Genomic DNA, 55,946 nt, shown 5'->3' with positions numbered 1-55,946 from the left:
CGACGTCATCGGCTACTGCGGACTGGTCGACACCGGACGAGGGGCGGCGGGGGAACCGGAGCTGGCCTTCGAGTTGCTGCGCCGAGTCTGGTGTCAGGGGTACGCCACCGAAGCCTCGCTGGCGGTTCTGGACTGGGCGAGATCCTGCGGGTACGAGCGTCTGTGGGCCACGGTATGGGACTGGAACGTCGCTTCTCGCCGTGTGCTCACGAAGATCGGGTTCACCGAAACCCGGCGCACGGAAGTGGGTGCGGTGCACGGGACCACCCTGTTCACCACGAGACAGCTTTGATTTCGTACACCGCGCCCGGGTGCATCGGACATCGCAGCGCTCGATGCTCGCGTACAAATTCGGCGCGCTGGCCGGCAAGAGCGTGTGTTGGGCCGACTGCGGCTTGGCCGAATCCTCAGCACGATCAGCGGCATGATCGGATACCAACCTCAACTTCACCTCTCGTCGGCAATGCTGTTCTGAGACCATGCTTATGCACATGGTTAATTGACCTGAGTGGGTGAACCCAATGACCGTGCTGGTTGGTCTTCTTGGAGCCATGCTGGGCTCGCTGGTCGGTGGCGCTGTGACCTACTTGGCGACAAGATCGAACATGAAGCTCACGCTCGCGCATGCGTATGACCAGGCGCTTCAAACCAAGCGGATCGAGCGATACGAAACCTTGTTCCACGTAACACGCTGCCTGCCCCGATATTGGCCGCCTGACAGTCAGCCGCCTACGCGCGAGGACCTGCATCGATTCCGCGAAGCGTTTCACGACTGGTACTTCGGAGAACGGGCAGGGGGCATGTTCCTAACCTCTGACGCCAAGGACAGATACATGCTCCTTCTGAATGCCCTGGCAGAGACCGCTTTTGCGAACTATTCGCTAGCTGGGACGACGAGTGCTGCGCCACTGTCCGATGACGAATCGCAGACATTGCGAGTTCTTGCGAGCAACCTTCGCCATCAATTGGCCCAGGATGTCGGAGCAGCTAACCCTCCTCAAATGAGATGGCCTCGGCCAGGCGAGTTGCCTGCTCCACCACAGCTCGGTTGAGCCCGACCGGTAGAACAGGTCACCCTGCCCGATGCCACTCGGGCCGCGGACGAACGCTCGTCGGCAGTTCAGTGCGTTCGCATGCCGAGAACCCGCGGCCGGTTCGAAACGCCCAGGGTCGCGGCAACGCAGGATGTTCCCACTCAGGCCGACGGCAGGCCAGGGTTCGCCGTATGGATCTCCCTGCGCTCCTTGGTAAATACCAGCGTGCCATCGGTCATCGCGACCGGCCGCACAGGTCCCTTCCAGCCGCACCAACCGCCGCACTCCGCGACATCTTGGCTCTCGACCCGATTGTCGTCGAACTCCGCGGTGATGCGCCACGCACGAGCCGGATGACCGCAGACCGGGCACTGACCGAAGTAGTTGAGAATCTCCTGCACCTCGGAGGCGACGACACCTCGCTTGCGACCAACCACCCTGACCACCTCCCGGCCCGAGACTATTTCGGGCAACTGGCCAAGCCCCCCCGATTCGGCACAATGTCGCCAATCACATCACTGCGGCTCGACCGGTCCGACGGCCTTGCACGCGGCATGTGCGGACACCCGGATCACCAACGGCCGTACAGCACGCCGGGAAGCGCGCGGGCGAACTTCCGCTGCAACCTGCGAAGGATGCGAACAGTCTCCTCATCCTTGAATCCCGTGGTGATCGACCACTCCACTCCAGACCCGAAAACATCGCTCGCGAAAACGAACTCGGTCGCCACCAATGCACGTCGCCAATCGCGCGCAGTCAGCGCCTCGTGCGCCTTCAACGCCGCACGAATCCGCTGCTCCTGTGCCAGAAGGTCCGACACGCCCTCGAAGTCCATCGCGATCGCCAGCGCCTCACTGCAACTAGCCGGACCGGACCACTCGCCCAATCCGTACCACAGCAGCTGACGCTCGTCTGCCGACAGTTCGATCGCCACAAGATCATTCGGGTCCACTCGCTAAGGGTGAACCAGCCGCATCGAAAGATCAAAGTATCTGCGCGGTCAACGCCCCCTGGTAGGAGTGAGCGTATAGGCAAGTGCCGGAGGTGGATTGGGGCAATCGAGTTCCCCGAGTCGAATCGCATGGCCATTGGTTGCGTCGCCCGAGCACACCGCGGCCGTCTCCGGAATCAGTGCGGGTGCAAGCCGACTCCAAGACGAGCCTCGAGACCCGCCCAGTCGTTGCGCCCACCGGCCGAGCACTCAGCGGCGTATGAGTATGTAGTCGACCACCGTAGGGCAAGATGTCCGGGTGGGGTACAAGCCAGTCTCGAAGATCGATGCTCTGCTCTACCAGCTGTGCGCGGGGATGGGGCACTGCCTGTCGTCCGAGGAGTATGCCCGCCTGCTCGATGATCCACCGCAAGACGCCGAGGACTTCGCCGACGCCGTGCTGCGGGCCGAAGGCATCGACCCCGGGTGGCGGGACGAGCGCACCCACGCCCGGTTCGTCGCCTACATCCGCGACTGGCTCGAACGGCCCTGGCCTGCGCCCTGACCAGGCGGCCGAGCCTTCAACGACAGCGGGTGCGTCCGAGGCGAAACCGTGTGATGCGGGCACGGGCCGCATCAATCGTCCGTTAGGCGACGTACGCCCAACCGCATCAGGAGGCCGCCGTCGCCCGGCCTCAGTGCTCCGCGTCACGGACCAAGAGCGCGACCTGTACCCGATTGCTGACACCGAGCTTGGTGAACAAATTGCCGGTGTGCGCCTTGACGGTGGCGACGGTGACTTGCATCCGGGCCGCGATCTCCGGGTTGCTCAGGCCGTCGGCTATGGCCCGCGCGGTGTCGAGTTCGCGGTCGGACAGGGCGGCCAGTCGTTTTCGCGCGGTGTTTCGGGACCCGCTGCGGGCTTCGGCGGAATCCGGGCCGGTTGCCGCGGCGATCACGCGGGCGGTGACCGTCGGGGACAGCACCGGGTTGCCTGCCGCGACGGTGCGTATCGCGTCGGCGATCCGAGCGGGCGGGGTGTCCTTGAGAACGAAGCCGAGCGCCCCGGCGCGCAGGGCGCCGAGTACCAACTCGTCGGAGTCGAAGGTGGTCAGCATGAGTATCGCGGGGGCATCGGGTGACGTGTGCAGGTGCCGGGTGGTGTCGACGCCGTCGCGGCCGGGCATCCGCACGTCCATCAGCACCACGTCGGGCCGCTGGTCGGCCACCACTTCGATCGCGGCGTCCCCGTCGGCGGCCTCCGCGACAACGGTCAGATCCGGCTCGCCGTCGACGACGAGTCGCAGCGCCATCCGCACCAGTTGGTCGTCGTCGACGATGACAACGCGCACCGGCTTCTGTTCACTGGGCACTCATGCTCTTTTCTCGAGGTCGTCCTCCGGCCAGGGCAGGCGCGCGGTGAGAACGTACCCGTCGTCGGAGGTCCGATGGTGGTCGAGTGTCCCACCGGCGAGGCTGATCCGTTCGGTCAGGCCCGGGAGCCCGAAACCCGAGGCCGGGGGCCGGGCGAGAGGCGCGGCGGCCGCCGAATTCCGGACACTGACGTGCAATTCGCGCCCGGGGGTCCCGGTCACCGTGATGTGGACCGCCGCGGCCGGGGCATGCTTCGCGGCGTTGGTCAGCCCTTCCTGAACCACCCGGTAGCCGGTCCGCCCGAGCGTTTCCGGAGGAGAAGCCGTGACCGTGCTGGCGAGTGTGACGTCGAGGCCCGACGAGCGAGCGTCGGCCACCAGGTCCGGGATCTGGTCCAGGGTGGGTTGCGGTGGTTCGGGGCGGTCGGTGTCGGCGCGGAGGACGCCGAGGACGTCGCGCAGTTCTTCCAGCGCTTGGCGGGAGCCGTCGGCGATTCCGCGAACCAGTGTGCGCTTGTCCGCGTCCGCGAGGTCGGGACGGTGGTCCAGGACCCCGGCTTGCATGGCTACCAACGAGATTCGGTGCGCGAGCACATCGTGCATTTCCCGGGCGATGCGGTTGCGTTCGGCGGCTTGTGCCTGCGCGGTGCGGGCGGCCTGTTCACGTTCCACACTGGCGGCGTGGTCCCGCAGCGAACGCAGTTCGGAGCGACGGGCATCGATGGCCACACCGGTCGCCACGGCTACCCCGGCGCTCGCCAACGGAAGCGCGAGCGACAGCCAGATCGGGGCGGGCGGTGTGTCGAGTGGGTAGAGGTCTTCGCTGAACTGTGCCGCGGTCACATAGGCCAGCACGACCACTCCGACCTCGACCGGACGGCGGCGAGTCGCGAGCGAGCACAGCGCCAGCAACGCGGCGCCGGTGGCGAGTGCCGATGCGGCGCAGGCGATGACGACGACCAGGGCGACGGTGAACGGAAAACGGCGCCGCCACAACAGCGCCGTCAGGCAGCCGAGGGCGATCAGCGGATCGCCGGTGACGAACCAGGAACAGGTGTCGGCCACGCATCCCACGGGCAGCGCCGTGGCGACGGAGAACCAGAAGACCACGCCGAGTATCGCGGCCGCCATCAGTCGCCAGGTCTGCTGCCACGCCCCGAGTCGAGCGGCTCCGACGGTGTCCATCGGGCCATTATCGCGACACCGGCGGACCGGAAGCAGCAGCCCGAGGGCTGAAGTGCGGTTCGACGCGGGTCTGATCGCTACCCCCGACTTTCGTCCAATACGAGAGCCGCCGCTTGGGCGATGTGCGGACGCGGCGCGCTCGACAGACTTGCTGTATGAATCGACAACAGACTCGGAACCTGAGCCTGCTGGCCGCGATCGGCCTCGTCATAGTGCTGGTCGGGGCGCTCATCGTGACCTCCCGATCGACCGAAGCCCCTGCGGCGCAGGTGCGGTGGGGCGCATGCCCGGAGGGCGTCGAGGATCCCGCGTCCGGTCCGTCGCGATTGCAATGCGCGACAGTGCCGGTGCCCTTGAACTACAGCGAACCCGACGGCGAGCAGATCGAGATCATGATCTCCCGGCTGGCGAGCGGTAACCCCGACAAGCGGCGTGGTGTGCTGTTGCTCAACCCCGGCGGCCCGGGCGGCTCGGGGCTGAATCAACCGACGTTCCTCGCCGATCAGGGCCTGCCGGCCGACGTGCTGGAAAGCTATGACGTGATCGGCATGGATACCCGCGGGGTGGGGCATTCGGCGCCGGTGAGCTGCGGATTCACCGATGACCAGGCGTATTTCGGCAATATCCCGCCCTATGCGGTGAACGACGCGGCGGTCACCGAGCGGGCGACGATCGCCGAGGGTGTCGCCGCGCAGTGCGCGGCCAATGACCGCGAGGGCCGGATGCGCTACGTGTCGACGGCGAATATGGCCCGTGATCTGGACCGGATCCGGGCGGCGCTGGGCGAGGACAAGGCGAGCTTCCTCGGGTATTCCTACGGGACGGCTCTCGGCGCCGCCTACGCCTCGATGTTCCCGCAGCAGGCCGACCGCATCGTGCTCGACAGCAATATCGGCGACACCCACCTCGATCACGACGGGATGCGGTTGTACGGCCTCGGAATGGAGGAGACGTTCTCCGACTTCGCGGCATGGGCCGCCGCCCGCCACGACACCTACGGTCTGGGCCGCACCCCGGAAGAAGTGCGGGGGACGTATCTCACTCTCGCCGAGCGGCTCGACGCGAACCCCGTGGATGGGTTGGACGGCACCCTCTTTCGGTTCGGCGCCTTCTTCACGCTCTATCGTTCGACGTTGTACGCGCCGACGGCCGAGAGCTGGAAAACGCTGCTGGAAACCGGGCGGCCCGGGCCGGCCGGCGGCCGCCCGCCGGGCACCGGCGCACCCGCGCCGAACGATAACGCCTGGACGGTCTTTCTAGCCGTTACCTGCAACGATGTCGAATGGCCCGAGGATCTCGGAACCTACCGCAGCGCCGTCGCCGAGGATCGCGAACGCTACCCGCTCTACGGCGCCGCCGCCGCGAACGTCATGCCCTGCGCCTACTGGAAGCTCGGGCCGTCCGAGCCACCGGTGCGGATCGACGACACCGGCCCGGCCGATGTGCTGATCGTGCAGAACCAGCACGACCCGGTCACCCCGCGGCGCGGCGGTGAGTTGCTCGACGAGAAGTTCGGTCAGCGTTCTCGATTGGTCACCGTCGACGGGAGCGGGCACGGGGCCTATGTTCTCGGCGCCAACCCGTGCGCGTCTGATGTCGTCTCCCGCTACCTGGTGGAGGGGGCGATGCCGGAGAATGACACGAACTGCGGGGTGAGTTAAAGCGCTTTCGCGACGGCGGTCCTTCTCGGTGCCGGACCTGGGGGCGTGGGAACGCAACAATACGTTCCCACGCTCCCCTACTCGGTTATGTTGTTGGTCAAACTGAAACCGACTCTGGCGAAATCTTCGGGCCCGATCAGAACCTCGTTGCGCAACTCGTACGACTGCTCGTACGGCTGCAGGTAGACCGAGGAATTGCGCGGCACGACGAAATCGATCTCCTGTCGGTCTTCCTCCTCCCCGGTGTCTTCGGACGCCCCCTCGTAGAAGTACGACCAGCCGTGGATCCACACCGTCTTATCGGGGTTGACCTGAGCGTTTACGTCGATCTCGAGGCGGCATTCGCCGCCCCACCTGACCGCCGGGACGTTGAGAGAATGCCACTGCCCATCCTGAGGAACAGGGCGATTGATTGTATGTGCGTTGTGGATCCAGTCGTCAGGATCGGGCCAGTCATCGGCATCCTTACCATCGACTCGGACTGTTCCATTCAGCAAGCGCAGGTCGGACATTGCCTTCTCCTTTTAGCGTGGTTGGCCACTATGGACGTTTCACGTCCACCCTCAAAATGATCCGCCGCGCACATACTCCCAACACGAGTAGCCAACTACTCGTATTGATCGAATAGATAATCGTCGATAGCAGCGCCATCGCAATTCCTGTCAGAGTCCATTCGAAGCCGGATCGGACTCCTGGATAGAAACCTCACCTAGAAATACGACCCGCCTGTTCGCCTGCTCCGCGACAGATTCGGCACACACGCGGTCGCGGCAGTTGCGAGTCAGTGACATGGCTGTGCGATGATCGACTCATGACAACCCGAAAGGCCGATGGCCGGTAAACGCCGTCTCGCTCTGCATGCGACCCTGCCGGAGCGCTACGCACGATTCGAAATTTTCGCTTCCACGATTGATCACCGAGGGCGACTGCTGGCTCTGCTTGTCGATCTCGCACAGTTTCCGTCGGCGCGTGCGCCAATCCCCCACTACGACGCCACCGTCGTCATCTGCGACGGCCGCGAGGTCAGCCAGATACCGTTGAGCGGCCTCGAACAATCGTTCAGCCAGATCGATGCCCTCGGCGAGGGAATCATCCTGGGCGCTGGACGAATCGAGCGAGTACCGCCGAGCGCCTCGACTCTGCCCCACAACATCGTGGCCTTCGAGAGCGCCGGAGATCTGCTGGGGTCTTTCTACGCCGGGGACGCGATCGAACAACTACTGACCGATCCCGACGGGCGGATCTGGATCAGCTATTTCGACGAATCCACCTTCGCCTTCCCCGGGCCCGACGGGACTTGGTCGAACGGATACATGATCGGACTGGCGCGCTGGGACACCATCGACAGTTCTCCGTGGTTCGCCTTCACCGACACCGGAAGCCAGGTCGACTGGTGTGACTGCTACGCAGTCAACGTCGGGCGAAAGCTCACCTTCGCTTGCCCCTACACCAAGTTCCCAGTCGTGGAAATGGACTCGGAACGAGTCCGCTCGATCGTCCAGAACTCGATCACCAGCTGCAGCGGATTGACGGTATCGGCTACGACTTTCGGCTTCTTCGACCAACGCCGCCGCAAGCAGCAGATGAGCTGGGCGATCCGCAAAGGCCACCGCCAGGACGAGGTGATCACCGAGACCGCAAGGGAGGAACTCCTCTTACCGAACGGCCGCCGATCCCAGGTCTGGGCTCGCGGAAGGATCGGACGCGACTCGACACTCTGGCTGTACGAGGACGGCAACCCCCGGCAATGGTATCGGTACGAACTGGACTGTTGACTCCAGTAGACGACGCTCGCTACACGTCCTTGGGACACGTTCATCGGCATTTCCGCGAGATCGAGACCGGTTCGAAACCTCTCCGAGCTGCGTGTAACGCGCGCCCGGCGCGTCCCGAATGCCCCGGTGGCAGAGCCGCATCGGCGTGCAGGGGCACGGGCGGCATCATGCCTGCCGGAATTCCAGTGCTGAGTGTAGAAGGGTGCCGCTTTGACGTCGTCGATACTTTCCAAGGGCCAGAATGTCGCGCTTCCCCTCGACGTCGAGCGGGTCGACGTCGTCGTCGGCTGGGCCGAGGCGGAGATCGAGGTGGACGCCTCGGCCCTACTGCTGGGAGCGGACCGAAAAGTGCGCTCGGACAACGACTTCGTCTTCTACAACCAGCCGGAATCGCCGGAGGGTGCGGTGCGGTTCCTGGGAAACAGCGCGATCGAGGAAGGCGCGCAGACCAGGATCGCGGTCGACCTGTCCGCCGTGCCCGCCGACGTGCACACCGTCGCGTTCGCGGGCAGCGTCGGCGAGAGCACGTTCGGGGCGGTGGGCAAGATCGCGTTTCGCGTGGTAGACGGGGCCGGGCAGACGGTGGCCGAATATCTGACCGCCGATGCGACTACCGAGTCGGCGTTCCTGTTCGGCGAGATCTACCGACGCGAGGGCGCATGGAAGGTACGCGCGGTCGGGCAGGGCTGGGATTCCGGATTGGCCGGTCTGGCAACTGATTTCGGCGTTGATGTGGATGACGGCGCGGAGTCCGACTCGGTCGAGCCGGCCGCGGAACCGGCACCGGAAGTCGCGCGGCCGGAGGCGCCGAAGGTCCGCGCGACGGCACGGCAGCGCGGCGTGCGGACCGCGAAGCAAGCCGTCCGCAAGATCAAGCCGCTGGAATTCAAACTCGCGGAACAGGACTCGTGGCAGACCGCGCGCTTGTTCTCCGTTGTGGGCGTGGGCGCCGGTGAGGAGCAGGAGCGGCGCGCCACCTCCGCACTGATCGCGACGATGCAGGCGGTCCGCCCGTTCGCCCGAGCGCTGTGTGCCAGAATGGGCGCTCCCGCAGGCGCTTTCGAGGGCTATTGCGAGGTGCACTTCGAGCGCGGCGAGTCGACGGTGATCCCCGACGCCGTGCTGAAGGTGGTGCGTGGCAGCCGAATCTGGACCGGATTGCTCGAGGTGAAGACCGGGAACGGCAAACTCAAGCGTGACCAGCTGGAGAGCTATCTCGACGTGGCGCGCAAGAAGAAGTACGACGCGGTGATCAGCCTGTCCAACGACATTCCCGCGGGTCCCGGCGAGCTCCCGGTCGAGGTCGATCGCCGCAAGCTCACCAAGGTCGAGTTGCGGCACCTGTCCTGGGCCGAAGTCGCGCACGAAGCGCGCATGCTGCTGTCGCACGGCGGGATCGACAACGAACTGCACGCGTGGATCCTCGGTGAGTTCCTGCGCTACCTGGAGCACCCGCGCTCGGGTGCCACCGAGTTCGACGACATGGGGCGGCACTGGGTCGCGGTCCGGGACGCGGTCGCGGCGGGCACGCTGCGGGCGGGCGACGCGAAGGGTCTCGCGGTCGCCGACACCTGGGTGTCGTTGTCCCGGCATCTGGCTCTGCGCCTGACGGCCGAGCTGGGCGTGACGGTGAAACATGTGCTGCCGCGCAAGCATCGCGCGGATCCGGCGGCCCGCAACGCCGCCGTTGCCGAGCGGCTCGCCGCCGAGGGCGCGTTCGAGGCCGTGCTCCAGATCCCGGATACCGCGGGGGCTCTCGTCGTCATCGCCGACCTGCGCACCAACCGGGTCCGGTGCCGCACCACGCTGCAAGCGCCGAACGAGGGTGCCTCCGGCCGCCGGGTCTCCTGGCTGCTGCGTCAGTTGCCGGACGCCCCCGGTGACGTGCAGGTCGAAGCCGTGTTCTCCGCGGCGGGCAACGAGGCCTGCGAGCACTTGAGCACGGTGCGCGCCGATCCGAAGACGCTGATCACGGATCGCGCCGGGTCGATCGTCTCCTTCACGCTGGAGCAGACATTTCCCATGGGAAATCGCCGCTCGGGCACCGCGACGAGTTTCATCACCAGCGTGACCGCGGCGACCGACAGCTTCTACGGCACGGTCGTGCAGCCGTTGCGTGGCTGGGTACCCGCGGCGCCGAAGCAGCCCGAGCCCACGCCGGTCGAGGTCGACCCGGCTGCCGGTGGCTGAGCCGCCGGGCGGGTCAGTGTTCGGTGGCCATGCGGACGCCGAACCCGAGGAGGGTGAGGCCCGCGAGGCCGTCGAGGCGGCGGCGGATGCGGGGGGTTTGCATCCAGGTGGAGATTTTGGTGGAGGCGGCGATGAGGACGGCGCAGTAGAGGGCGGTGAGGGCTACGTAGAGGAGGCCGAGGGACAGGGTGGTCCAGGCGACGGAGTAGCCGGGGGGCACGAAGCCGGGGAGGAAGGTGATGAAGAGGACGCCGATCTTGGGGTTCAGGATGTCGGTGAGGAAGCCGGAGAAGAAGCCGCCGGAGCGGTTCAGCCAGGAGGACTTCGCTGTCGTCTCGGCGGCCTCGGACACCGGGCGCAGCAGCGAGCGCAGGGATTGCAGGCCCATCCAGACCAGGTAGCAGGCGCCGACGATCTTGAGGATCTCGAAGCCGATCTCACTGGCTTGAAGCAATGCCGAGAGGCCGAGGACGGCCGCGATCACCCACACCAGCAGGCCGCACAGCACGCCGAGGCTGGTGCGCACGCCACCGCCCCGCCCGCCGCGCGCCAGGCCCCGGACCACGACCAGGGTGTCCGGGCCGGGCAGCACGACCAGCAGCACGGCGGCGACGGTGAACGACAGGACCGACAGCAGCATGCGCTCAGACTAACGATCGCGCCGGGCGCGCCGACGCCGAGCCTAGAAGCCGAACGCCTGCCCGACCAGCTTCCAGACCGCGAGCGGGCCGAAGGTCAGCAGATACTCCAAACCGTACAGAATCGCCATGTGCGGGAACGCCTTTCGTGAATCAGCTGAAGTGGCTGTCGAGCTGGTCGATGGTCTGCATGCCGAACAGGTCGGTGCCCCACCCGTAGAGGTCGGTGAGCATCCGCTGCATCGAGCAGTCGGTGGGCTGGTAGCTGACGTCCGCGCCCTGGGCCCGATAGGTGTCGGCGAGCTCCCGGGCGTCGCGCGCGGGCACCAGCGACATGAACGAGTCGTCCTTGGCGCAGGAGGCGATGATCACCTTGCCGCGCGGGGTGCCCGAGCGGCCGAGCTGGTTGTCGTCGAAGGCCTGCTGGAAGGCGGGCTCGTCGGCGGGGCTCAGCCCGGAGGTGAACAGCGTGTGCAGCGGCAGATACGGGGTGCCGAAGTAGGCCGGCGTCTGGCACTGCGTGCGGAAGGCGTCGGCCAGTCCCCGACCGGCCGGGGTGAGCTTGGCGTTCACCGCCATCTCCGGATACCAGGGTTCCAGGCCGAGCAGGGTGGCCAGAGCGAACCCGGAGCCGACCGACCCGTCGGCGACGCGCATGAACTCGCGTGGTTTGACCACCATGCCTTCCAGCACGGTCGACTTGATGTCCAGCTCGGGGGCGTAGTCGGCGGCCATCTCGGTCGCGAACCCGGCGCCCACCCCGCCGCCGGCGATGCCGAACAGCGCCACCTGCGCCTTCGGATCCAATCCGGCCTCGCGCAGGCCGAGTGCGGCGCGCACACCGTCGAGCTGGGCGTGCCCGCCGAACTTGCCCGCGAATACGCCGTGCGGCTTCTTGTCGGCGTCGTTGCCGACATCGCTGATCATGACCGCGTAGCCCTTGTCGAACATCAGCGCCAGCGGTCCCAGCGCGGACCAGGACGAGCCGTCCAGCGGCGCGCCGCCGGTCCACTGCGTGCTCGGATGACAGTTCCAGCCGACCGAGTCGTTGGCCTCCTGGTAGCCGATCACGCGGCGCTGATCGTTCGGCTTCCCGTCGACCGGCATGAGCAGCACGCCGGTGCTGATGAAGGGGCGCCCGTCGTTGCCGGTGGTGACGTACATCAGCTTGTAGCCCTCGACATTGCCGGGACTCACGCCGCTGAAGATCACCTTGACCTTCTTGGATTTCAGGATGTCGCCGGGCTTTTCGGCGCCGGTGAGCGCCGGCTCCTCATAGAACGGGTCGTCGGCCAGCAGCCCCTCGAGCGATTCCTGCGCCGAGGGCTGGGTGGCGCCGTTGAGGGCGGCGAGGGTGAAGCCGTTGAAGACTCGTTCCGGTCCGGGCGTCGCGGGACCCACCTCGTCGGCGGTGGCGACGCTCGCGGCCACGGCGGTCAGGGCGAGCGCCACGGTGACGGCGCCGAGGCGCCGGGGAATTCGTCGCATCTCAGCTCTCCTGGTCGATCGGCGTCACCCGCAGCTGGTTCGCGGCGGCGAGCAGCAGTTGCGGGATGTTCAGCAGCGGGCGGTGCGTCTCGAGCTGCTGCTCGTACGGGACCCGCATGGCGGCCTCCAGCGCGGGCCAGTTGTGCTGCACCTGGAACTGGTATTTGGGCAGCAACTCGGCGGTGATGTAGTCCCAGCGCGCGTCGAAGACCGACCAGTTCCAGTCCGGCAGCGGCAGGGTCAGCTGTCCGGGGCGGCCGTCGGCCAGGGTGACGGGCATCCGGACCGGATGAAATTCCCGCGGCGGCACGACACCGGCCACCGACGGCGACCCGGCCGCGCCGCTGAGGTAGGTGATCGCCTCGCCCACGCTGCCCTTGTAGGCACGCACCTGGTCCCACTGCGCGCTCACGGCCCACTGCTGTTCGCGGCGCAGCAGCGCGCGGTTGCCCGCGCCGATCCGGTCCTCGTCGCCCGAGGCGACATCGCGCCAGGCGGTCATGATGTCGGGCCCGAACAGCCCGGCGGCCTGGAACTCCTCGAGCGCCGGAAGTCCTTGCGAGACATAGGCGTCGTGCATGGGCATCAGGTCGGAGAAGATGTTCTTCTGCATCACCAGGATCATCCCGTTGATGTGGTTCAGGTCCGCCGGCGTGATGTCCGCGCCCGCCTCGGCCAGGGCCGACAGACCCGCGGGCAGCAGGGCCACCGCCTGCGGACCGGCCGCGTCACGCACCGCGCCCAGCACGGTGCGCGCGGCCTCGGAGATGCCCGGTAGGTCGTAGCCGGCGCCCATCAGCTCGAAATCGACCAGCCCGCCGCCGAAATCCGCGCCGACCTGGCCGCCCATGCCCGCCCAGCGCAGTTCTCGGTGCTCGAGCTGGAGGTTCTCGTAGTACCGGTAGGACTTGATCAGGTTGTCCCGGTTGGGCGTCACGCCCGCGCGCGGATCCCAGGTGCGCAGGTCGATGCCCGCCTTGGTCGTCGCGTCGACCAGCCAGTACTGCGACAGCAGGGCGGCGTAGCGGGCGGGGACGATGCCCTCGGCCCGGGCACGGTCGAGCAGCTCGCGCAACCGCGCGGCGTCGTAGGGCAGGTCGGGGTGCACGCCGCCCGGCCCGCTCGCGGCGTCGCGGTTGACCAGGGGCAGATCGAGGTAGCGGTCCAGGTCGGTGGCCGCGCCCGCCGGAGTGGCAGCCGCGACCAGACCCACGCCGAGGGTCACGGCCAAAGCCAGCGCCGCCGTCCGCAGCGATGCGCCGATTCGCATGTTCTCCAGCCTTTCTCTCGGCAACGCCCGGCCCGGAAACCCGCGTGCCCGATGGATGGTCACAGCTCTCGACGCCTGACGTTAGCCTAGGTAACAAGCAGGTAAACACGCAGTTCACCGGGGTGATAGGCAATTCGCAATAGTCTTTTTCCGCAGGCCCGGACAAGGAAACTCCTGGTGATGCCGCCAAACAGCGGACGAATTTCGTGGGCGGGCCCGAACCCCGTTCATGAGATAACTCACCCGGGCCCGGGCTGCCGGATGTTTTCCCGGCCGTCACAGAACGCCCGGTGATCGCAACACCGGCGCACTACCGTGCTTCCATGCCCCCACGCAGACGTTCCGCCCTGCTCGCGCGGCTGGTCGTGGACGAGCCGGGCCGCCCGCAGATCATTCTCGGCGAATTGCGCCGGGTGATATTGGACGGCGCGGTTCCGCCTCGCACGGTGATTCCGCTGCGCGAAGTGGCGGAATTGTTCGGCGTCAGCCATATCCCGGTCCGGGAAGCGCTGAAAACGCTGATCGGCGAAGGTTTGATCACCCATCAGCCGCACAGTGGATACACCGTCGCCCAGCTCACCGCCGAAGAACTCCGGGAAATGTATATCGTGCGGCAAACACTGGAGACCGCGTCGCTGGCCGCCGCGGTGCGCCGGGCGACCGAGGCTGACCGGGCCGCCCTGCGCGAGATCGAGGCCCGGCTCGAACGCGCGATCCAGGACGACGATCCGGTCGCCTACCAGCGCCGCTCCCGCGACTTCCATCTCGCCCTGACCCGGCCCTCGCGGATGTTCCGGCTGCTGCACATGCTGGAGTCGGCCTGGAACGTCACCGAACCGGTGCAGTCGATGGTGCACATCGCCCGCGCCGATCGCGCGCTGCTGCACACCGATCACGCGCTGATGCTCGCGGCCTTCCTGGCCGGGGACACCGAACGCCTGCTGCTGCTGGCCGGGCAGCACCACCGCCGGCTGGAAACCGTGATCGCGACGCTGCCCACCGACACCGGGCTGCTCGCCCCGGCAATCGATATATCTTTCGCGCAATAGCGGCGAGATCGCGGGGCAACGGCGCGGCAATGGCGGATTCCTACCGTCGTTCCAGCCACGTTTCACCCTCGGATCGGAACGACCATGACCGACACGCTCACACCGTCCGCACCCGCGCCCACGGAGTATCACCCCCGGCTCACCAATGCGGATCTGGCGCCGCTGAAAGCCCAGACCTGGGGCTCCTACAACATTTTCGCCTTCTGGATGTCGGACGTGCACAGCGTCGGCGGCTACGTCACCGCCGGCAGCCTGTTCGCGCTCGGCCTGGCCAGCTGGCAGGTGCTGCTCGCGCTGCTCATCGGTATCACGCTGGTGTACTTCCTCTGCAACCTGGTGGCCAAACCCAGCCAGGTGACCGGGGTGCCGTATCCGGTGATGTGCCGCAGCGCCTTCGGCGTGCTCGGCGCGAACATCCCGGCGGTGATCCGCGGCCTGATCGCGGTGGCCTGGTACGGCATTCAGACCTTCCTCGCCTCGGCGGCGCTGGATGTCGTGCTGATCAAGCTGTTTCCGGCGCTGGCGCCCTACGCCGTGGTCGAGGACTACGGCTTCCTGGGGCTGTCGCTGCTGGGCTGGGGCAGCTACCTGCTGCTCTGGGTGGTGCAGGCCTGCGTGTTCTGGCGCGGCATGGAATCGATTCGGCGCTTCATCGATTTCTGCGGACCCGCGGTCTACGTGGTGATGTTCGTGCTGTGCGGCTACCTGATCGCGAAGGCGGGCTGGAGCGCGATCGACCTGAACCTGGGCGAGGTGAAATACACCGGCTGGTCCTCGGTGCCGGTGATGCTGGGCGCGATCGCGCTGGTGGTGTCCTACTTCTCCGGCCCGATGCTCAACTTCGGTGATTTCTCGCGCTACGGACGGACTTTCGCGGCGGTGCGGCGCGGCAATCTACTCGGGCTGCCGCTCAACTTCCTGGTGTTCGCACTGCTGGTGGTGATCACCGCGTCGCTGACGGTGCCGGTCTACGGCGAGCTGATCACCGACCCGGTCGCGACCGTGGCCCGCATCGACACCACCTTCGCCATCGTGCTCGGCGCCCTGACCTTCACCATCGCCACCATCGGCATCAATATCGTCGCCAACTTCATCTCCCCCGCCTTCGATTTCTCCCACGTCAGCCCGCAGCGGATCAGCTGGCGCGCCGGCGGCATGATCGCGGCGGTGGGCTCGGTGCTGATCACGCCGTGGAACCTCTACAACAATCCGGATGTCATCCACTACACGCTGGAGACGCTGGGCGCGTTCATCGGCCCGCTGTTCGGGGTGCTGATCGCCGACTACTACCTGATCAAGAAGCAGCAGGTGCGGGTGGACGAGCTGTTCACCATGTCCGAGCGCGGAAGCTACTGGTACACCAGGGGTTACAACCCGGTGGCGATCGCGGCCACGGCCGCCGGGGCGATCATCGCGGTGTTCCCGGTCCTGGCTCGCGGGGTGCCCGGCATGTACACCGCCGCCCAGTACAGCTGGTTCATCGGCTGTGGCGTCGGTTTCGCCGTCTACTACCTGGTGGCCCGGACAAAGGAGGCGGCCGCCTGATGCGCATCCGGGTCGTCAACCCGAACACCACCGAGGCGATGACCGCGACCATCGCGCGCAGCGCGGCGGCCGTGGCCGGCCCCGGCACCCGCCTGGACGCGGTCACCGCCACCATGGGGCCGGCCTCGATCGAGAGCCACTACGACGAAGCCCTCAGCGTCCCGGGCCTGCTGGCCGCCGTCGCGGCGGGCGAACAGGAGGGGGTCGACGGCTACGTGATCGCCTGCTTCGGCGATCCCGGCCTGGACGCGGCCCGGGAGCTGGCGCGCGGACCGGTCGTCGGCATCGCCGAGGCCGCTCTGCGCACGGCCACCCAGCTCGGGCGCGGCTTCAGCGTGGTCACCACGCTGGGGCGCACCGTCGGGCGCACCGCCGACCTGGTGCGACACTATGGGCTGCAACGGTTTTGCCGCGGTATCCACGCCTGCGAGCTGCCGGTGCTCGCACTCGGGACCGACCCGGACGCCCGCAAGATCGTGACCGAGGCCTGCCGGGCCGCGCTGGCCGCCGACGACTCGGACGCGATCGTCCTGGGCTGCGCGGGAATGGCTGATCTGTGCGCGGACATCCGGGCCGAGATCGGCGCGCCCGTGATCGACGGGGTGGCGGCGGCGACGCTGACCGTGCAGTCGCTGCTGACCATGGGGCTGCGCCCCGCCGGGCGCGGGGAATGGGCGCTCCCGCCGAGCAAGCCCTACACCGGACTGCTGGCGCCGTTTCAGCGCTGAACCGGGTCGGCGGCGGCGGGCGGCTGCCGCAGTGCGGTGAAGACGCGCAGGCAGCGGTCGGCCATGTCGGCCGGGGTGTCGCCGGGATGGTCCCGCCACCAGGCGATGGTGGTGGAGACGATGCCGAACCACCAGGACAGCAGCAGGGAATGATCCTCGGGGGTGCTCGCGTCGCCGAGGATGTCGGCCACGCCCTCCGAGCCCATGGTGTTGAGCGCGCGCTGATAGGCGTGGGCCTGGTCGTATGCGGCGCTCGGACGCGGCAGCGTGGTGTCGTAGATGATCCGCCAGTTCTGTGTGCGGCTGTCCAGGGCGTGGAAGATGCCGGTGAGCGTGGCCAGCGCGCGGTCCTGCGCGCCGGGCACGGCCTGGGCGCGGGCGACGGCCTCGACCAGACTGTCGCCCGCCCGGCGCACGCAGGCGGTGTACAGGCCGTCGCGGGAACCGAAGTAGGTGTAGATCAGCGGCTTGGAAACGCCTGCGGCCGTGGCGATGTCGGCCAGGGAGGCATGGGCGTAGCCGCGATCGCCGAACTCGGCGGTGGCCAGATCGAGGATCTGCTGCTCGCGTCGCTCGCGGGGCACCCCCTTGGTCCCGGCCCCGCTCACGCGACCGGCGCGGGGTCGAGCAGGACGCCGGGGTTGAGGATTCCGGCGGGGTCCAGGGCCGCTTTCGAGGCGCGCAACGCCAGCGCGAACGGGTCCGGGCGCTGCCGGTCGTACCAGGGCCGATGGTCGCGGCCGACCGCGTGGTGATGGGTGATCGTGCCGCCGGAGCTCGACAGCGCTTCGGAGACAGCGGCTTTGATCTCGTCCCACTGCCCGGGCGTCCGCCCCCAGCGCCCGGCGGCGTAGATGCCGAAGTAGGGGGCCGGGCCGTCGGGATAGAGGTGGGTGAAGCGGCAGGTCACCACGCCGGTGGTGCCCAGGCTCGCGAAGGCCGCGGCGGCGGCCGCGTGCACGGCGGCACGCAGTTCGTCGAAACGATCCCAGGTGCAGGCGGTTTCGAAGGTCTCCACGATCATCGACTGTGCGGCCAGGGCGTCCCGCTGATACGGCATGCGCAGGAACGAGGAGCGCCAGGTGTCGGCGGCCCCGCCGCGCGCGGCCTCGGCTTCGGAGTCCGACGAGCGGACTCCGTCGGGCGCCCGGCCGCCGTGCTCGCGGCAGATCTCGAGCGCCCGGCGCATCGGCTCCGCGACCGGGTGGTCAGCGGATTCGAAGCCCAGCACCAGGACTCCGCCCGAAGTGGGCGTGCCCGCGTTGAGGAACGCCTCGAGCGGATCGAGCAGGCGGCAGTTCGCCGGGTACAGCCCGGATTGCGCGATCACCCGGGTCGTGGTGACAGCCGCGCCGTAGTCGTCGAAGAGCACCGAGGCGCCGGTGCGCCAGCGCGGGCGGGTCTGCACCCGCATCCACGCCTCGGTGATCACGCCGAGGATGCCCTCGGAGCCGAGGAACAGCCGGTCCGGTGAGGGACCCGCGCCCGAGCCGGGCAGCCTGCGGGATTCGCCGATCCCGGCCGGGGTGACCACGCGCAGAGATTCGACCATGTCGTCGATGTGGGTGTGCACGGTCGCGTAGTGGCCGCCGGCGCGGGTGGCGAGCCAGCCGCCGAGCGTCGAGAACTCGAAGGACTGCGGAAAGTGGCGCAGGGTCAGCCCTTCCGGGCGCAGCGCCTGCTCCAGCGCGGGGCCGAGGATGCCGGCCTGGATGCGGGCGGCGCGGCTCACCGGGTCGACCTCGAGGACCTGGTTCAACCGGCCCAGGTCCAGCGTCACGGTGGCGGCGTAGCCGGTGGTGTCGCGCGGTTCGACGCCGCCCACCACCGAGGTGCCGCCACCGAAGGGGATCACCGCGATCCCCGCCGGTGCGCACCAGTCCAGGATGTCGGCCACGTCCTGCTCGGTGCGCGGGCGCAGCACCAGGTCCGGCACGTGCTCCACCCGCCCGAGCAGCATCCGCGCCACGTCCCGGAAGGCCTGGCCGTGGCCGTGGGCGACCCGGTCGGCGAGATCGCGGGAAGCGAGCTGCGCCAGCGCTTTCGGCGGTTCGATCCGCGGCGCGGGCACCGGCAGCGCGGCGAGTTCGGGCGGCTCGTGCACCGACAGGTCCGCGCCCGGCATGAGTTCGGCGACCCGGCGGGTCAGCGCGGCCCGTTCCGCGCCGGTCACCGCGTCCTCGACGTTTCCCCAACCCCACCACGACCGCGCCACCGCGAACTCCTTCCACCGCACAGCAATTGAGCCGACGGTAATTTACCCTGGAGTCAATTACAAGGGCGGGCGCTCGCCATTGACTCACGCGGTGACCCGCGCTACTTTTGGTGTTACATAGTGTCACATTAAACGGGGAGACAACGATGTCCGCTCCTGCACACCGGCGTACCTCGGACGACGACATCGTCGCGGTCGCCGAAAAATACACGGAGACTTTACGTTTGCTGTCGGCCGCCTCGGTGGACAAGCCGGTGGATCCGTTCGTCACCATCGATTGGGAGCACCCCGACTTCGATCCCGACGCTCGCCCGGAACGCTGGATCCTGCCCCGCTCGGGCGATCCGCTCGGGCGCCATCCCTGGTATCTCGCGCTGCCGAAGGAACGTCAGATCGAGATCGGCAAGTATCGCCAGGCCAATGTCACCAAGGTCGGCATCCAGTTCGAGGCCCTGCTGATCAGCGGGATGGCCCAGCACATCCTGACCCTGCCCAACAACTCGCCGGAATTCGAGTACTGCTCGCACGAGATGATCGAAGAGCACCGGCACACCATGATGTTCCAGGAGATGGTGAACCGGATCGGGATCGAGGTCCCGGGCATGGGCCCGCTCACCAGTCTGCTCAAGCACGTCGCGATCCCGGTCACCATCGCCTCGCCGATCATCATGTTCATGGCGATCCTGGGCGGCGAGGAGCCGATCGATCACGTCCAGAAGGACATCCTGCGGTCCGGCGAGGACGTGCATCCGATCATGCGCGGCGTCATGGCGGTGCACATCGCCGAGGAGGCGCGCCACATCTCCTTCGCCCACGCCGCGCTCAAAGAGCGGGTGCCGCAGCGCAGCGCGGCGGAACGATTCGCGCTGTCGCTGGTCTTCCCGGTCCTGCTGTTCGTGCTCGGCCGCGCCGTGGTGACCCCGCCGCGCGCGTTCTTCACCGACATGGGCATCCCGGATTCGGTGCGCCGCGAGCTGTTCTTCGAATCCGACGAGGCCAAGCGGGTTTTCGCCGACTACTTCGTCGACGTGCGCGCGCTGGCCGAGGAGATCGGCCTGATGAACCCGGTGGCCCGGCGGGTCTGGAAGCTGCTGGAGATCGACGGCCCGGCCAGCCGCTACCGTTCCGAGCCGCTGCGCGTCGGGCGACCGGAGCCGCGCGAGCGCACCTGAGCGCTCAGGCCCGCGACGAGATCTGCTGCACGGTCCAGCTGTTGCCGTCCGGGTCCTCGAAGAAGACGAAGCCCACATTGTCCAGCGGATGCGGTGTGGGCCTGGGGTTTTCGCCGAGGATCCGGACCTCGCTGACCTCCACGCCGCGCGCCACGAGCTCGCGGTGGGCCTGATGGATGTCCGGCACGACCAGTTGCAGGCCCTTCACCGAACCGGGCTCCATCACCGGGACCGCGCCCTCGCCGATGACGACCGAGCAGCCCGAGCCCGGCGGCGTCAGCTGCACCACGCGCATGCCCTCGCCGAAGCTCGAATCGTGGTCGACCACGAACCCCAGCTGCTTGCTGTAGAACTCCTTGGCTCGGTCGATGTCGGAGACCGGGACGATCACGACCTCGAGAGTCCAGTTCATGGGGGTGTCCTTTCACCGCGTCGGGCCGCTGGTTCGAACATAGCGTGCACCGGGATCGTCCGGAGGTGAAGTAACGTGCACCGATGAGTTCTGCCGCCTATGTCCGCCGGGTCGTCCTCGATCGGCGAGCGGTGCCGTCGTTCGACGAGTATCCGTTCTCGTTGCCGGTGGTGCGGGGGCTGTCGGAACTGGAATTGCATCCGCGGGTGACCTTCGTCGTGGGCGAGAACGGGAGCGGCAAGTCCACGCTGCTGGAGGCCGTCGCGACGGCGTGGGGGTTCAATCCGGAGGGCGGGACCAAGAACTTCAATTTCTCCACCCGCAGTTCGCACTCGGCGCTCAACGATTATCTGCGCCTGGTGAAGTCGGTGGACAAGCCGCGCGACGGATTCTTCCTGCGCGCCGAGAGTTTCTTCAATGTGGCGACCACTATCGAGGATCTGGACAAAGCGGGTGGATTCGGGCCGCCGCTCATCGACTCCTACGGCGGGGTCTCCCTGCACGAGCAGTCGCATGGGGAATCGTTCTTCGCCCTGATGATGCACCGTTTCGGCGGGCACGGTCTCTACGTGCTCGACGAGCCGGAGGCGGCGCTGTCACCGAGCCGCCAGCTGGCGATGATCGCCCGGATGCACGAGCTCGTCCGCGACCGCTCGCAATTCCTCGTCGCCACCCACTCCCCCTTGCTGATGTCGTATCCGGACGCCTGGATCTATCAGATCGGCGAGGACGGCTACGAACTCGTGGAATACGAGGACACCGAGCACTATCGGATCACCCGGGCATTCCTCGACAATCCCGCCAAGTACCTCGAGGAGTTGCTGGACTGACCGATCAGCGGCGGCACCCGTCCAGCAGCAGGTGCACGGTGCGGCGCGGGTCGTAGTCCGGGTCGGTCGCCTGCGCGCCCGCGCAGATGTCGCCGACGGCGCGCATCAACTGGTAGGCGGTGAGATCGGGGACGACCTCGTTCGCGTCGCGCGCGGCGGCGAGCAGCTCTTCCAGGACCGGGAGCAGGCGGTCCAGGAACACGGCGTGCAGTGCGGTGAAGCCGGCCGGGTCGTCGCGCAGGGCGGCGGCCAGGCCGTGCTTGGTGACCAAGAAGTCCGCGAACAGATCGACCCAGTCGCGCAGGGCGGCGAACGGCGAACTCCGCGTGGCGAGGAGGTCCGGGCCCGCGGCAGCGCACGCCTCGATCTGGTGCCGGTAGACGGCGGCGACGAGGTCGGCGCGGGTCGGGAAATGCCGATAGATGGTGCCCATGCCGACGCCCGCGGCGGCGGCGACGCGGCGGACGGGCGCGTCCACGCCGTCGGTGCGGAAGACCGCGGCCGCGGCGTCGAGCAGGGCCTGCTCGTTGCGCCGCGCGTCGGCGCGCTTGGTCGGACTGTTCTCGGTCACACGGCACCTTTCACGACACTGCCCTTGCTAAACGGAACACTGCTCCGTATATTCGGAACGACGCTCCGGTTGAGAGTCTATCGCCTTCCGGCGCTTGTCGTTATCGAAGGGAAAACCATGTCCGACCTGTCCACATCCAGCGCCGTGCCCGTGCTGGGCACGCCGATCCTCAGCGTCAAACCGGTGGTCCTGCGCACGCCGGAACGCGGCGCCGATCTCCAGGTGCGGGTATCCGCGCCCGCGAGCGGCGGCGACCTGCCGATCCTCGTGTTCGCGCACGGGTTCGGCGAATCCATGGCGGCCTACGATCCGCTCGTCGATTACTGGGCGAGCAATGGATTCGTGGTCGTCCAGCCGACGTTCCTCGATTCGCGCACGCTGGGCCTGACGCCCGAGGACCCCCGCTATCCCGACATCTGGCGGGTCCGGGTCCGGGACGTGACACGGGTGCTCGACGACCTGGACCGGATTCTCGCGGCGATCCCCGGCCTGGTCGAGCGCGCCGACCGGGCGCGCCTCGCCGTCGCGGGCCACTCCTGGGGCGGGCAGACCGTGGGCATGCTGCTCGGCGCGCGCGTGCTCGGCGCGGACGGCCCGGACCTGACCGATGCGCGGGTGAAAGCCGGAGTCCTGTTGGCCACCACCGGAATCGCCGGCGACGACCTCACCGGCTTCGCCGCACAGAACTTCCCGTTCCTGCGCCCGGATTTCACCGGCCTGACCGTCCCCACCCTGGTGGTGGCGGGTGACCACGACCAGTCACACCTCTCCACCCGCGGGCCGGACTGGTTCACCGACGTCTACCACCACAGCCCCGGCGCCCAGGGCTTGCTCACCCTGTTCGGCGGCGATCACTCGCTCGGCGGCATCCACGGGTACAACGCCGCGGACACCACCGACGAGAATCCCGCGCGGGTCGCCCTGATCCGGGAGACCACCGCGGCCTACCTGCGCAGCGCGCTCAGGGTCGACGACGTGGCCTGGAAACAGGCGCGGAGCGCGCTGGCGGCCGACCCGGATCCGATCGGCCGCATCGACACCAAGGAGGTGGCGGCGCGCTAGCTCACACGGAAAACACTGCGCCGCAATGTATCAGAGCAGGCACGCGAGGACGGCCGCGGTGCTCATCCGGCCAGGTACGAGGCGGCCATGTCGGCGGCGCCGTGTCCGGCGGCGGCGGCGCGCTCGAACCGGTCGAGTCCGGCGCGGGTGACATCGACGGCGACACCGGCTTTTTCGGCGGCGGACCGGATGAGGCGGGCGTCCTTGATCGCGTTGTCGATCGAGAACGCCGTGGTGTAGTCGGCGTCCAGGATCGCGGCCGCTTTCGCCCGGAAGAATCCGCTGTCGAGTGGTCCGTCGGCGATCACGTCGGGGATCAGGTGCGGATCGAGCCCCAGTGCCGTTGCGAGCGCGAGGCTTTCGGCGATGCCGTGGGTGAGCGCGAAGACCAGGCTGTTGAGCGCCAGTTTGAGGCGGGTCGCCGCGCCGGGCTCGGTGCCGACCCAGACCGTGCGGCTGCCGATGGCGTCGAAAACCGCTGTGGCCGTGGCGCGGTCGTGGTCCGGGCCGGCGGCGAGCACGACCAGCCGACCGGCTTCGGCGGGCTGTCTGGTGCCCTGCACGGGCGCGTCGAAGAAGATCAGTTCGCGGCGGTGGGCCAGCTCGGCCAATTCGGTGATGTCTGCTAAGCCGACGGTTCCGAGCTGGATCCACACCGTCCCGGGCGCGGGCCGCGCGGACTCGACCACCTCGCGCACGGCCGGGCCGTCGGTCAGGACGGTGACCACCACGTCCGCGCCGTCGACCGCCGCCGCCGGAGTGCCGAAGACCTCGAGGCCGCCGCGCGCGGCGAGCCGGTCGGCGGTGGCGCGGGTCCGGTTCCACACCCGGACCGGGCCGACCGCGCGCAGGTTCGCCGCCACCGGCGCGCCGATGAGGCCGGTGCCGAGCACGGCCACCGTTGGGGTCGAATCGTCCTGTGTCATGGCGGGATTCCTCTCATTTTTTAACGAACGTTCCATAATTTGGCTACTAAAAGCGCGCCCGCGGCCGGTCATCGCAGGCGCGTCAGACGCGAGTCACAGCAGGGTGAGGGTGGTATCGACGATGCCGGTCAGCGCCGACCGGTCGGCGGTCTTGCCGAGGACCCGCAAGCCGTACATCGCGTTGAGCAGATACCGGGCCAGAGCACGCGGATCGCGGTCCGCCGCGATCTCGCCGTCGCGCCGGGCGCGTTCGAGCGCGGCGCGGAACCCCTCCTCCATCCGCCCGAAGGTGCGCCGCACCAGGGCGGTCGCCTCGGCGTCGCGCCCGGCCAGCTCGATGGCGGAATTCACCGCGAGACAACCGCGATGCGCGGGGACCGCGCCGGACTCCTCGTCGACGACGGTCATCAGCACCGCGCGCACCTTCGCGCACACCGGCCCCTCCGCCTCGAGCACCGCCAACTGCCGCGTCGCCCACTCCCCGTCGTAGCGGCGCAACGCCGCCAGGAACAGCTCGTGCTTGCCGGAGAAGGCGTTGTAGAGACTGCCCCGGCCCAGGCCGGTGCGATCCACCAGATCCTGGGCCGAGGTCGCGGCGTAGCCCTTGCTCCAGAAGGCCGCCATCGCGGCGTCGACTACCTGCTCCTGATCGAACCCCTTCGGACGCGCCATGATTCGACCGTAGCACGTTCTTGAACAATCATTACAAATCTCGATGGCCGCGCCGGCCGAGGTCTCGCAGCGCCGCCGCCACCTCCTGCGGGCGTTCCTCGGCCATGAAGTGGCCCGCCGCCACCGTCCGGTGTTCGAGGTCCGGGGCCCACGCCGACCACAGGCCGGCGGCGTCGAACCCGAGCGCCGCGCCCCAATCCTGTTGCAGGACGGTGACCGGCATGGCCAGCCGGGCGCCCGCGGCGCGGTCGGCTCGATCGTGCTCGAGGTCGATGCCCGCCGACGCGCGGAAGTCGGCGACGATCGACGGGACGGCGGCGCGGGAGGCCGCCAGATACTCGGCCCGCACGTCGGCGGGAATCGCCGCCGGGTCGCCGCCCCACTGATCGAGAAAGTAGGCGAAAAAGGCGTCGGCGCTACCGGCGATCAGCTGCTCCGGCAGACCGGGCGGCTGGGCCATCAGGTAGAGGTGGAAACCCACCGCGGCGTCGACGCCGCGCATGACCTCCCACATGTCCCAGGTGGGCAGCACGTCCAGGCTGGCCAGGTGGGTGATCGCGGCCGGATGGTCCAGGCCCGCGCGGATGGCGACCAGCGCACCGCGGTCGTGGCCGGCCAGGGCGAACCGATCGTGGCCGAAAGCCTGTGCGAGAGCGACGATGTCGGCGGCCATCGTGCGTTTGGCGTAGGTCTCGGGGCCCGCCTGCGGCTTGTCGCTGGCGCCGTAGCCGCGCAGGTCGGGAACCAGGACGGTGTGGTCGGCGGCCAGGTCGGCGGCGACGTGCCGCCACATCAGATGGGTCTGCGGGAAGCCGTGCAGCAGCACGATCGGGCTGCCCGAGCCGCCGACGGCCACGGCGAGCTCGACGTCCTCGGCGACCGGGACGCGGTGGTAGTCGAAATCGGGAATCGTGACGGACATGGATCTCCTCGGGTCGTGACGGGCGAATCGGGACCCACCCTGCGTCCGCTCGATGAGTAACCGATGAACGCGCACTACATTGGCCGGATGCGCTTCGAGGTGCTGGGACCGGTGACCGCGCACGACGACGCGGGCGACGCCGTGGCGCTGGGCGGCCCCCGGCACCGCGCGGTGCTGGCGCGACTGCTGGTGGCGCGCGGGCACGTGGTGCCGGTCGGGCGGCTGGTCGACGATCTGTGGGAGGAGCCGCCCGCCGACGCGGTCGGGGCGATCCGGACCTTCGTCGCGGGGCTGCGGCGGGCCCTGGAGCCCGATCGGCCGCCGCGCACGCCCGCGCGACTGCTGGTCACCGAGGGGCCCGGCTACGCGGTGCGAGCCGACCGCGCGGCGGTCGACGCGTGGCGTTTCGACGAGGCGCTCGGCCGGGCCGCGAATCTCCCTGCGGCAGCGGCACTTCCGGTGCTGACCGAGGCGCTGGACTGGTGGCGCGGCCCCGCCTACGCCGACTTCGCCGACGCGGACTGGGCGCGGGCCGAACGCTCCCGCCTCACCGAGCAGCGGCTGCTGGCCGTGGAGCGGCGCGCCGCGGCGCAGCTGGATCTGGGCGCGGCCGCCGCGGCGGTGCCCGACCTCGACGCGCATGTCGCCGAGCACCCGTGGCGCGAGGAGGCCTGGCTGCTGCTGGCCACCGCGCTCTACCGCGCCGGCCGCCAGGCCGACGCGCTCGCGGTGGTGCAGCGGGCGCGGCGGATGCTGGCCGAGCACCTCGGCATCGATCCCGGGCCGCGCCTGCGCCGTCTCGAACTCGACCTGCTCCGCCAAGCCGACCACCTCGACCCGGCCGATCCCGCCACCCAGGTCTGGGAGCAGGCCCGGGCCGCCTACGACCGCACCGTGACCGGCCGCGCCCGGACCAGGCTGGAGTCCACCGCCGCCCTCATGCGCGACCTCGCCGTCACCGGCGCCGGTGGCCTCGAGGCCGCCCGCACCCACCACCTCGCGGCCGTCGCCGCGGCCACCGAGCTGGGCGACCCGGAGCTCACCGCCCGCGTCATCGGCATCTACGACGTCCCCGCGATCTGGACCCGCTCCGACGATCCCGCCCAGGCGGCCCGGCTCGTCGCGACCGCCGAACAAACCCTGCTCCGCTTGCCCGCGCACAACGACGCCGCCCGCGCCCGCCTCCTGGCCACCATCGCCGTCGAGTCCCGCGGCCTCCTCCCCACCGGCTCCTCGCCGACCGAGCCCACGGCATCGAAGCCGGAAAGCGCCTACGACACCGGAAAGGAGCTTCCGAGCGAAAAAGCGCAGATCGCACCACAACCCGGCGGCTCGGACTTCACGCCGCAACCGGCCGACCACGCCGCCAGGCACGCACCGGCGAACGCGGAAAACAGCAATCCGCGGCCCGGCGATGCGAGTGGGCCGGAATCGCCGAACGCGGCGGAAATCAGGCCGGCCGATGACGCGAGCGGGGCCGGGTGGCGGCCGTTGCGGGCGGCTCGGGAGGCCGAGGAGATCGCGCGGCGGCTGCGGGATCCAGGGTTGCTGGCGTTCGCGTTGAACGGGGTGTTCATGCAGAGTTTCGAGCGGGCGGGGCTGGCGGGGCGGCGGGAGCGGGTGGGGCGGGAGATCTTGGCGGTGGCGGAGCGGAATCAGCTGACCACCTATGCGGTGCTGGGGCATCTGGTCTGCTTGCAGGCGCGGTGCGGGCTGGGTGAGCGGGAGGACGCCGATCGGCATGCCGAAGCCGTCGATGTGCTTGCGGCGCGGCACGATCTGCCGTTGGTCGCGGTGTTCACGCAGTGGTACCGGGCGTTGCGGGCGGCTGAGACGACGGATGCGGAGACGGCGGTGGCCGGATACCGGCGGGCCGCGGTGCCGCTGGCGGAGGCGGGGATGCCCGGATTGCAGCGGGGCCTGCTGCCGTTGGCCGAGCTGATTGTGTCGCTGCGCCATCGGGATTCGGAACGGATCGCCGCGATGGAGGCGGATTGGGGGCCGTACGCCCAGTGGGTTCGGCCCACCCTGCTGGTGGCGCGGGGCGAGGTGGAGCAAGCCCGAACAGCCCTGCGGCACATCGAGTTTCCCCCGCGCGATCTGTTGTTCGAACTGCTGTGGGCGGTACTCGCACAGGCGGCGATCGCGGTGGACGACGTCGCTCTCATGCGGGAGGCGCAGCGACAGCTCTCCCCCGCGCACGCGGAGACGACCGCGCAGAGCGGATTGCTCGAGGTCGGTGCGGTGCGCGACCATCTCGCGGAGCTGACCGCCGCACTGGCGGGGCGGGAGTGACTTCCGTCATATCAGGCGTATGTCGACGAGCTATCGGTCTATGAGTAGCCTACTTAGGTAACCCTAATACGGAGGTAATCTTTTGGCCCGCCCCCGCACCACACTCACCGTCCAGAACACGATCCGGATCACCGATCACATGATCCGGGTGCAGCTCGGCGGACCCGGCTTCGCCGCGTTCCAGCCCAACGACTTCACCGACGCCTACGTGAAACTGGCCTTCCCCGGCCCCGACGGCGAGGTGCTGCGCACCTACACCGTGCGCTCGATCGACCCCGCGGCGCAAGAGCTCGCCATCGATTTCGTCTACCACGGCGACGAGGGCGTGGCCGGTCCGTGGGCCGCCGCCGCGCAGCCCGGCGACACGATCGAACTCATGGGCCCGGGCGGCGCGTACGCCCCGCGCCCGGATGCCGACTGGCACCTGCTCGCCGGCGACGACTCCGCGCTGCCGGCCATCGCCGCCGCCTGCGCCGCCCTGCCCGCCGACGCCGTCGGCTACGTCTTCCTCGAGGTCGGCGGCCCGGCGGACGAACTCGCGCTCGAGGCGCCCGAGGGCGTGCGGGTGACCTGGCTGCACCGCGGCGAGAGCGCCCCCGGCGAGCAGCTCGCGGCCGCGGTTCGCGTCGCACCCTGGCGCGAGGGTCAGGTGCAGGTCTTCATCCACGGCGAGGCCCGCGCCGTCATGCACGAGCTGCGCCCCTACATCCGCAAGGAACGCGGCGTCACCGCCGAGTGGGCGTCCTCGATCTCGGGGTACTGGCGGGTGGGCCGCACCGAAGAGGGCTTCCGGCAATGGAAGTCCGCGCTCGCCGAGACCGAAAAGGCGGCGCAGCGGGCCGGCTGAGCGGTTCGACACTCTCGCTAACGTCCGGTTATCGTTTCCGGCGCGGCATCGACCAGAATGACTGGTCGGTTCTCTTCGAACCGCAGTCCGCCCGCGAGAGGAATCGATGACCACCGCACACGATCGGCGCTGGCGCCGTCGCACCCCCGACGACGTCGTCTCGACCGGGGGCGGCGCGCTCAAGCGCAGCCTGAGCCGGCTCGATCTGACCGCGATGGGCGTGGGCACGATCGTCGGCGCGGGGATCTTCGTGATCACCGGCGTGGCCGCCGCCGAGAAGGCCGGGCCCGCGATCGTGGTGTCGTTCCTGCTGGCCGGGTTGGTCTGCGTGCTGGTGGCACTGTGCTATAGCGAACTCGCGGCAATGGTTCCGGTGTCGGGCAGCGCCTACACCTACACCTACGCGACGCTGGGCGAGGGTCCCGCGTTCCTGGTCGGCTGGAATCTGCTGCTGGAGTTCGTCATCGCCGGTTCGGCGGTCGCGATCGGCTGGTCCGGCACCACGGTGTCGGCGCTGGACTCGCTGTTCGGCATCACACTGCCGCAGGCCATCACCGCCGCGCCCGCCGAGGGCGGCGTGGTGAATCTGCCCGCCGTCCTGATCATCGCGGCGATCGTCGCGGTGCTGGTCGGCGAGGTGACGCTGACCGCGAAGATCACCAAGCTGCTGGTGGGCGTGACCATCGGCGTGCTCGTGCTCGTCGTCGCGGTGGGCGCGCCGCACATCGATCCCGGCAACTGGGTTCCGTTCGCGCCGTTCGGCTGGAGCGGCATCGTCGGCGGCGCGGCCATCGCCTTCTTCGCCTTCCTCGGGTTCGACGTGGTGGCCGCCTCGGCCGAGGAGGCGCGCGATCCCAAGAAGGACGTGCCGTTCGCGATCATCGGCACGGTGCTCCTCGCGACCGTGCTCTACGCACTGGTCAGCGCGGTGCTGACCGGTGTAGCGCCGTTCGCGTCGCTGAACAACAGCGCACCCATCGCCACCGCCTTCGGCGCGTTGAGCATCGGCTGGATCGGCAACGTCATCGTGGTCGCCTCGATCATCGCGCTGACCAAGGGCGTGCTGCTGATCGTCTACGCGCAGGTGCGCCTGGCCTTCGCCATGTGCCGGGACGGGCTGCTGCCCCGCCGCCTGGCCGCTACCAGCGCGCACGCGACCCCGGTGCGGCTCACCCTGCTGCTCGGCGCGGGCAGCGCCGCCATCGCCGGGCTGGTACCGATCGACATCGTGGTGGAGCTGGTGAACATCGGCGCCCTGTCCGCGTTCGCGGTGGTCTGCGCGGGCGTGCTGGTGCTGCGCCGGCTGGAACCCGACCGCGAACGCCCGTTCCGGACGCCGCTGGTGCCGCTGCTGCCGATCCTCGCGCTGCTCGGCTGTGCGCTCATGGCGCTCACGCTCGACGGCCTGACCTGGGTGCGTTTCGCGGTGTGGGTGGCGATCGGGCTGGCGGTGTATTTCGGCTACAGCCGCCGCAATTCGGTGCTGGCCACGTCGGCGCGCGATGTCGGCCGGGTGTGACACACTGCGGCAATGTCCGATGACGAAAAGCAGATCCGGCTCCTGATCGAACGGTGGGCGGCCGCCGTGCACGCCGGTGACCTGCCGACCGTGCTGGCCGATCACGCGCCCGACATCGTGATGTTCGACGTGCCGCCGCCGCACGAGGGCGTGCGCGGCATCGACGCCTACCGCGACGTGTGGCCCGGCTTCTTCGACTGGCAGGCCGCCGGTGGCACCTTCGACATCGTCTCGCTGGACATCGTGGCCGGCGCGGAGGTGGCCTTCGCCTACGCGCTGCTGCTGTGCGGCACGGCGGCCGAGTTCGCCGCCGATCCGGCCAAGCGGCTGCGTCTCACCCTCGGTCTGCGCAAGCAGGACGGGCGCTGGACGGTGCTGCACGAGCATCATTCGTTCGCCGACGAGAGCGCGGAACCCGAATCCGCCTGATCGGCGGGGCTCAGCGGGTGTAGCGGTGTTTAACCCCGGCCGGGAAGTAGTCGGGGTCACCCGCGGGTCGCAGTTCCACGTGCGGCGATTGCCGTTCCGCGGGAACGTAAGCGGCGTATTCACTGTTGTGATCGAGCAGCGCGGCGCGGATCGCGGCGGCGACCAGCCCCGTGCGCTCGGCCGTGTTGGCGGCCTCGGGCGCGAGTTCGACGGTGATGCGCAGCAAGCGGTTCCGGTCGGCGTCCTCCCAGGCTTCCAGCACGAACTTGCCGGTCACCCACTCGCAGATCGCGGGCTGCTCCAGGCCGAGGGCGACGGTTTCGGGAAAGACGTTCGCGCCGAACACCGAGACCGCGTGCAGGGAACGCCCGAACACGAAGACGAACGGCAGGTCCGGGCCCGGCCCCGGGTCGAAGCCGTGTGCCCGGCACAGCGCGAGCAGTTCGGCGTGCGCCAGGACGCCGCCGTCGTCGGCGAGGTGGTAGCGGATCAGCGGCACCCCGCCGTCGGCGGTGAACACCAGGGTGCCCTCGACGGTCTCGAAGTAGCGGTCGGCGGGATCGTATTGCAGCAGGGTGGGCAGCCGCTGCCCGCCGAACACCTGCGCGGCCAGCGCGGGCCGGGCCGCGAGGAACCGCCGGATCGCCACGCTCAGCGGCGTCTCGTTGCCGAGCACGCCGGCGTCGGCCGTGCCGTAGAGCGCGGCCACGTCGCGGGCCGGGTCCAGGCCCGCGCGCACGCCGAGCAGGTCGCGCCACTGCTCGCTGAACACCTCGCCAGCGCACACCAGCTTCACCGCGTAGCGCGACCACGGCAGCCCCGCGCGCAGGCCGGTGTCGATCACGTCCTTGAGGAACGGCGGGTACCCGAACAGCACGATCTGGTCGAAGTGCTCCCCCAATTCCGGGAGCACGCGCAGGATCTCGGCCTTGTTGTTGCCGGGCGCCACGATGGTCAACGGCAGCCGCCCGGACAGCGCGCGCAGGCAGCCCAGGGTGAACACGCCGCCCACCCAGGTGCCGAGCGGGAAGCACACCACCGCGAGGGTGCGCCGCGTGGCGGCGCCGAAGCCTTCGGTCAGGACCTGGTCGAAGCGCCGGGTCGCGGCGGCTTCGTCGCCGATCGCGCGCGGCCAGAAGGTGGGCGTGCCGGTGGAACCCGAGGACACCGCGATCATGTCGCAGCCGCTCAGATCGCCGTCGCGGCAGCGCTCGGGCAGCGGAAAACGCTGGTGATAATTGGCTTTGGTGACCAGCGGCAAGGTCGCGAACGCGGCCGCGTCGGTGATTCGGGCGGCGTCCACCCCGTGGTCGCCGAGGAATTTCTGGTAAGCGGGCACGGTGGCGGCGGTGCGCTGGAACAGCGCCAGCGGGGCCGCGAGAGGATCGGAGGGCATCCGGCGGGGGCCTTTCTGCGCGACGATCTCTCAAAACTACCGGCGCGCACCGGAGCTCGCGTCCGAACTGCAACCGTGCGGTGCGCCGTCGTGCCGCAAAATAGAGCGTGCGGCAGGCGCGGACGAACAGAGCAGGGGGCAGGGTGAGACGCCGTTTCGCTATGGCGGGCACGATCATGACACTGGCGCTGACGGCGGGGTGCGCGAGCCTCACCACCGTGCCCGGCCATCCGGTGGCGGCCCCGCCGCCGTTGCCGACCGTGGCCGATTATCACACCCAGCGCGTGCAATGGGCGCCGTGCGCCGACCAGCCCGAGGCCGACTGCGGCGACATCCGGATCCCGGTCGACTACGCGAATCCCGGAGCGCAGGCCATCACGATGCCCCTGGTCCGGCTGCGCGCCACCAATCCGGAGTCCCGGCTGGGCGTGCTCACCATGAATCCGGGCGGGCCCGGTGAATCCGGCTACCAGCAGATCCTGGACGCCCTCGACCCGGACGACACCGGGCTGCGCAAATTCCGCGTCCGCTACGACCTGGTCGGGTTCGACCCGCGCGGCGTCGGGCGCACCGCGGCCGTGCGCTGCCTCGACGATCGGGCCACCGACGCCTACTACGCCACCGACTTCACCCCCAGCACGCCCGACCAGCTCGCGAAAGTCGCCGCCGCGCACCGCGGTTACGCGGCGGCCTGCCTGCGCAACACCGGCCGGCTGCTCGGTTTCGTCGGCACCGAGTTCGTCGCCAAGGACATGGACGTCATGCGCGCGGCCCTGGGCGAGGCGAAGCTGAACTATCTCGGCTTCTCCTACGGCTCGCGCCTCGGCCTGTATTACGCCGAGGAGTTCCCGGACCGGGTTGGGCGGATGCTGCTGGATTCGGTGGACGATCCTAGTTCGAGCACCGACCGCTGGGAGTTCGAGGAGTCGACCCGGACTCCGGTGTCGGCCCGGCTCGCGCCACGCGACCAGGTCGTCTACGACATGCTCGGCGTCTGCACGGCCCGTTCGGACTGCCCGCTCGGCCACGACCAGGCCGCCGCCATGACCGCCCTGCGCGCGCTCATCGACAAGGTCGACGCCGACCCCATTCCGGTCGACGACGGACGGCGGCTCGGCTCCAACCTGGCGCTGCTCGGCCTGTTCGAAACCACCTACGACAGCAGCTATCAGAAGCGGTTCGAACAGGCGATCGTCGCCGCGCAACGCGGGAACGGCACCGCGCTGGCCGCGCTCGCCGATCGCTACGTGGGCCGGGAGAACGGCCGGTTCTCCAGCGCGGACCCGGCGTTCTGGGCGATCCAGTGCGCCAACGACGATCCGGCCGACTACCGCTCGAAATCCGAGGACCAGATCATGGCGGCGCTGAGCCGGGTGGCCGAGGGTTACTCGCGATCCGGCCCGCTGTTCGGCGCGAACCGCGTGTTCAGCACGCCGCTGTGCCTGTTCTGGCCGGTGCCACCGACCCGCGCCTCGGCCGGGGTGCGCGCCGCGGGCGCGCCGACCATCGTGCTGGTCAACAACACCGAGGATCCGGCGACACCCCTGGAAGACGCGGAGCACGTGGCGGAGACGCTGGCCGACGCCGTGCTCGTCGTGAACGAGCACGCGGGTCACATCGCCTTCGACAACGGGTCCGAATGCGTGGACGGGATCGTGCTCGGTTTCCTCTTCGACGGGCAGGTGCCCGCGCGGGGCACCCGCTGCCGCACGTGATCCCGCATGGTGGGGCGGCACCGAAGGCGGCTACGACCATAGTGACTCGCACGGCAGTGGCGGCATGTCCGCGCGGACGGCATCGTCTATCAGCACCGGAACGCCGAGCCATTCACCGACGTCCTTCGCGAATCGAATCGCTGCTCGCCTCGCTGCGCAGTAGTCGAGTACGTGGGGGCCGAATCTGATGCGTACGTGGCACTGTTCGTCTTGCACGCCAAGCCCTTTCGCGGAGTGGCACTGAGCCGGGTGAACGACCGAACGTCGAGCTCACCCGGCCCATTGCCGATGACGCTAAGAACCTGATCGCGACAATCTGAACGATATTTCTCCGAATTTCTCGCCGGTACGATTTCCGTTGACTGGTTTCTCCTGGTGTCCGACGATCGACTACATGGAAGAAATCACACGAAACATCCGAAGTGAAGACACACCGCTGGTCTTGACGTTCCTCGGGAAGAATACGCAGAACGGCGGGAGCCCAACGGTCTTCGCCACGAACCGGGACACGTACGTCATCCAGAGCTGGAAGGTGGAAGGCCGGCCCGACCAAGTAGAGATCCCGCACCGGCTACTCGCCCACACCCGCCCGGGGACCAGCGTGGGTGCGGCATTGGAGGACACCGGACGCGGCACGTTCATCCTGACGGGTACTCCGGTGACGAACGTCGCCGCGCTGGCCCAGATGAACACCCCGGACCACGAGACCAGCATCGAGGTTCCCGTAGGACAGGAGAGGTGGATTCATGCGGCTTCTGCAAGGTGAGGAGATCGACAACCTGCTCCGATCGTGCGAGCACAGCGCCTATCACCTCGAAGTGCTCGACACCTATGAGACGCCCGAGGAAGCCGAACCATTCCGCAAGTTCATGAGCGGCGAGCCCGACGACTACGCGTGGGGCGAGGATTGGTGGAATCTGATCCGAGAGGTCACGGAGACGGGCCGAGTTGTTCGACGTGCCCGGGTCGTCACCCACCCACACACCGACTACACGCGGTGGGGCCTGGTCGTGTCGAATCAGAACATCGCTGTCGGCGAGGAAATCCGGTACCTGCCCCGTCACCTCATCGACCCGTCCGAACTGACCACGGACGACTTCTGGCTGCTCGACGACCGGACGCTCGCCTTCACCGTCTTCGAGCCGTCAGGGCGATACCTCGGATGGGGCATCAGCCACGACCCGGTCATGGTCGACCACGCGCGGGCGGTGTGGAATCGAGTGTGGGACAAGGCCGTTCCGCACGGCGAATACGTCAAGGCGTGACCACTACCGCGAAAGTGGCTCGCGAGGCGTTCGGTGAGCGCCTGCGCAACCTGCGTAAGGATGCGGGGCTGACCGGTAGACAACTGTCCGAGCTTGCCGGTTGGCCCCCGTCCAAGGTCTCGAAGATCGAGTACGGCAGGCAGGTGCCGACCGATGACGACGTGCGCGTGTGGTGCATCCACACCCGCGGCGCCGATCACGTACCCGACCTCCTCGCGAATCTGCGCAACGTCGAAACCGCGTACCGCGAATGGCGTCGGATGCGCCTGCCACACAGGCAGAAACTGTCGATCGCGGCCGAGGCCAGGACAAACCTCATGCGCTGGTACGAACCCGTGCTCGTGCCAGGCCTGTTGCAGACGCCGCCCTACGCTGAAGCCTTACTGCGGACCGTCCTCGAATTCTGCGACGAACCGGCGAACGAGATAGACGCCGGCCTGGCCGCCCGCCTCGAACGCCAGCAAGTCCTGTACCGGGGTAATCACCGCTTCTACTTCATCATCGCGGAGCAGGTTCTCCGCACCCGCGTCGGCACCGCGGAGGTGATGCTCGAGCAGATGGACCGTTTGCTCACGGCGATGTCCCTGCCTCGCGTCGTGCTGGGCATCGTCCCTTCGGCGCACGACTACACCGCGCCCACGAACAACTTCGTCATGTTCGACACCCGCATGGTGCAGGTCGAGACCATCTCCGCTGAGCTGACCATCACCCAGCCCAGCGAACTCGCCTTGTACGAGAGGGCTTTTCATCGGCTCAAGGATCAAGCCGTTCACGGGCAGGATGCGCGCGCCCTGATCGTCGGGGCCATGGCTGCCCTCCGGCCTGATCATGACGCACAAACATAGGTCCCGAGCGCAGCCGAGTACTGCTCATTCGTCGGTACGCTGTGGCGCCGACCACCGGCCGGCCTTCGCACTCGCTCATCTAGGGTGGCCGGGTGACCTGGACTGCCGGATTCGACCTCGATATGACCCTGATCAATTCGCAGCCGGGTGTGGCCAAGGCGATCGACACACTGGCCGACGAGTATGGCCTGGTGCTGTCCGGGGAGAAGATCGCCGCGCGGCTCGGGCCGCCGCTGCCGATGCTGCTGGCCGATGCGGGGGCGCCCGCCGAGTTGATTCCGGAGCTGGTGACGCGGTATCGCGAGCTCTACCCCACGATTGTGCCGCTGGTGCCGGCGATGCCCGGTGCGGACGCGGCGCTGGCGGCGGTGCGGGAGCGTGGCGGCCGGATTCTGGTCGTCACCGGGAAGCACCAGCCGCTCGCGCGGTTGCATCTCGACGAATTGGGTTGGCAGGTGGACGATCTCGTCGGTGATCTGTGGTCGGCGGGTAAGGCCGGTGCGCTGCGGGCGCACGGCGCGTCGCTCTACGTCGGCGATCATATCGGCGACATGGAGGGTGCGGTGGCCGCCGAGGTGACCGCCGTGGGCGTCAGCACCGGGCCGTGCTCGGCCGCGGACTTGCGCGCGGCCGGCGCGGAGGTCGTCCTGCGTGATCTCACCGAGTTCCCGGATTGGCTCGCCGGGCACTCGGGGAGCTGAGAATCCCTGCGGCGGTGCGGGTTCAGGGGCCGAGTAGCCGCCGGGCCATCCCTGTCCCGAGTCCGGTGGGTCCCGCCAAGCGGCGCAGGACCGGGGCAGCCGCCGACGCGACAGGCTCGGGGATCGCGGTGTGCGCGAGCGATTCCGGTGTCGGCACGGGCAGGACCGATCCAGGCGGCACCAACCGTGCGGCCGGCTCCGGGATCGACGCGGCCATAGCCGATCCAGGCGACACCGACCGCGCGACCGATTCCGGGATCGATGCGGCCACGACCGGTCCAGGCGGCACGAACTGCGCCGGGATCGACGCGGCCACAACCGAACCAGGCGGCACCAACCGCCCGACCGATTCCGGAATCGACGCGGCTACAACCGATCCAGGCGGCACCAACCGCGCGACCGATTCCGGAATCGATGTGGCCACGACCGGTCCTGGCGGTGCGACCGGCTCCGGGTGCGACGCCGGTGGTGGTCCGTAGCGGGCGGTGTGGGCGAACCATTCCTGCCAGCCCGGTTCCCAGTCGCGCAGAGCCTCGACGTAGGCGAGTACGTTCGCGGTGTCGGCCGGGCTGAGGGCGTATTCGGTGATCATCGCCGGGATGTCGATGGCGGCGAGTTGCTCGAATCGGTCGCGGCGGGAGCGGGCCAGGTCGCGGGTCATGGTGACGGCCTGGTCCGGGTCGCAGCCGAGGGAATTGCGGAGTACGGCGATCATGTTGGCGGGTTCGGGGGCGGTCGCGATTTCGCGTTCGTAGGAATGCAGGTCGTTGGTCAGGATGCTGGCGTCGTTGACGCTGTCGAGCAGCGCACGCAGGGTGGGAGCGTGCGCGACCGCCTCGGGAAGCGCCAGGCCTCTCGCGTATTCGATCAGGCCCGAGACGCACGGAGCGCCGTTGGTGGCGCGCTTCAGTTCCAGGTATTCGATCGGATTGCCGACGTGCCGGTGCGCGAGTTCCTCGAGATTTCCGGCCAGGCAGCGTTCGACGTGCTCGCGGGTGCGCCGCCGCCAGTCGCGCGGCATGCCCGGCGCGGTGCGCGACCACAGGTCGGCCAGTCCGCGTTCGAAGGGCGTGGTGGGCAGGGGTGAACCCTGGCTGGGGTCGAGGGGCATGAATCGGGCGAGTCGCGCCACCTGGGTTCGGATCGGCACGCCCGGCTCGTAGGTTCCCGCGAAGTGATCGTCGACGTAGAACAGCCAGGTGTTCCAGTCGGTGATCGTCGCGATCTCGGCGGCGGGCGCGGACGGGAACATCGCGCACGAGAGCAGGGCGTAGTCCTCCCGTTCGAACTGCCGCTCGGACCACGACGTGAACAGGGACATGTCCCGGGCCCAGGCCGTGGCGTGGGCGCGGGTGGCGTTCAGGTGCGGGTTGAGCCGGGCGGACTGCGAGCCTCCGGGGCTCACCGCCGATGCGGAAACCGTTGCGGCGGTGGGCCCTACGCTCAATTGCCGGGCCAGGGCCGTCAGGTGCGCCGCGGCCGCCGGCTCGGGGTTGGCGGCGTGCAAGCAGGCCAGCGCCGAGTCGAGCGCACGCGCCACCTCCTGGTGCGCCCAGGCGCGCGCCCCGGCCCGCTCGATCAGGTCGGCGCAGGTGCGCACCGCGTCGTCGTCCAACGGCCCTTCACCGCAATACAATTCGGCCAGTCGCGCCGCGGCCGCGTTGCCCGCGCCGAGCGCGGCCACCACCGGCAGCGTCTTCTTGCGGGCGCGCAGATCCGACATCGCGGCCTTCCCGGTGACGGCCGGATCGCCCCAGATGCCGTGCAGATCGTCGACCAGCTGGAAGACCAGGCCGAGGTGTTCGCCGAACTGCCGCAACTGCCAGACCCGGTGCGGCGACGCGCCCGCGGACATCGCACCGAGTTCGCACGCCGCTGCGAACAGCGCACCGGTCTTGTCGGCGGCCATCGTCAGGCATTCGGCCAGCGGCACGTCCGCCCGGCGCTCGAAGGACAGGTCGGCGGCCTGGCCGTCGTCGAGGCGCAGCAGCGCCTCGTCCAGGCGGCGCACGCCGTCGGTGGCCAGCGGCGCGCCGTCGGCCGCCAGCGCCTCGGTGGCCAGCGTGCTCAACGCGTCGCCGGCGAGGATCGCGGCGGGCACGCCGAACACGGCCCAGGCGGTGGGCCGGTGCCGGCGCAGCCGGTCCCCGTCCATGATGTCGTCGTGCAGCAGCGAGAAGTTGTGCGCCAGTTCCACCGCGAGCGCGGCGTTGGTGGCGCGCTCGGCGGTGCCGCCGACCGCCTCGGCCGCGAGCATGGCCAGGACCGGCCGCAGCGCCTTGCCGCTGGGCTCGTCCGCGGGATTGCCGTGCTCGTCCCACCAGCCGAAGTGGTAGCCGATGACGCGGCGCAGCGCGGAGCGCATCCGATCCGCCGACGCGCGCAGGCCCGGGTCGATCAGCCGGCGAGCCCGCGCGAACGGATCAGGCCCGGTGGCCATCGACGCTCCCGAGCTGCACGTTCTCCAGCACGCCCAGCGCGTCCGGAACCAGCACGGCCAGCGAGTAATAGCAGGTGACCAGGTAGTTCACGATCGCCTGCTCGTTGATGCTCATGAACCGCACGCTCAGGCCGGGCTCGCGTTCGTCGACCAGGCCGGTCTTGCGCAGGCCGATGACGCCCTGCTCGGCTTCGCCGGTGCGCATCACCAGGATCGAGGTGGTCCGCCGGTCGCTGATCGGGATCTTCCAGCAGGGGTAGATGGGCACGCCGCGCCAGGCCGAGACCCGGCCGCCGAGCACGTGCACCGTCTCCGGGGAGATGCCCTGCCGGGTGCACTCGTCGCGGAACGCGGCGATCGCCTCCGGGTGCGCGAGGATGAAACCGGGGTTCTTCCAGACCGTGTTGAGCAGCTGATCCATGTCGTGCGGGGTGGGCGGACCGCTGCGGGTGTAGATGCGCTGACCGAAGTCGGCGTTGTGCAGCAGGCCGAATTCGCGGTTGTTGACCAGCTCGTACTCCTGGCGCTCGCGCACCGCCTCGATGGTCAGTCGCAGCTGCTGTTCGAGCTGGTCGATCGGTTCGTTGTAGAGGTCGGAGATGCGGGTGTGCACGCGCAGGATGGTCTGGGCGATGCTCAGCTCGTATTCGCGGGGCTGCAACTCGTAGTCGACGAAGGTGCCCGCCAGCGCCGGTTCGCCCCGGTGACCGGAGACGACCTCCACCTCGGCCTCGCCGTGCAGGTTCTGTGCCTTGCCCGCGGTGGCCCGGTGGTGGTCCAGGTGCTCGCGCAGGGTCGGCGACTGGTCAAGCAGCTCCTGAAAAGCGCTCTTGGGCAACGACATCACGGTGCAGGCGGTGGTGGCTTTGACCGAGTAGTCCCACGTGCCGGCGGGGCCGAACAGGCCCTCGTCGCCGAAGTAGTCGCCGTCGGCGATGATCTCCAGCGTCGATTCCTGCCCGTACTCGCCCTCGCTGAGTTTGGCGAGCCGCCCGTGCACGAGCAGATGCAGCTCCTGGGCCTCGGCGCCCGCCGTCACCAGCACCTCCCCCGGCTCGTACTCGTGCTGGGTGAACCGGGCGGCCAGCGCGTCCAGCACGTCGGTATCGGCGAAGGCCCGCAACCAGGGCAGTTCGGTCAGCTCGGCCGGAATCACCTCGACCCGATCGCCGGTGGTGTGGAAGTCCAGCCGCCCGTCGCCCAGGGTGTAGTTCATGCGCCGGTTCACCCGGTACGCGCCGCCGCGGGCCTCGACCCAGGGCAGCAATTCCAGCAGCCACCGGGGCGTGATGCTCTGCATCTGCGGTACGGATTTGGTCGTCGCGGCCAGTTTGCGGGCGGCGGCGGTACTGAGGCTGAGTTGCCCGGCACCGTTGTGCCCGTTGGTTTCCGGGCTCACATCTGTAGAGGATTCACGCATGGCTCGACCACCTTCGATATAGGTGACGCGGGGAAGTGCGCTTGCCGTAGGAGAACTCGCTTCACGAGGATAAGGGCCACACCGGCAAACCGTGGGCGAAACTCCTCGAACATGCTGCGCGCGAAGCGCATTCGGCTATGCGCCGGCCTGGAACCGGCTTTCCGGGCGCGGCGCCGGGGCGGCGTCGAGGATGCCGAGAAAGGTGGGGCATTCCAGGTGGCTGGGCGCGGGGCAGGCGGCGGCGTGGCGCAGGCTGTCGCGCATGGCGCTGAGCTCGCCGATCCTGCGATCCAGCTCGTCGGCCTTGGCGGCGAAGACCGCGCGGTCCAGGCGGGGGCGCCCGTCCGCGCCGAACATGCCGGCGATCTCGTCCAGCGAGAAGCCCACGCCGCGCGCCGCGGCCACGAGCGAGAGCCGTTGCAGCACGGCCGGATCGAACAGCCGGCGCAGGCCCCGGCGCCCGACCGAGGCGATCAGCCCGCGCTCCTCGTAGTAGCGCAGCGTGGAGGCGGGCAGACCGGTGCGGTGCGCGACTTCGGTGATATCCAGGGTGTCCACGGGTTGACCTCTAGTCGACTTGAATTGACACAGTCTAGGCATGGACGCCACACAGCGAAACGAAGACCAGCGGTCGCGCTGGAACGGACAGTCGGGCAATGCCTGGGTGCGGGCGCAGCACATCGTCGACGAGGTCCTGCAACCCTTCGAGGACATCCTGGTCGACACCGCCCGCGCCCTCGGCCCGCGGCGCGTGCTGGACGTCGGCTGCGGCACCGGCGGCACCACGCTGGCCGTGGCCGGCGCGCTCGGCGCGAGCGAGGTCGTCGGCCTGGACGTCTCGGAGCCGATGATCACCGCGGCGCGCGAGCGGGCCGCCCAGCACGACGCCGCGGCGACTTTCGTGCTCGCCGACGCCCAGGCCCACACCTTCGATACCCCGTTCGACCTCATCCTGTCCCGGTTCGGCGTGATGTTCTTCGACGACCCGGTGCGCGCCTTCACCAACCTGCGCCGCGCCGCCGCCCCCGGCGCGCACCTGCGCTTCATCGCCTGGCGCGACCTGGACGAGAACCCCTTCATGACCACCGCCGAGCGCGCAGCCGCCGCTCTGCTGCCGCAGCTGCCCGCCCGAATCCCGGACGCGCCCGGGCAATTCGGCCTCGCCGACGGTGACCGCACCGCGGCGATCCTGCGCGAGAGCGGCTGGCGCGAGCTCACCGTGGACCGCCTCGACGTCGAGTGCTCCATGCCCGAAGAGGTCCTGAACTGGTATTTCACCACCCTGGGCCCGGTCGGCCTGGCCCTGCAGGGCGCGGACGAGGCGACCCGCGACCGGGTCGTCGAGGCCGTCCGCCCGGCCTTCGAACCTTTTGTCGACGGCGCGCGCGTCCGCTACACCGCGGCCTGCTGGTTCGTCGGCGCGACCGCCTGAAAGCCTACCGGCCCACCGGATTCGGGCTAGCGTCGGTGGAATGACAGGCATCGTATGGGTGAAACCGGAGGGCGCCGAAATGGCGGAGGTGGAGCTCGGAGCCGGGCGGCTGCGGGCGACGGGATCCGCGATCGGGGTGATCCGGTGCCGTACCAGATGGAGTACGAGCTCACCACCGGCGACCGCTGGGTGACCGAGCGGCTGTTCGTGCGCACCTTCGGCACCGGCTGGTCGCGCACCCTGGAGCTGACCAACAGCCCGGCCGGGAAGTGGAGCATCGCGGCGGAAAGCAAGGGCCAGGTCGAATTGCCGTCGCCGGGCGGCGATCCGGCCGCGGTCACCGGCGCGCTGGACTGCGATCTGGGGTTGTCGCCGCTGACGAACACGATGCCGGTGCTGCGCGGCGGGTTCCTGCAGCACGGCGGCGGTGAGCACCTGATGGCGTGGGTGTCGGTGCCGAGCCTGGTGGTGATCCCCTCCCGGCAGACCTACCGGCACGCCCGCCCCGGTGTGGTGACCTACTCGAGCGAACGGTTCCGGGAGGAGATCGTTTTCGGCGCGGACGGCCTGGTCGAGGACTATCCGTCGATCGGGCGGCGCGTGCGGCCCTGACGGGCGCACCGGCGCGGGGCCGGTGCGCCCGCGCCGGTCACGCCGCCTTGTACTTGCGCAGGTACTCGCCGGTCAGCGAGGTGGGGTGGGCCAGCAGCTCGGCCGGTGTTCCGGTGCAGACGATCTCACCGCCCGCCTTGCCGCCGTCGGGCCCGAGATCGATCACCCAGTCGGAGTGGGCGACCACGTCGAGGTTGTGTTCGATGACCACGACGGTGTTGCCGCGCTCGACCAGGTTGTCCATCAGGGCGAGCAGGGTGTCGACGTCGGACATGTGCAGGCCGGTGGTCGGCTCGTCCAGCACGTACACCGAGCCGGTATTGCCCAGCTGCGTCGCGAGTTTGATGCGCTGGCGCTCACCGCCGGACAGCGTGCTCATCGCCTGACCGAGGCTCAGGTAATCCAGTCCGACCTCGTTCATGGTGCGCAACTTGGCATTCAGTGCCTTCTCGGTGAAGAACGCCAGCGCCTCCTCGGCCGAGAGTTCGAGCACGTCGGCGATGGACTTGCCGCGTAACCGGTGCACCAGCACCTCCTCGGAGAAGCGGCGGCCGTCGCAGGCGTCGCAGTGCGTGGTGACCGGATCCATGTAGGCGATCTCGGTGATGATCACGCCCCGGCCCTCGCACTGCTTGCAGGCGCCCTCGGAGTTGAAGCTGAACAGACCCGGCGTCTGACCGCTGGCCTTGGCGAAGAGCTTGCGGATCGGATCCATCAGGCCCAGGTAGGTGGCGGGGGTGGAGCGCGAGGAGGCGCCGATGGCGGACTGGTCGACGAAGATCGCCTCGGGGTGCTCGCGCACGAACACGTCCCGGATCAGCGAGCTCTTGCCCGACCCGGCGACGCCGGTGATCGAGGTGAGGATGCCCGTCGGGATCGCGACGGTGACGTCCTTGAGGTTGTGCACGCTCGCGTGCTCGATCAGCAGCTCACCGGTGGCGGCGCGGAAGCTCTCCTTCACCCGGAACGGGCGGCGCAGACCGGCCCCGGTCGGGGTGTCGGCGGTGCGCAGTTCGGCGAAACTGCCCTGGAACACCACCTGCCCGCCGTGCACGCCGGCGCGCGGGCCGACATCGACGATGTGGTCGGCGATCTGGATGACATCGGGATCGTGCTCGACCACCAGCACGGTGTTTCCCTTGTCCCGCAACGCCCGCAGCAGATCGTTGAGCCGGCCCACGTCGCGCGGATGCAGGCCGACGCTCGGCTCGTCGAAGATGTAGGTGAGCCCGACCAGCGTCGAGGACAGGTGCTTGATCATCTTCAGCCGCTGGCCCTCGCCGCCGGACAGCGTCGAGGTGGCCCGATCCAGGCTCAGGTAGCCCAGCCCGATATCGCTGACGCGGCGCAGCGCGGTGCCGATCGCCTCGGCCAGGCCCAGCGCCGCCGGGTCGGTGATCTCGTCGAGCACCGTCAGCAGGTCGGTGATCTGCATGCGTGACCAGTCGGCGATATTGCGGCCGTCGATCCGGGTGGCCAGCGCCGCCGCGCTGAGCCGGGCGCCCTGGCAGGTGCCGCAGATGCCCTCGGTGAGGAATTTGGCGATCTGCTCACGCGTCTTCTCGCTCAGCGCCGAGGTGTCGCGTTGCAGGCGGGTGCGGGTGAACTTCGCCGCCAGCCCTTCGTAATTCGCTTTCCACGACCCCTTGGCGAAGGTCAGTTCCACCTGCCCGCCGCTGCCGTAGAGGAAGTCCTGCCATTCGGCGTCGGTGTAGTCGGCGAGTTTCTTGTCCGGGTCGAACCGGCCGGAACTGCCGTACATCTGCCAGTCGCCGCTGCCCGGCGCGTGCGCGGGCAGCAGGATCGCGCCCTCGTTCAGCGACTTGCTCCGGTCGACCAGGCGGTCCGGGTCGGCCTGCGCGCGGAAGCCGAGCCCGTCGCAATCCGGGCACATGCCCTGGGGCACGTTGAACGAGTAGTCGTAGACCAGCCCCGAGGACGGTGCGCCGAAGCGCGCGAACATCGCCCGCACCATCGAGTAGATGTCGGTCATGGTGCCCACCGTCGACCGCGGCCCGCCGCCCACCGGCTGCTGATCGATGATCACCGGCGCGTTCAGCCCCTCGATCGCCTCCGCGTGCGGGCGTTCGTAGCGCGGCAGGAAGTTCAGGATGAACGCCGGAAAGGTGGCGTACAGCTGCCGCTGCGATTCCACGGCGATGGTGTCGAAAACGATCGAGGACTTGCCCGAGCCCGAGACGCCGGTGAAAACGGTGATCTTGTTCTTGGGAATCTCCAGCGACACATTGCGCAGATTGTGCTCACGGGCGCCGAGGATTCTGATGACCTCGGTATCGGTGGTGGTCGGAACGGCGAAATCGGTTGCAGGCATGCCGGACACCCTGCCATGCCGCACCGACAAAATGCTGCGGCAGGAGTGACTCAAATCACATAATCACGCGGCTAGACATAATTGATCGAGAGGCGCTCCAGAAACTTTCGCAGCAGCGCCGCGACCTCGGCGGCGTGGGTCTCCAGCAGCCAGTGCCCGCCGTCGAGAACGTGGAGTTCGGCGCCCGGATGATCGCGGTGATAAGCGCGCGCCGCGCCCTCGGGCATATAGCCGTCATGACGTCCCCACACGATCAGCGTGGGCGGGCGGTGCTCGCGCAGATAACGCTGCTCGCGGGCGAACCACGCCACGGTGTGGCGCTGATCGGCGAGCAGTTCCACCAGATGCGCGCGCCGCTCGGGCGTATTCGTCACCGCCCAGGCCAGCGTCCACAGATCGGGACTGACCTGGTCGGCCAGCGGCTCGGGCAACTCGCCGCGGAATTCGTCGCGGAAACCCGCGAGGCTGACCCCCGCCGCCAGCGCTTCCTTTCCGGCCGGCGTCGGATCGTTCCAGAACCGTTTCAGCGGGGCGTATTTCGGGCCGTGCTGATCCTCGTAGATGTCCCCGTTCTGGATCACCAGCCCGCGCACCCGCTCCGGCGCGGCCATGGCCAGCCGCAAACCGAATTGCGAGCCGTAATCATGCAGGTAGATCACATATTCGCGCAGGTCGAGCACCTCGGTGAAGCGCAGCAGGAATTCGGCGTATCCGTCGAAGGTGTAGGAGAAATCGGGCGGCGCCGCGCTGTAACCGAAGCCGGGGAAATCCGGCGCCACGGTGCGCCAGCCATCGGCCAGCGCGGGCATGAGCGCGCGGAATGCGAACGACGACGACGGATATCCGTGCGGCAGCAGCACAATCGGACCGTCCGGCGGACCCGCCTCCCGATAGAAGGTATCGATTCCGTCCACGGTCACCCGGCGATGACGGATCTCGGTCATACACATCCTCCCGTATTTCGCGTGATCGTTTTCGGGAGGCGATACCCGCCCGGGCGGCGGCTCATGCGTCCCGGCCGGAAAACGCCCGCCGCGTCGCGACGGATTGACAGCATCCGGGGCCTACAGTGAGTGCTGATTATTAGCTGCTCATACCCGCGCAAGACGATTCGAAGGGTTGATCAGATGACCGCACCGCAACTGGATCCGGTGGTCGGAGAGTTCGTCGACGCGCTCAACGCCCATGATCACGATCGGTTGTTCGCACTGCTGACCGAGGACGCGACGATGTCCGACGACGGTGTCACGCGCAATATCGGTCAGTGGACCTCCAGGGAAATCTTCGACAGCAACGGCCGGATGAAAATCGAATCCGTGACCGGCAACGGTCGCGAATTGGTCGCCGATTACACCAATTCCCGCTGGGGCTCGATGCGCACGAACTGGCGATTCACCGTGCGCGACGGCAAAATCAGCCGCTTCGAGACCGGCCAGGCGTGATCTAGGCTCCAGGGGTTGTCCGGCCCCAGGTCACCAGGAGGAAAGATGAAACCAGGCACCGGTCTCGCGGTTGTGGCGGTCGCGGTGCTGCTCGCCGGCTGCACCGATATCCAGACGGCGCTCAACCGGGGCGGCGACACCCCCTGCAGCGAGTACGTCACACAGGATCCGGACACCAAGCGGGTGACGATCACCAAGTTCGTAAAGCAGCAGACCGGGCAGGAGAACGAGCCCGCGGGCACCGTGGTGGACGCGACGCTGGTCTCGGTCGATCTGCTCTGCGGCGCTCAGCGCAATGCCGAGACCCCGATCAAGAACGCCGACGTGGCAGGCATCTTCCTCAACAAGTAAGGCCCGCTTCGCGATCGACCGCGGCGCCCGTCCAGCTCGGACGGGCGCCGCGCGCGTGCTCAGCCGATATTGAAGGGCTCGCCCCACAGCGTCACCCGGGATTCGGCGTGCGCGGTGCTGATGTCGACCCGCACGAAGGACCGGGCCCGCGTGGTGCCGCCGTTGCAGCCGTCGATGCTGAACGGCTCGTCGGTCCAGGTGACGCTGCCCTGCCGGCCGATCACCTGGTGGTACACCCGCCCGGGCACCGAGGCCTCCTCGCGGGGCCGGATGTCGAGCAGATACCGCGCGATGGTGCGCCCGGAGGCCAGCGTGATCATGCGCGAACGTTCCGGAGTGTCGTTGCCCGCCAGCGCGACCGCGCTGTTGCCGACCGCGGACAGCGCGTCGATATCGGCCTGACAGGCCACGACGTAGCCGGGATAGATCTTCATCGCCGCGTCCGCCGCGTCGGCGCCCGACACCTCGACGCCGCCGCGCCCGCTCACCCACAGATTGCGCCGCCCGGCCACCAGACCGGGATTGAGCTTGGCGGATTCGCCGGTGAGCCGCACCGTGACCAGCGTGCCGTCGCCGAGATCGCGGGTGATCTTCCCGTCCGGTAGCGCGAGGAAGGTCTCCGCGTGCGCGGGCGGAGCGCCGCACCACGCGGCGAGCACGAGAACCCCGAGACCGAAGGCCTTGCGCGCGAGGCCTTTCCTACCCTGCCTGCTGACCATGTGCTCCCTTATGCGTTCGAATGTGCACGAGAGGTGAATCGAGCTGAGGTAGCGCTGAGATGACACTGCCGCCGCGGTGTTCGCTAGCGATCGGCAAAGGATAGCCGGACGTTTACTAGCCGCGCGCGGGGGTAGGACGGTCGGCCGTCGCGCGTCGAGCGGGCCACGAAAGTTCCGCGCGGCAGCCATGCATACGCCATGATGTGAGCACGAATGTGAGTCGCTCGATCCTTCCGACGATGAGGTTTTCCGAGGTGGCCCTGTTCCCCAACCTCAACCAGCAACGCGCAGAACTGGAAAAGGAATGGTCCAGGTGGGCCACGTCCACGTCGACCGCTGCCCGCCTGAAGCCCCGGACACCCTTGCTACGCAATGAGGTAGCGCAGTCCTGGCAGCGCTCGCTGCACACCGTCGACCCGGCGCGCACCGTCGCGCCGGGCCTGGACGACGTCGCCGACCGCTGGGCCGAATCGCCGCTGCGGCGCCCGATCACGGCGCTCGCCGAGCAGTTGCGGGCGGTCACCACCGAGGCCGGGTACGTGGCCGCGGTTACCGACGACACCGGCACCATCGTGTGGACCTGTGGCGACCGCACCATCCGGCGCCAGGGCGAGTCGGTGAACTTCGCCCCCGGCGGCTGCTGGGACGAAAGCCACATGGGCACCAACGGTTTGTCGCTGGCGCTGCACACCGACAGCCCGGTGACGGTGTTCTCCGCCGAGCATCTGGTCGCCGCGCTGCACGGCTGGGTCTGCTACTCCGCGCCGATCCACGGACCCGACGGCCGCCGGCTCGGCGTGCTCGATCTGTCCAGCCGCTGGGAGCGGTCGCATCCGGCGGTGATGACCTCGGTGCGGGCGCTGGCGACGGCGGCCGAAACCATGCTGGGCGCCAGCGATCCCGTGCCGCGCGCGGGCGTGCGCCTGGAATGCCTGGGCACCGCACGGCTGTTGCGCGAGGGGCGGCCGGTGCCGCTGCCGCCGCGCCAGCTCGAGATCCTGGCGCTGCTCGCCCTGGAACCCGACGGCTACACCCCCGATCAGTTGCACGCCGCGGTCTACGGCGACCGGCCGGTGTCCATCGGCACGCTCAAAGCCGATGTCTCCCATCTGCGCCGGGCCACCGGCGGCGAGATCGCCAACCGCCGCTACACCCTGACCGGCCCGCTGTCCTGCGACGCGGTGGACCTGCTGGCGGCCATCCACTCCGGCGACACCAGCGCCGCGGTATGGCTCTATCGCGGTCCGCTGCTGCCGGGTTCGGATACCCCGGGCGTGCTGGAGTGGCGCGACTACCTCGACGTCGGCGTCCGCACCGCCGTGCTGGCCAGCGACCGCCCCGAACACGCGGTGTCCTTCGGCGAGCGCGCCCCCGACGACATCGAGATCCACGAGCACGCCCTGCGCCTGCTCCCCCACGATGACGTGCGCCGGGCGGTCGTCAACGCACGGTTGCATACCGCTCTGCGGCACTAGGATCCGGCCGCCGCCCGGTGGCGGCCGTGGGCTCGCGCGCGGACTCGAGCGCACCAACCTCGTTCCAACCTTTGCGCGCAATAGTTGCCGCACGAGGTTTCCGTGAGGAGCGAGCGCCATGATCTATGCCAAGCCAGGGTCCGATAACGCCATCGTCGGGTACGCCACCCGCTACGACAACTTCATCGCCGGCGACTGGGCACCTCCGATCGAGGGACGCTACTTCGACAACCCCTCGCCGGTGGACGGCGAAACCTTCTGTGCCGTGGCGCGTTCCACCGCCGCCGACATCGATATGGCCCTGGAGGCCGCGCACCGGGCCGCCGAGGGCTGGGCCGCCACCTCCCCGACCGAGCGCGCCAACATCCTGAACCGGATCGCCGACCGCATCGAGAACAGCCTGGAGCCGCTGGCGGTCGCCGAGACCTGGGACAACGGCAAACCCGTCCGCGAGACCCTGGCCGCGGACCTACCGCTGGCCGTCGACCACTTCCGGTACTTCGCCGGGGCCCTCCGCGCTCAGGAGGGGAGCGTCGCGGAGATCGATGCCGACACCATCGCCTATCACTTCCACGAACCGCTGGGCGTGGTCGGCCAGATCATCCCGTGGAACTTCCCCATCCTGATGGCGGCCTGGAAGCTGGCGCCCGCCCTCGCGGCCGGCAACTGCGTGGTGCTCAAACCCGCCGAACAGACCCCGGCCTCGATTCTGCTCGTGGTGGAATTGATCGCCGACCTGTTGCCGCCCGGCGTGCTCAACGTGGTCAACGGATTCGGTGTGGAGGCAGGCAAACCGCTGGCGTCGAGCCCGCGGGTGGCCAAGATCGCCTTCACCGGCGAGACCACCACCGGCCGGTTGATCCTGCAGTACGCCAGCGAGAACATCATCCCGGTGAGCCTGGAGCTGGGCGGCAAGAGCCCCAACATCTTCCTGCCCGACGTCCTGGCCGCCGACGACGAATTCCTGGACAAGGCCGTCGAGGGTTTCGTGATGTTCGCGCTGAACCAGGGCGAAGTGTGCACCTGCCCGTCGCGCGCGCTGGTGCACAGCTCCATCTACGACGAGTTCATGGAGCGCTGCGTCGCGCGCACCCGGGCCATCACGGGCGGCAACCCGCTCGACGACAGCACCATGATCGGAGCACAGGCCAGCAACGACCAATACGAGAAGATCCTGTCCTACATCGACATCGGCCGCCAGGAAGGCGCCCGCGTGCTCACCGGAGGGGAAGCACGCAAAGTCGAGGGACTGCCCGGCGGCTACTACATCCAGCCGACCATCTTCGAGGGCAGCAACTCGATGCGCATCTTCCAGGAGGAGATCTTCGGACCGGTGGTGGCGGTCACCCGCTTCGACACCACGGCGGAAGCGGTCCGGATCGCCAACGACACCCTCTACGGGCTGGGCGCGGGCGTGTGGACGCGGGACGGGAACACCGCGTACCGGATGGGCCGTGCGATCAAGGCGGGCCGAGTGTGGACCAATTGCTACCACGCCTATCCGGCTCACGCGGCGTTCGGCGGGTACAAGAAGTCCGGCATAGGACGGGAGAACCACAAGATGATGCTCGAGCACTACCAGCAAACGAAGAACCTGCTTGTGAGCTACTCCCCCACCAAGCTCGGGTTCTTCTGATGCAGAACCGGATGCGCCAGATGCACAGCAGAGTCCACCGGGTAGGAATGACCGACGCCGCGCGGGCCATGCTGCGCCGCCTGATCGAGCAACACGGACCGGTGCTGTTCCACCAGTCCGGCGGCTGCTGTGACGGCAGTTCGCCGATGTGCTTCCCGTCCCGGGAATTCCACGTCGGCGCCGCCGATGTGCTGCTCGGGCACCTGGCCTGGCACACCGAATTCTGGATGAGCGGTGATCAGTTCCAGCTCTGGAAGCACACGCACCTGACGGTGGACGTGGTGGAGGGCCGCGGCAGCGGATTCTCGCTGGAGGCGCCCGAGGGCGTGCGGTTCCTCATCCGCTCGCGGCTGCTGACCGAGGTCGAACTGTCCACCCTGGCGGCGCTGCCGCCGCCGCGCACGGGAGCCGACGAGCTCACCTGAGACCCGGTGATGATCGGGCGGCACGGTCCTTGGCAACCGCGCCCCCGATGCATTACCTGCCGCGCCGGCCGACTCGCCGCAGACCGAGTCGGCCGGCCCGCGGTGGTTGTGCACCCCGCCGGCTCCGCAAGCTCCGTCCGCTACCGTCCCGGCAGGAACCGGATGACGCGCGCCACCGACATCAGGAACGGCTGCCACTTGTCCTGCGGCACCAGTGGCGGGGCGTCCAGATTCAGGAACCGGGTGACCACGACGGTCTGCGGTTCGGTGAACTTGAGCAGGCCGTCGGGGCCGTGCCGGCGGCCGACGCCGGAGATGCCCATGCCGCCCATCGGCGCGCCCGTGGTGCCCCACGCCGGGGCGTAGCCCTCGTCGACGCAGACGGTGCCGGCGTGCAGGCGCTGGGCGATCCGCTCGCCCTCGGACTTGCTCGACGCCCAGACGCTGGCGTTGAGGCCGTACTCGGTGTCGTTGGCCAGCCGGATGGCCTCTTCCACGTCGCGCACCGGGTAGATCGAGACCAGCGGGCCGAAGGTCTCCTCGCGGCCGCAGGTCATCTCGTCGGTGACCTTGGAGAGCACGGTCGGCTCGAAGAACAGCGGGCCCAGATCCGGGCGGGCCTGGCCGCCGGCGAGCACCTCCGCGCCCTTGGCGGTGGCGTCGGCGACGTGCTTGGTGACCGTCTCCAGTTGCGCTTCGGAGATCAGGCTGCCGATGTCGGCGGAATAGTCGTAGGACGCGCCGAGCTTGGCCGCCCGCACGGCGGCGACGAACTTCTCGGTGAACTCCGCGGCCACCGACTCCTCGACATAGAGCCGCTCGATCGAGATGCAGAGCTGCCCGGCGTTGGAGAAGCAGGCGCGCACGGCGGCCTTGGCGGCCTTGGCCAGATCCGCGCCCTTGGTGACGATCATCGGGTTCTTGCCGCCCAGCTCGGCCGAGAAGCCGATCAGGCGGGCGCCGCACTGCTGGGCCAGCGCCCGGCCGGTGGCCGAGGAGCCGGTGAACATCAGGTAGTCGCACTTGTCGACGATGGCCGTGCCGACCACGGTGCCGGGGCCGGTGACCACGGCGAGCAGATCGCGCGGCAGGCCGGCCTGGTAGAGCAGCTCGGCGCTGGCCAGCGCCGAGTACGGGGTCTGGCTGTCGGGCTTGACCACGACGGCGTTGCCGGCCAGCAGAGCCGGGATGGAGTCGCCGATCGAGAGCAGCATCGGGTAGTTCCACGGCGCGATGACGCCGACCACGCCCTTGGGCTGCGCGCTGACCGCGGCCCGGTTCAGCACCGGGAAGGCGCCGGGCACCGACTGCGCGGACAGCAGCTTGGGCGCGGCCTTGGCGAAGTAGCGGGCCGCGAACATCAGGCCCATCACTTCTTCCTGGGCCGCCCAGCGCGCCTTGCCGGTCTCGGCCTGGATCACGTCCATGAGGTGTTCGCGGCGTTCGATGACCAGTTCGCGGTAGCGCGTGAGCACGGCTGCGCGCTCGGCGACGGGCAGCGCCGCCCATCGGGCCTGCGCCTTCCTGGCCTTCTCGAACGCGGCGGCGACGTCGTCGGCGGTGCCGACGGGCACGCTGCCCAGCACGTCACCGGTGAAGGTCTCGGCGATGGTCTTGCGGGAGCGGGCCGCGGGATCGTCGATCGCCGCGAGCGCGCCCAGTCGCTCGAAGACTCCGGCATCAGGGGCGGGCATTCGTCGCCTCCTCGTTTTGTAGTTACTGGCGGGTACACACAATCTACGCTGTCGCGCGCCACGCCGGTACACCCCGACCCGGGAACCCTGCACATCCCTTTTGTGCGCGGTGACGAATCACCATGGGGCAGAACAAAGCTCGGTGCAAACCCACAAAACGGAGGTTTCAGGAACACGCGCGTGCCGCTTTGTCAAATCGGGTCCCGCTCACCGGAATCCGAATCCCTTATGCCGGTTTGACTGCATTACGTTGTGCCAATGTTCAGAGCGAGGCTCGGCGTCCGCGCCCGGATTCTGGCGATCGCGCTCATCCCGAGTTTGACTCTGCTCGTGGTCGGCGTCACCGCAGCCGGATACCTGGTACGACAGGGCAATTACGCCAAAAATTGGGCGACCGAGATGTCGCGCGTGATCGAACCGTGTGCCGAGATGATGGCGGGCATCCAGCAGGAACGCCACCTCACGCTGCTGCGGATGGCCGGCGACGACACCCTGGGGCCTGCGATCACCGCGGCCCGGGTCCGGCTCGACAACGCCATGAAGAACGTCGTCGAGGTGTCCAAGGGCCTGGTCAAGATCGACCCGGCCAAGCTCGAGGGCAAGTTCGAGGACTCCGACAAGCTCGCCACCGCGGTCGGCCAGGCGCGCGGCGCCATCGACGTGGGCATGCTGCCCCCGCTCGAGACCTACGGCTTCTTCAACAAGCTGATCGACGTGATCAGCATCGGCGCGCAGATCGCCCAGGAGACCGCCCCGAACTCCGAGACCGCGACCGAGCTCACCGAATCGGTGCGCATCCTGTTCGCCGGCGAGGCCATGTCGCGCAGCTACGCGGTGGCCGCGGCCAACCTGCAGGCCGAGCAGCCCATCATCCCGATCGACGAGTTCAGCCGCCAGGTCGGCTTCTACCGCACCGAGGTCAACTTCCTCGCCGCCGACCTGGACAGCGACCAGGTCGCCTCGGCCACCGAGATCATCAACAGCACCGCCTGGCAGCGCCTGTCCGTCATGGAAACCGCCATCGCGCAACGGTTCATGGACACCACCACCCCCGCCGCCCGGCGCACCGAGGCGGCGCTGCCGCTCTCGGGTCAGGAGTGGAACGAGTCGGCCACCCAGGTCAACAAGGCGCTGACCCAGCTCTGGGTCAACCAGAACTCGCACGCGCACGGCCAGGCCCGCGAACTCGGCAAGGACAACGAGGCCCGCTCGGCCTACGGCGGCGCGGCCGTGGTCCTGGTCAGCATCATCGCCTTCCTGATCGCCCTGGTCCTGGCCAACCGGATCATCCGCCGCCTCAAGCTGCTGCGCGGTGAGACCCTGGCGCTGGCCAACGACCGGCTGCCGGAACTGATGTCGCGCCTGCGCACCGGCGAGAAGGTCGATCCCGAGCAGGAATCGGCGAACCTGGACTTCGGCTCCGACGAGATCGGCCAGGTGGCCAAGGCGTTCGAGCAGGCCCACGCCGCGGCCGTGACCGGCGCCATCGCCGAGGCCCGCACCCGCGAGGGCGTGCAGGCGGTGTTCCTCAATATCGCGCACCGCAGCCAGATCGTGGTGCACCGGCAGCTGGAGATCCTGGACGAGGCCGAGAACCGGCAGGAGGATCCGGCGCTGCTGGAGACCCTGTTCCGCCTGGATCACCTGGCCACCCGCGAACGGCGCAACGCCGAGAACCTGATCATCCTGGGCGGCGGCCAGCCCGGCCGCCAGTGGCGCAGCCCGGTCGCCCTGATCGACCTGGTGCGCTCCGCGGTCGGCGAGACCGTCGACTACGCCCGGGTGCGGGTCTCGCGCCTGCCCGAGGCGCACATCATGGGCTCGGTCGTGGCCGACCTCATCCACCTGCTCGCCGAGCTGGTCGACAACGCCACCTCCTTCTCCCCGCCGCAGTCGCGGGTCGAGGTGTTCGGCAACGTGGTCGGCAAGGGCCTGGTCGTCGAGATCACCGACCAGGGCATGGGCATGCCCGAGGGCGAGCTCGCCCGGGTCAACGAGATGCTGCGCAACCCACCGGATTTCGGCGTCGCGGCGCTCTCGGTGGACTCGCGCCTGGGCCTGTTCGTGGTGGCCCAGCTCGCGGCGCGGCACGGCGTCTCGGTGCGGCTCTCGGATTCCGACTACGGCGGCATCCGCGCGATCGTGCTCATCCCCTCGGCCATCCTGGCGCCCGATTCCGCTGTCGCCCTGGCGGAACCGTCGCTGCCCGAGCCGGGCCGGCGCTACCGCCAGTCGGTGCAGTTCACCGGCGAATCGCTGCCCGAGGCCGCGCCGGTGCGCGCGCTGGAGTCCGAACCGGCGGCGGTCATGACCGCACCGCCGGCCTACCCGCCGCCGCCCGCGGTGGAGCGGCCGCGGCTCACCTCCTCGCTGAATCTGCCCGCGCAGGCCGACAACTCGACCTTCGGCGCACCGCCGCGCGTGGAGTCGACCTATGTGCCGCCGCGCTCCGAGGTCACCGATACCGCGCTCGGACTGCCGCCGCGCACCGAGGGCGGCGTCGGCCCCGACGGCCGGCCGCTGCTGCCGCGCCGCAGCCGCCAGGCCAACCTGGCGCCGCAGCTGGCCCAGCAGCCGCCGCCCGCGACCGCGCCCACCCCGCTGGTGGAACGCGCCCGCACGGCCGAGCAGGCCCGAGATCTGATGTCCGCCATCGAGAACGGAACCCGGCAGGGGCGGCGCGCCCACCCCGCCGGCCAACAAGAACAGGAAGGCTACGGTGACCGCTCCCCAAACCGGTGATCTGAACTGGCTACTGGATGATCTGGTGGACCGGCTGGCCGGAGTTCGGCACGCGGTGGTGCTCTCCACCGACGGCCTGCTGCTCGGCCGCTCCACCGCCATGAGCCGAGAAGACGCCGAACATTTCGCCGCCATGTCCTCCACGCTCTACGGGCTCGCCCGCAGTGCGGGCGCCCGCTTCGACGGCGGCGGGGTCCGGCAGGCGGTGATCGAGCTGGACCGCGCGGTCCTGTTCGTCACCTCCGCGGGCACCAATGCCTGTCTGGCACTGCAGGCTTCGGAAACGGCGAACCTAGGAATGGTGGCCTACGAAATGAACGTCACCGTGCAACGCGTCGGCAACTATCTATCCACCCCCGCCCGTCTGCCATGACGCGCAGGGGGGAACCCTGGTTCGATGAAGCGGCCGGGCCGTTGGTCCGGCCGTACGCACTCACGCGGGGGCGAACCATGGGGGCGGGGCACGATCTGGACATACTCACGGTGGTCGTGACCACCGACCCGGCGCCCACACTGCGCCGGATCGAACCGGAGTACGCCCGAATCGTGCACCTGTGCAAGGTTC

The 55,946-nt window shown here is 69.0% G+C and carries 54 protein-coding genes (2 of these 54 cut by a window edge); 31 read left to right on the top strand and 23 right to left on the bottom strand.

Annotation, left to right across the window (positions count from 1 at the left end):
- Together AB0I43_RS25350 and AB0I43_RS25345 are read left to right on the top strand one after the other, a co-directional pair.
- Positions 1-292, top strand: the 3' portion of a protein-coding gene (locus AB0I43_RS25350; protein ID WP_356974276.1) for a GNAT family N-acetyltransferase. 236 nt of this gene lie to the left of the window's left edge; only the last 292 of its 528 coding nucleotides appear in the window; the start codon falls outside the window, past its left edge; its stop codon occupies positions 290-292.
- A 229-nt stretch (positions 293-521) separates the two neighbouring features.
- A complete protein-coding gene (locus AB0I43_RS25345; protein ID WP_356974277.1) occupies positions 522-1,052 on the top strand; it encodes a hypothetical protein in 531 nt (176 codons plus the stop codon).
- A 143-nt stretch (positions 1,053-1,195) separates the two neighbouring features.
- On the opposite strand, the gene AB0I43_RS25340 is transcribed toward AB0I43_RS25345, so the two are convergent.
- Positions 1,196-1,471 (bottom strand): hypothetical protein, encoded by a 276-nt coding sequence (locus AB0I43_RS25340; RefSeq protein WP_356974278.1) that lies wholly within the window; start codon positions 1,469-1,471, stop codon positions 1,196-1,198.
- Between the two features lie 134 nt (positions 1,472-1,605).
- Positions 1,606-1,986, bottom strand: a complete 381-nt coding sequence (locus tag AB0I43_RS25335; protein ID WP_356974279.1) for a hypothetical protein — start codon at positions 1,984-1,986, stop codon at positions 1,606-1,608.
- A 298-nt stretch (positions 1,987-2,284) separates the two neighbouring features.
- Between AB0I43_RS25335 and AB0I43_RS25330 the strand changes: the two genes are divergently transcribed.
- Entirely contained in the window at positions 2,285-2,530 is a 246-nt protein-coding gene (locus tag AB0I43_RS25330; protein WP_356974280.1) for a hypothetical protein, read from the top strand.
- Between the two features lie 130 nt (positions 2,531-2,660).
- Here the strand turns inward: AB0I43_RS25330 and AB0I43_RS25325 are convergent, their stop codons facing one another.
- Together AB0I43_RS25325 and AB0I43_RS25320 are read right to left on the bottom strand one after the other, a co-directional pair.
- Complete coding sequence (locus AB0I43_RS25325) at positions 2,661-3,338, bottom strand: response regulator transcription factor (RefSeq protein ID WP_356974281.1); 678 nt, start codon at positions 3,336-3,338, stop codon at positions 2,661-2,663.
- On the bottom strand, positions 3,339-4,523 hold the full coding sequence (locus AB0I43_RS25320; RefSeq protein ID WP_356974282.1) for a histidine kinase: 1,185 nt from the start codon (positions 4,521-4,523) through the stop codon (positions 3,339-3,341).
- Between the two features lie 155 nt (positions 4,524-4,678).
- On the opposite strand from AB0I43_RS25320, the gene AB0I43_RS25315 reads away from it, so the two are divergent.
- A complete protein-coding gene (locus tag AB0I43_RS25315) occupies positions 4,679-6,184 on the top strand; it encodes an alpha/beta hydrolase (protein WP_356974283.1) in 1,506 nt (501 codons plus the stop codon).
- A 77-nt stretch (positions 6,185-6,261) separates the two neighbouring features.
- Here the strand turns inward: AB0I43_RS25315 and AB0I43_RS25310 are convergent, their stop codons facing one another.
- Entirely contained in the window at positions 6,262-6,696 is a 435-nt protein-coding gene (locus AB0I43_RS25310; protein WP_356974284.1) for a hypothetical protein, read from the bottom strand.
- Positions 6,697-7,014: 318 nt separating this feature from the next.
- On the opposite strand from AB0I43_RS25310, the gene AB0I43_RS25305 reads away from it, so the two are divergent.
- Entirely contained in the window at positions 7,015-7,959 is a 945-nt protein-coding gene (locus tag AB0I43_RS25305; protein ID WP_356974285.1) for a hypothetical protein, read from the top strand.
- A 210-nt stretch (positions 7,960-8,169) separates the two neighbouring features.
- The gene (locus tag AB0I43_RS25300) at positions 8,170-10,149 is read left to right on the top strand and encodes a TerD family protein (protein ID WP_356974286.1); all 1,980 of its coding nucleotides are present in this window, start codon (positions 8,170-8,172) and stop codon (positions 10,147-10,149) included.
- Between the two features lie 13 nt (positions 10,150-10,162).
- On the opposite strand, the gene AB0I43_RS25295 is transcribed toward AB0I43_RS25300, so the two are convergent.
- From AB0I43_RS25295 to AB0I43_RS25285, 3 genes are all read right to left on the bottom strand, one after another.
- On the bottom strand, positions 10,163-10,789 hold the full coding sequence (locus tag AB0I43_RS25295) for a LysE family translocator (RefSeq protein ID WP_357432693.1): 627 nt from the start codon (positions 10,787-10,789) through the stop codon (positions 10,163-10,165).
- A gap of 151 nt (positions 10,790-10,940) precedes the next feature.
- Entirely contained in the window at positions 10,941-12,275 is a 1,335-nt protein-coding gene (locus AB0I43_RS25290; RefSeq protein ID WP_357432692.1) for a lipase family protein, read from the bottom strand.
- Between the two features lies 1 nt (position 12,276).
- Positions 12,277-13,545: a hypothetical protein gene (locus tag AB0I43_RS25285; protein WP_357432691.1), complete on the bottom strand. Its 1,269-nt coding sequence runs from the start codon at positions 13,543-13,545 to the stop codon at positions 12,277-12,279.
- A 323-nt stretch (positions 13,546-13,868) separates the two neighbouring features.
- On the opposite strand from AB0I43_RS25285, the gene AB0I43_RS25280 reads away from it, so the two are divergent.
- The 3 genes from AB0I43_RS25280 to AB0I43_RS25270 all read left to right on the top strand — a co-directional run bounded on the left by AB0I43_RS25280 (position 13,869) and on the right by AB0I43_RS25270 (position 16,867).
- Positions 13,869-14,594: a GntR family transcriptional regulator gene (locus AB0I43_RS25280; RefSeq protein ID WP_356974290.1), complete on the top strand. Its 726-nt coding sequence runs from the start codon at positions 13,869-13,871 to the stop codon at positions 14,592-14,594.
- An 84-nt stretch (positions 14,595-14,678) separates the two neighbouring features.
- A complete protein-coding gene (locus AB0I43_RS25275; protein ID WP_357432690.1) occupies positions 14,679-16,139 on the top strand; it encodes an NCS1 family nucleobase:cation symporter-1 in 1,461 nt (486 codons plus the stop codon).
- Positions 16,139-16,867, top strand: a complete 729-nt coding sequence (locus tag AB0I43_RS25270) for an aspartate/glutamate racemase family protein (protein WP_357432689.1) — start codon at positions 16,139-16,141, stop codon at positions 16,865-16,867. The genes AB0I43_RS25275 and AB0I43_RS25270 overlap by 1 nt, the downstream gene beginning before the upstream one ends.
- Here AB0I43_RS25270 and AB0I43_RS25265 read toward each other — a convergent pair.
- Together AB0I43_RS25265 and AB0I43_RS25260 are read right to left on the bottom strand one after the other, a co-directional pair.
- Positions 16,858-17,451: a TetR/AcrR family transcriptional regulator gene (locus AB0I43_RS25265; RefSeq protein WP_357432688.1), complete on the bottom strand. Its 594-nt coding sequence runs from the start codon at positions 17,449-17,451 to the stop codon at positions 16,858-16,860. The two genes, AB0I43_RS25270 and AB0I43_RS25265, sit on opposite strands and share 10 nt — an antisense overlap.
- 20 nt (positions 17,452-17,471) lie before the next feature.
- The gene (locus AB0I43_RS25260; RefSeq protein ID WP_357432687.1) at positions 17,472-19,082 is read right to left on the bottom strand and encodes an FAD-binding oxidoreductase; all 1,611 of its coding nucleotides are present in this window, start codon (positions 19,080-19,082) and stop codon (positions 17,472-17,474) included.
- A gap of 146 nt (positions 19,083-19,228) precedes the next feature.
- Between AB0I43_RS25260 and AB0I43_RS25255 the strand changes: the two genes are divergently transcribed.
- Complete coding sequence (locus tag AB0I43_RS25255) at positions 19,229-20,254, top strand: diiron oxygenase (RefSeq protein ID WP_357432686.1); 1,026 nt, start codon at positions 19,229-19,231, stop codon at positions 20,252-20,254.
- A 4-nt stretch (positions 20,255-20,258) separates the two neighbouring features.
- Here the strand turns inward: AB0I43_RS25255 and AB0I43_RS25250 are convergent, their stop codons facing one another.
- Entirely contained in the window at positions 20,259-20,666 is a 408-nt protein-coding gene (locus AB0I43_RS25250; protein ID WP_356974296.1) for a VOC family protein, read from the bottom strand.
- Positions 20,667-20,749: 83 nt separating this feature from the next.
- On the opposite strand from AB0I43_RS25250, the gene AB0I43_RS25245 reads away from it, so the two are divergent.
- On the top strand, positions 20,750-21,496 hold the full coding sequence (locus AB0I43_RS25245; protein WP_356974297.1) for an AAA family ATPase: 747 nt from the start codon (positions 20,750-20,752) through the stop codon (positions 21,494-21,496).
- A gap of 4 nt (positions 21,497-21,500) precedes the next feature.
- On the opposite strand, the gene AB0I43_RS25240 is transcribed toward AB0I43_RS25245, so the two are convergent.
- Positions 21,501-22,067: a TetR/AcrR family transcriptional regulator gene (locus AB0I43_RS25240; RefSeq protein WP_357432685.1), complete on the bottom strand. Its 567-nt coding sequence runs from the start codon at positions 22,065-22,067 to the stop codon at positions 21,501-21,503.
- A gap of 117 nt (positions 22,068-22,184) precedes the next feature.
- Between AB0I43_RS25240 and AB0I43_RS25235 the strand changes: the two genes are divergently transcribed.
- Entirely contained in the window at positions 22,185-23,129 is a 945-nt protein-coding gene (locus AB0I43_RS25235; RefSeq protein WP_357432684.1) for an alpha/beta fold hydrolase, read from the top strand.
- A gap of 62 nt (positions 23,130-23,191) precedes the next feature.
- Here the strand turns inward: AB0I43_RS25235 and AB0I43_RS25230 are convergent, their stop codons facing one another.
- The 3 genes from AB0I43_RS25230 to AB0I43_RS25220 all read right to left on the bottom strand — a co-directional run bounded on the left by AB0I43_RS25230 (position 23,192) and on the right by AB0I43_RS25220 (position 25,649).
- Complete coding sequence (locus tag AB0I43_RS25230; RefSeq protein ID WP_356974300.1) at positions 23,192-24,055, bottom strand: NAD(P)-dependent oxidoreductase; 864 nt, start codon at positions 24,053-24,055, stop codon at positions 23,192-23,194.
- 93 nt (positions 24,056-24,148) lie between these two features.
- The gene (locus AB0I43_RS25225) at positions 24,149-24,727 is read right to left on the bottom strand and encodes a TetR/AcrR family transcriptional regulator (RefSeq protein ID WP_356974301.1); all 579 of its coding nucleotides are present in this window, start codon (positions 24,725-24,727) and stop codon (positions 24,149-24,151) included.
- 31 nt (positions 24,728-24,758) lie between these two features.
- Entirely contained in the window at positions 24,759-25,649 is an 891-nt protein-coding gene (locus AB0I43_RS25220; RefSeq protein ID WP_356974302.1) for an alpha/beta fold hydrolase, read from the bottom strand.
- A 63-nt stretch (positions 25,650-25,712) separates the two neighbouring features.
- On the opposite strand from AB0I43_RS25220, the gene AB0I43_RS25215 reads away from it, so the two are divergent.
- The 4 genes from AB0I43_RS25215 (at position 25,713) to AB0I43_RS25200 (ending at position 30,739) form a co-directional block, all read left to right on the top strand.
- On the top strand, positions 25,713-27,944 hold the full coding sequence (locus tag AB0I43_RS25215) for an AfsR/SARP family transcriptional regulator (protein WP_356974303.1): 2,232 nt from the start codon (positions 25,713-25,715) through the stop codon (positions 27,942-27,944).
- Between the two features lie 82 nt (positions 27,945-28,026).
- Positions 28,027-28,791 carry a siderophore-interacting protein gene (locus AB0I43_RS25210; RefSeq protein WP_356974304.1) on the top strand — a complete coding sequence of 255 codons (765 nt, stop codon included), beginning with the start codon at positions 28,027-28,029 and terminating at the stop codon, positions 28,789-28,791.
- Between the two features lie 106 nt (positions 28,792-28,897).
- Positions 28,898-30,310: an amino acid permease gene (locus tag AB0I43_RS25205; protein WP_356974305.1), complete on the top strand. Its 1,413-nt coding sequence runs from the start codon at positions 28,898-28,900 to the stop codon at positions 30,308-30,310.
- Positions 30,311-30,322: 12 nt separating this feature from the next.
- Positions 30,323-30,739, top strand: a complete 417-nt coding sequence (locus AB0I43_RS25200; protein ID WP_356974306.1) for a nuclear transport factor 2 family protein — start codon at positions 30,323-30,325, stop codon at positions 30,737-30,739.
- Between the two features lie 10 nt (positions 30,740-30,749).
- Here the strand turns inward: AB0I43_RS25200 and AB0I43_RS25195 are convergent, their stop codons facing one another.
- Positions 30,750-32,135 carry a hypothetical protein gene (locus AB0I43_RS25195; protein ID WP_356974307.1) on the bottom strand — a complete coding sequence of 462 codons (1,386 nt, stop codon included), beginning with the start codon at positions 32,133-32,135 and terminating at the stop codon, positions 30,750-30,752.
- A 161-nt stretch (positions 32,136-32,296) separates the two neighbouring features.
- Here AB0I43_RS25195 and AB0I43_RS25190 point away from each other — a divergent pair, with 161 nt between their 5' ends.
- From AB0I43_RS25190 to AB0I43_RS25170, 5 genes are all read left to right on the top strand, one after another.
- Positions 32,297-33,850, top strand: a complete 1,554-nt coding sequence (locus tag AB0I43_RS25190) for an alpha/beta hydrolase (protein WP_356974308.1) — start codon at positions 32,297-32,299, stop codon at positions 33,848-33,850.
- A gap of 394 nt (positions 33,851-34,244) precedes the next feature.
- Positions 34,245-34,616 (top strand): hypothetical protein, encoded by a 372-nt coding sequence (locus tag AB0I43_RS25185; protein ID WP_356974309.1) that lies wholly within the window; start codon positions 34,245-34,247, stop codon positions 34,614-34,616.
- The gene (locus tag AB0I43_RS25180) at positions 34,597-35,115 is read left to right on the top strand and encodes a DUF6879 family protein (RefSeq protein WP_356974310.1); all 519 of its coding nucleotides are present in this window, start codon (positions 34,597-34,599) and stop codon (positions 35,113-35,115) included. Before AB0I43_RS25185 ends, AB0I43_RS25180 begins: the two co-directional genes overlap by 20 nt.
- Entirely contained in the window at positions 35,112-35,960 is an 849-nt protein-coding gene (locus AB0I43_RS25175; protein WP_356974311.1) for a helix-turn-helix transcriptional regulator, read from the top strand. The genes AB0I43_RS25180 and AB0I43_RS25175 overlap by 4 nt, the downstream gene beginning before the upstream one ends.
- Before the next feature lie 92 nt (positions 35,961-36,052).
- A complete protein-coding gene (locus AB0I43_RS25170; RefSeq protein WP_356974312.1) occupies positions 36,053-36,661 on the top strand; it encodes an HAD hydrolase-like protein in 609 nt (202 codons plus the stop codon).
- A gap of 22 nt (positions 36,662-36,683) precedes the next feature.
- Here the strand turns inward: AB0I43_RS25170 and AB0I43_RS25165 are convergent, their stop codons facing one another.
- The 3 genes from AB0I43_RS25165 to AB0I43_RS25155 form a co-directional block, all read right to left on the bottom strand.
- Positions 36,684-39,101 (bottom strand): polyprenyl synthetase family protein, encoded by a 2,418-nt coding sequence (locus tag AB0I43_RS25165; protein WP_357432683.1) that lies wholly within the window; start codon positions 39,099-39,101, stop codon positions 36,684-36,686.
- Positions 39,085-40,521: a family 2B encapsulin nanocompartment shell protein gene (locus AB0I43_RS25160; RefSeq protein ID WP_356974314.1), complete on the bottom strand. Its 1,437-nt coding sequence runs from the start codon at positions 40,519-40,521 to the stop codon at positions 39,085-39,087. Before AB0I43_RS25160 ends, AB0I43_RS25165 begins: the two co-directional genes overlap by 17 nt.
- Positions 40,522-40,656: 135 nt before the next feature.
- A complete protein-coding gene (locus AB0I43_RS25155; protein ID WP_356974315.1) occupies positions 40,657-41,079 on the bottom strand; it encodes a helix-turn-helix domain-containing protein in 423 nt (140 codons plus the stop codon).
- Between the two features lie 40 nt (positions 41,080-41,119).
- On the opposite strand from AB0I43_RS25155, the gene AB0I43_RS25150 reads away from it, so the two are divergent.
- Both AB0I43_RS25150 and AB0I43_RS25145 read left to right on the top strand, forming a co-directional pair.
- Positions 41,120-41,953 (top strand): class I SAM-dependent methyltransferase, encoded by an 834-nt coding sequence (locus AB0I43_RS25150; RefSeq protein WP_356974316.1) that lies wholly within the window; start codon positions 41,120-41,122, stop codon positions 41,951-41,953.
- A 54-nt stretch (positions 41,954-42,007) separates the two neighbouring features.
- Positions 42,008-42,565 carry a putative glycolipid-binding domain-containing protein gene (locus AB0I43_RS25145; protein ID WP_357432682.1) on the top strand — a complete coding sequence of 186 codons (558 nt, stop codon included), beginning with the start codon at positions 42,008-42,010 and terminating at the stop codon, positions 42,563-42,565.
- A 37-nt stretch (positions 42,566-42,602) separates the two neighbouring features.
- On the opposite strand, the gene AB0I43_RS25140 is transcribed toward AB0I43_RS25145, so the two are convergent.
- The gene (locus AB0I43_RS25140; RefSeq protein WP_356974318.1) at positions 42,603-44,897 is read right to left on the bottom strand and encodes an excinuclease ABC subunit UvrA; all 2,295 of its coding nucleotides are present in this window, start codon (positions 44,895-44,897) and stop codon (positions 42,603-42,605) included.
- Positions 44,898-44,968: 71 nt separating this feature from the next.
- Positions 44,969-45,841 (bottom strand): alpha/beta hydrolase, encoded by an 873-nt coding sequence (locus AB0I43_RS25135; RefSeq protein WP_356974319.1) that lies wholly within the window; start codon positions 45,839-45,841, stop codon positions 44,969-44,971.
- A gap of 183 nt (positions 45,842-46,024) precedes the next feature.
- Between AB0I43_RS25135 and AB0I43_RS25130 the strand changes: the two genes are divergently transcribed.
- Entirely contained in the window at positions 46,025-46,339 is a 315-nt protein-coding gene (locus tag AB0I43_RS25130; protein WP_356974320.1) for a nuclear transport factor 2 family protein, read from the top strand.
- 45 nt (positions 46,340-46,384) lie between these two features.
- Positions 46,385-46,690 (top strand): hypothetical protein, encoded by a 306-nt coding sequence (locus AB0I43_RS25125; RefSeq protein WP_356974321.1) that lies wholly within the window; start codon positions 46,385-46,387, stop codon positions 46,688-46,690.
- A gap of 59 nt (positions 46,691-46,749) precedes the next feature.
- On the opposite strand, the gene AB0I43_RS25120 is transcribed toward AB0I43_RS25125, so the two are convergent.
- Positions 46,750-47,409: an MspA family porin gene (locus AB0I43_RS25120; RefSeq protein ID WP_356974322.1), complete on the bottom strand. Its 660-nt coding sequence runs from the start codon at positions 47,407-47,409 to the stop codon at positions 46,750-46,752.
- Between the two features lie 239 nt (positions 47,410-47,648).
- Between AB0I43_RS25120 and AB0I43_RS25115 the strand changes: the two genes are divergently transcribed.
- The 3 genes from AB0I43_RS25115 to AB0I43_RS25105 all read left to right on the top strand — a co-directional run bounded on the left by AB0I43_RS25115 (position 47,649) and on the right by AB0I43_RS25105 (position 50,945).
- Positions 47,649-48,884 carry a transcriptional regulator gene (locus AB0I43_RS25115; protein ID WP_356974323.1) on the top strand — a complete coding sequence of 412 codons (1,236 nt, stop codon included), beginning with the start codon at positions 47,649-47,651 and terminating at the stop codon, positions 48,882-48,884.
- Between the two features lie 118 nt (positions 48,885-49,002).
- Positions 49,003-50,520 carry an aldehyde dehydrogenase gene (gene adh, locus AB0I43_RS25110; RefSeq protein WP_356974324.1) on the top strand — a complete coding sequence of 506 codons (1,518 nt, stop codon included), beginning with the start codon at positions 49,003-49,005 and terminating at the stop codon, positions 50,518-50,520.
- A 20-nt stretch (positions 50,521-50,540) separates the two neighbouring features.
- Positions 50,541-50,945: a DUF779 domain-containing protein gene (locus AB0I43_RS25105; protein WP_356974325.1), complete on the top strand. Its 405-nt coding sequence runs from the start codon at positions 50,541-50,543 to the stop codon at positions 50,943-50,945.
- Between the two features lie 140 nt (positions 50,946-51,085).
- Here AB0I43_RS25105 and AB0I43_RS25100 read toward each other — a convergent pair whose 3' ends face one another.
- On the bottom strand, positions 51,086-52,681 hold the full coding sequence (locus AB0I43_RS25100) for a succinic semialdehyde dehydrogenase (RefSeq protein ID WP_356974326.1): 1,596 nt from the start codon (positions 52,679-52,681) through the stop codon (positions 51,086-51,088).
- 216 nt (positions 52,682-52,897) lie between these two features.
- Here AB0I43_RS25100 and AB0I43_RS25095 point away from each other — a divergent pair, with 216 nt between their 5' ends.
- The 3 genes in view from AB0I43_RS25095 to AB0I43_RS25085 are tightly spaced (each overlapping or abutting the next) and all read left to right on the top strand, a layout consistent with a single transcriptional unit that may run on beyond the window.
- Positions 52,898-55,381 (top strand): nitrate- and nitrite sensing domain-containing protein, encoded by a 2,484-nt coding sequence (locus AB0I43_RS25095; protein ID WP_356974327.1) that lies wholly within the window; start codon positions 52,898-52,900, stop codon positions 55,379-55,381.
- Positions 55,359-55,754 carry a roadblock/LC7 domain-containing protein gene (locus AB0I43_RS25090; RefSeq protein WP_194813600.1) on the top strand — a complete coding sequence of 132 codons (396 nt, stop codon included), beginning with the start codon at positions 55,359-55,361 and terminating at the stop codon, positions 55,752-55,754. The genes AB0I43_RS25095 and AB0I43_RS25090 overlap by 23 nt, the downstream gene beginning before the upstream one ends.
- A protein-coding gene (locus AB0I43_RS25085; RefSeq protein WP_356974328.1) for a DUF742 domain-containing protein crosses the window boundary here: on the top strand, positions 55,751-55,946 show its 5' portion. 179 nt of this gene lie beyond the right edge of the window; 196 of the gene's 375 nt are visible here — the first part of the coding sequence; it begins with the start codon at positions 55,751-55,753; the stop codon falls past the right edge of the window. The genes AB0I43_RS25090 and AB0I43_RS25085 overlap by 4 nt, the downstream gene beginning before the upstream one ends.

The sequence above is a fragment of the Nocardia sp. NPDC050435 genome (assembly GCF_040655395.1).
Lineage (GTDB): Bacteria > Actinomycetota > Actinomycetes > Mycobacteriales > Mycobacteriaceae > Nocardia.
This window is presented reverse-complemented; position numbering and strand designations above follow the sequence as displayed.

Excerpts from the sequence above, each read along its gene's own strand:
- AB0I43_RS25280 (WP_356974290.1), top strand. The coding sequence starts at position 13,869 with ATGCCCCCACGCAGACGTTCCGCCCTGCTCGCGCGGCTGGTCGTGGAC.
- AB0I43_RS25205 (WP_356974305.1), top strand. The coding sequence starts at position 28,898 with ATGACCACCGCACACGATCGGCGCTGGCGCCGTCGCACCCCCGACGAC.
- AB0I43_RS25140 (WP_356974318.1), bottom strand. The coding sequence starts at position 44,897 with ATGCCTGCAACCGATTTCGCCGTTCCGACCACCACCGATACCGAGGTC.
- AB0I43_RS25200 (WP_356974306.1), top strand. The coding sequence starts at position 30,323 with ATGTCCGATGACGAAAAGCAGATCCGGCTCCTGATCGAACGGTGGGCG.
- AB0I43_RS25255 (WP_357432686.1), top strand. The coding sequence starts at position 19,229 with ATGTCCGCTCCTGCACACCGGCGTACCTCGGACGACGACATCGTCGCG.
- AB0I43_RS25215 (WP_356974303.1), top strand. The coding sequence starts at position 25,713 with ATGAACGCGCACTACATTGGCCGGATGCGCTTCGAGGTGCTGGGACCG.
- AB0I43_RS25225 (WP_356974301.1), bottom strand. The coding sequence starts at position 24,727 with ATGGCGCGTCCGAAGGGGTTCGATCAGGAGCAGGTAGTCGACGCCGCG.
- adh (WP_356974324.1), top strand. The coding sequence starts at position 49,003 with ATGATCTATGCCAAGCCAGGGTCCGATAACGCCATCGTCGGGTACGCC.
- AB0I43_RS25125 (WP_356974321.1), top strand. The coding sequence starts at position 46,385 with ATGAAACCAGGCACCGGTCTCGCGGTTGTGGCGGTCGCGGTGCTGCTC.
- AB0I43_RS25185 (WP_356974309.1), top strand. The coding sequence starts at position 34,245 with ATGGAAGAAATCACACGAAACATCCGAAGTGAAGACACACCGCTGGTC.
- AB0I43_RS25190 (WP_356974308.1), top strand. The coding sequence starts at position 32,297 with ATGGCGGGCACGATCATGACACTGGCGCTGACGGCGGGGTGCGCGAGC.
- AB0I43_RS25150 (WP_356974316.1), top strand. The coding sequence starts at position 41,120 with ATGGACGCCACACAGCGAAACGAAGACCAGCGGTCGCGCTGGAACGGA.
- AB0I43_RS25250 (WP_356974296.1), bottom strand. The coding sequence starts at position 20,666 with ATGAACTGGACTCTCGAGGTCGTGATCGTCCCGGTCTCCGACATCGAC.
- AB0I43_RS25295 (WP_357432693.1), bottom strand. The coding sequence starts at position 10,789 with ATGCTGCTGTCGGTCCTGTCGTTCACCGTCGCCGCCGTGCTGCTGGTC.
- AB0I43_RS25180 (WP_356974310.1), top strand. The coding sequence starts at position 34,597 with ATGCGGCTTCTGCAAGGTGAGGAGATCGACAACCTGCTCCGATCGTGC.
- AB0I43_RS25145 (WP_357432682.1), top strand. The coding sequence starts at position 42,008 with ATGGGTGAAACCGGAGGGCGCCGAAATGGCGGAGGTGGAGCTCGGAGC.
- AB0I43_RS25105 (WP_356974325.1), top strand. The coding sequence starts at position 50,541 with ATGCACAGCAGAGTCCACCGGGTAGGAATGACCGACGCCGCGCGGGCC.
- AB0I43_RS25315 (WP_356974283.1), top strand. The coding sequence starts at position 4,679 with ATGAATCGACAACAGACTCGGAACCTGAGCCTGCTGGCCGCGATCGGC.
- AB0I43_RS25275 (WP_357432690.1), top strand. The coding sequence starts at position 14,679 with ATGACCGACACGCTCACACCGTCCGCACCCGCGCCCACGGAGTATCAC.
- AB0I43_RS25270 (WP_357432689.1), top strand. The coding sequence starts at position 16,139 with ATGCGCATCCGGGTCGTCAACCCGAACACCACCGAGGCGATGACCGCG.
- AB0I43_RS25165 (WP_357432683.1), bottom strand. The coding sequence starts at position 39,101 with ATGGCCACCGGGCCTGATCCGTTCGCGCGGGCTCGCCGGCTGATCGAC.
- AB0I43_RS25235 (WP_357432684.1), top strand. The coding sequence starts at position 22,185 with ATGTCCGACCTGTCCACATCCAGCGCCGTGCCCGTGCTGGGCACGCCG.
- AB0I43_RS25130 (WP_356974320.1), top strand. The coding sequence starts at position 46,025 with ATGACCGCACCGCAACTGGATCCGGTGGTCGGAGAGTTCGTCGACGCG.
- AB0I43_RS25285 (WP_357432691.1), bottom strand. The coding sequence starts at position 13,545 with ATGCGAATCGGCGCATCGCTGCGGACGGCGGCGCTGGCTTTGGCCGTG.
- AB0I43_RS25195 (WP_356974307.1), bottom strand. The coding sequence starts at position 32,135 with ATGCCCTCCGATCCTCTCGCGGCCCCGCTGGCGCTGTTCCAGCGCACC.
- AB0I43_RS25220 (WP_356974302.1), bottom strand. The coding sequence starts at position 25,649 with ATGTCCGTCACGATTCCCGATTTCGACTACCACCGCGTCCCGGTCGCC.
- AB0I43_RS25160 (WP_356974314.1), bottom strand. The coding sequence starts at position 40,521 with ATGCGTGAATCCTCTACAGATGTGAGCCCGGAAACCAACGGGCACAAC.
- AB0I43_RS25290 (WP_357432692.1), bottom strand. The coding sequence starts at position 12,275 with ATGCGACGAATTCCCCGGCGCCTCGGCGCCGTCACCGTGGCGCTCGCC.
- AB0I43_RS25120 (WP_356974322.1), bottom strand. The coding sequence starts at position 47,409 with ATGGTCAGCAGGCAGGGTAGGAAAGGCCTCGCGCGCAAGGCCTTCGGT.
- AB0I43_RS25310 (WP_356974284.1), bottom strand. The coding sequence starts at position 6,696 with ATGTCCGACCTGCGCTTGCTGAATGGAACAGTCCGAGTCGATGGTAAG.
- AB0I43_RS25135 (WP_356974319.1), bottom strand. The coding sequence starts at position 45,841 with ATGACCGAGATCCGTCATCGCCGGGTGACCGTGGACGGAATCGATACC.
- AB0I43_RS25115 (WP_356974323.1), top strand. The coding sequence starts at position 47,649 with ATGAGGTTTTCCGAGGTGGCCCTGTTCCCCAACCTCAACCAGCAACGC.
- AB0I43_RS25230 (WP_356974300.1), bottom strand. The coding sequence starts at position 24,055 with ATGACACAGGACGATTCGACCCCAACGGTGGCCGTGCTCGGCACCGGC.
- AB0I43_RS25345 (WP_356974277.1), top strand. The coding sequence starts at position 522 with ATGACCGTGCTGGTTGGTCTTCTTGGAGCCATGCTGGGCTCGCTGGTC.
- AB0I43_RS25320 (WP_356974282.1), bottom strand. The coding sequence starts at position 4,523 with ATGGACACCGTCGGAGCCGCTCGACTCGGGGCGTGGCAGCAGACCTGG.
- AB0I43_RS25095 (WP_356974327.1), top strand. The coding sequence starts at position 52,898 with ATGTTCAGAGCGAGGCTCGGCGTCCGCGCCCGGATTCTGGCGATCGCG.
- AB0I43_RS25245 (WP_356974297.1), top strand. The coding sequence starts at position 20,750 with ATGAGTTCTGCCGCCTATGTCCGCCGGGTCGTCCTCGATCGGCGAGCG.
- AB0I43_RS25305 (WP_356974285.1), top strand. The coding sequence starts at position 7,015 with ATGGCCGGTAAACGCCGTCTCGCTCTGCATGCGACCCTGCCGGAGCGC.